This is a genomic window from Neobacillus mesonae (assembly GCF_023715155.1).
In the GTDB taxonomy this organism is placed as follows: Bacteria; Bacillota; Bacilli; order Bacillales; family Cytobacillaceae; genus Neobacillus; species Neobacillus mesonae_A.
This window is the reverse complement of the sequence record NZ_JAMBNQ010000016.1, coordinates 1-57,671: the sequence shown is the minus strand read 5'-3', so window position 1 is coordinate 57,671 and position 57,671 is coordinate 1. Positions and strand designations below refer to the sequence as shown.

General features: G+C 37.6%; 54 protein-coding genes (1 of these 54 running past the window's edge). 42 read left to right on the top strand and 12 right to left on the bottom strand.

Annotation, left to right across the window (positions count from 1 at the left end; translation table 11 throughout):
* The 4 genes from M3183_RS14455 to M3183_RS14440 form a co-directional block, all read left to right on the top strand.
* Window positions 1-234, top strand: the end of a protein-coding gene (locus M3183_RS14455; protein ID WP_251470788.1) for a M20 family metallo-hydrolase. The gene continues 1,011 nt to the left of window position 1, outside the view; 234 of the gene's 1,245 nt are visible here — the last part of the coding sequence; its start codon lies beyond the left edge, outside the window; its stop codon occupies window positions 232-234.
* Between the two features lie 20 nt (window positions 235-254).
* Window positions 255-1,682, top strand: coding sequence for a cytosine permease (locus M3183_RS14450; RefSeq protein ID WP_251470787.1), 1,428 nt, complete (start codon window positions 255-257; stop codon window positions 1,680-1,682).
* A 1-nt stretch (window position 1,683) separates the two neighbouring features.
* Window positions 1,684-2,427, top strand: a complete 744-nt coding sequence (locus M3183_RS14445) for an aspartate/glutamate racemase family protein (RefSeq protein WP_251470785.1) — start codon at window positions 1,684-1,686, stop codon at window positions 2,425-2,427.
* 577 nt (window positions 2,428-3,004) lie between these two features.
* On the top strand, window positions 3,005-3,169 hold the full coding sequence (locus tag M3183_RS14440; protein ID WP_251470784.1) for a DUF3934 family protein: 165 nt from the start codon (window positions 3,005-3,007) through the stop codon (window positions 3,167-3,169).
* 110 nt (window positions 3,170-3,279) lie between these two features.
* Here the strand turns inward: M3183_RS14440 and M3183_RS14435 are convergent, their stop codons facing one another.
* Window positions 3,280-3,450: a hypothetical protein gene (locus M3183_RS14435; RefSeq protein ID WP_251470782.1), complete on the bottom strand. Its 171-nt coding sequence runs from the start codon at window positions 3,448-3,450 to the stop codon at window positions 3,280-3,282.
* 309 nt (window positions 3,451-3,759) lie between these two features.
* Here M3183_RS14435 and M3183_RS14430 point away from each other — a divergent pair, with 309 nt between their 5' ends.
* From M3183_RS14430 to M3183_RS14410, 5 genes are all read left to right on the top strand, one after another.
* Window positions 3,760-3,960 carry a cold-shock protein gene (locus tag M3183_RS14430; RefSeq protein ID WP_251470781.1) on the top strand — a complete coding sequence of 67 codons (201 nt, stop codon included), beginning with the start codon at window positions 3,760-3,762 and terminating at the stop codon, window positions 3,958-3,960.
* A 257-nt stretch (window positions 3,961-4,217) separates the two neighbouring features.
* Entirely contained in the window at window positions 4,218-5,282 is a 1,065-nt protein-coding gene (locus M3183_RS14425) for a Wadjet anti-phage system protein JetD domain-containing protein (RefSeq protein ID WP_251470780.1), read from the top strand.
* Complete coding sequence (locus M3183_RS14420) at window positions 5,273-6,790, top strand: hypothetical protein (protein ID WP_251470779.1); 1,518 nt, start codon at window positions 5,273-5,275, stop codon at window positions 6,788-6,790. The genes M3183_RS14425 and M3183_RS14420 overlap by 10 nt, the downstream gene beginning before the upstream one ends.
* A complete protein-coding gene (locus M3183_RS14415; RefSeq protein WP_251470778.1) occupies window positions 6,787-7,530 on the top strand; it encodes a DUF6063 family protein in 744 nt (247 codons plus the stop codon). The genes M3183_RS14420 and M3183_RS14415 overlap by 4 nt, the downstream gene beginning before the upstream one ends.
* On the top strand, window positions 7,508-11,971 hold the full coding sequence (locus M3183_RS14410; RefSeq protein ID WP_251470777.1) for a coiled-coil domain-containing protein: 4,464 nt from the start codon (window positions 7,508-7,510) through the stop codon (window positions 11,969-11,971). The genes M3183_RS14415 and M3183_RS14410 overlap by 23 nt, the downstream gene beginning before the upstream one ends.
* Window positions 11,972-12,129: 158 nt before the next feature.
* Here M3183_RS14410 and M3183_RS14405 read toward each other — a convergent pair whose 3' ends face one another.
* Entirely contained in the window at window positions 12,130-13,197 is a 1,068-nt protein-coding gene (locus tag M3183_RS14405) for a C45 family autoproteolytic acyltransferase/hydolase (RefSeq protein ID WP_251470776.1), read from the bottom strand.
* 375 nt (window positions 13,198-13,572) lie between these two features.
* On the opposite strand from M3183_RS14405, the gene M3183_RS14400 reads away from it, so the two are divergent.
* Entirely contained in the window at window positions 13,573-14,007 is a 435-nt protein-coding gene (locus tag M3183_RS14400; RefSeq protein ID WP_251470775.1) for a hypothetical protein, read from the top strand.
* 90 nt (window positions 14,008-14,097) lie between these two features.
* On the opposite strand, the gene M3183_RS14395 is transcribed toward M3183_RS14400, so the two are convergent.
* Together M3183_RS14395 and M3183_RS14390 are read right to left on the bottom strand one after the other, a co-directional pair.
* On the bottom strand, window positions 14,098-14,247 hold the full coding sequence (locus M3183_RS14395; RefSeq protein WP_251470774.1) for a hypothetical protein: 150 nt from the start codon (window positions 14,245-14,247) through the stop codon (window positions 14,098-14,100).
* Window positions 14,248-15,546: 1,299 nt separating this feature from the next.
* Window positions 15,547-15,978 carry a MarR family winged helix-turn-helix transcriptional regulator gene (locus M3183_RS14390; RefSeq protein WP_251470773.1) on the bottom strand — a complete coding sequence of 144 codons (432 nt, stop codon included), beginning with the start codon at window positions 15,976-15,978 and terminating at the stop codon, window positions 15,547-15,549.
* 258 nt (window positions 15,979-16,236) lie between these two features.
* Here M3183_RS14390 and M3183_RS14385 point away from each other — a divergent pair, with 258 nt between their 5' ends.
* Complete coding sequence (locus M3183_RS14385) at window positions 16,237-17,742, top strand: MDR family MFS transporter (RefSeq protein ID WP_251470772.1); 1,506 nt, start codon at window positions 16,237-16,239, stop codon at window positions 17,740-17,742.
* Between the two features lie 281 nt (window positions 17,743-18,023).
* Here M3183_RS14385 and M3183_RS14380 read toward each other — a convergent pair whose 3' ends face one another.
* On the bottom strand, window positions 18,024-19,028 hold the full coding sequence (locus M3183_RS14380) for a TDT family transporter (protein WP_251470771.1): 1,005 nt from the start codon (window positions 19,026-19,028) through the stop codon (window positions 18,024-18,026).
* 275 nt (window positions 19,029-19,303) lie between these two features.
* Between M3183_RS14380 and M3183_RS14375 the strand changes: the two genes are divergently transcribed.
* From M3183_RS14375 to nadR, 4 genes are all read left to right on the top strand, one after another.
* Complete coding sequence (locus tag M3183_RS14375) at window positions 19,304-20,443, top strand: tetratricopeptide repeat protein (RefSeq protein WP_251470770.1); 1,140 nt, start codon at window positions 19,304-19,306, stop codon at window positions 20,441-20,443.
* Window positions 20,444-20,708: 265 nt separating this feature from the next.
* Window positions 20,709-21,476, top strand: a complete 768-nt coding sequence (locus M3183_RS14370) for an NUDIX domain-containing protein (RefSeq protein WP_251470769.1) — start codon at window positions 20,709-20,711, stop codon at window positions 21,474-21,476.
* Between the two features lie 17 nt (window positions 21,477-21,493).
* Window positions 21,494-22,189 carry a nicotinamide riboside transporter PnuC gene (pnuC, locus tag M3183_RS14365; protein ID WP_251470768.1) on the top strand — a complete coding sequence of 232 codons (696 nt, stop codon included), beginning with the start codon at window positions 21,494-21,496 and terminating at the stop codon, window positions 22,187-22,189.
* A complete protein-coding gene (gene nadR / locus M3183_RS14360; protein WP_251470767.1) occupies window positions 22,190-23,212 on the top strand; it encodes a multifunctional transcriptional regulator/nicotinamide-nucleotide adenylyltransferase/ribosylnicotinamide kinase NadR in 1,023 nt (340 codons plus the stop codon). It begins immediately after the preceding gene.
* A gap of 123 nt (window positions 23,213-23,335) precedes the next feature.
* On the opposite strand, the gene M3183_RS14355 is transcribed toward nadR, so the two are convergent.
* A complete protein-coding gene (locus M3183_RS14355; protein WP_251470766.1) occupies window positions 23,336-23,800 on the bottom strand; it encodes a DinB family protein in 465 nt (154 codons plus the stop codon).
* Window positions 23,801-24,233: 433 nt separating this feature from the next.
* Between M3183_RS14355 and M3183_RS14350 the strand changes: the two genes are divergently transcribed.
* Together M3183_RS14350 and M3183_RS14345 are read left to right on the top strand one after the other, a co-directional pair.
* Window positions 24,234-24,941, top strand: coding sequence for a DNA alkylation repair protein (locus tag M3183_RS14350; RefSeq protein WP_251470764.1), 708 nt, complete (start codon window positions 24,234-24,236; stop codon window positions 24,939-24,941).
* Window positions 24,942-25,311: 370 nt separating this feature from the next.
* Window positions 25,312-25,449 carry a hypothetical protein gene (locus M3183_RS14345; protein WP_251470763.1) on the top strand — a complete coding sequence of 46 codons (138 nt, stop codon included), beginning with the start codon at window positions 25,312-25,314 and terminating at the stop codon, window positions 25,447-25,449.
* 87 nt (window positions 25,450-25,536) lie between these two features.
* On the opposite strand, the gene M3183_RS14340 is transcribed toward M3183_RS14345, so the two are convergent.
* Together M3183_RS14340 and M3183_RS14335 are read right to left on the bottom strand one after the other, a co-directional pair.
* Complete coding sequence (locus M3183_RS14340) at window positions 25,537-26,304, bottom strand: DUF3891 family protein (protein ID WP_251470761.1); 768 nt, start codon at window positions 26,302-26,304, stop codon at window positions 25,537-25,539.
* Between the two features lie 239 nt (window positions 26,305-26,543).
* A complete protein-coding gene (locus M3183_RS14335) occupies window positions 26,544-29,576 on the bottom strand; it encodes an efflux RND transporter permease subunit (protein WP_251470760.1) in 3,033 nt (1,010 codons plus the stop codon).
* Window positions 29,577-29,859: 283 nt separating this feature from the next.
* Here M3183_RS14335 and M3183_RS14330 point away from each other — a divergent pair, with 283 nt between their 5' ends.
* The 9 genes from M3183_RS14330 to M3183_RS14290 all read left to right on the top strand — a co-directional run bounded on the left by M3183_RS14330 (window position 29,860) and on the right by M3183_RS14290 (window position 36,985).
* Window positions 29,860-30,393 (top strand): cysteine hydrolase family protein, encoded by a 534-nt coding sequence (locus M3183_RS14330; RefSeq protein ID WP_251470759.1) that lies wholly within the window; start codon window positions 29,860-29,862, stop codon window positions 30,391-30,393.
* Window positions 30,394-31,174: 781 nt separating this feature from the next.
* Entirely contained in the window at window positions 31,175-31,804 is a 630-nt protein-coding gene (locus M3183_RS14325) for a class I SAM-dependent methyltransferase (protein WP_251470758.1), read from the top strand.
* A gap of 614 nt (window positions 31,805-32,418) precedes the next feature.
* Window positions 32,419-32,922 (top strand): DinB family protein, encoded by a 504-nt coding sequence (locus M3183_RS14320; protein ID WP_251470757.1) that lies wholly within the window; start codon window positions 32,419-32,421, stop codon window positions 32,920-32,922.
* Between the two features lie 213 nt (window positions 32,923-33,135).
* Complete coding sequence (locus M3183_RS14315) at window positions 33,136-33,897, top strand: SDR family oxidoreductase (protein ID WP_251470756.1); 762 nt, start codon at window positions 33,136-33,138, stop codon at window positions 33,895-33,897.
* 198 nt (window positions 33,898-34,095) lie between these two features.
* Window positions 34,096-34,539 (top strand): DUF2243 domain-containing protein, encoded by a 444-nt coding sequence (locus M3183_RS14310; protein ID WP_251470755.1) that lies wholly within the window; start codon window positions 34,096-34,098, stop codon window positions 34,537-34,539.
* A 578-nt stretch (window positions 34,540-35,117) separates the two neighbouring features.
* Window positions 35,118-35,375 carry a hypothetical protein gene (locus tag M3183_RS14305; RefSeq protein WP_251470753.1) on the top strand — a complete coding sequence of 86 codons (258 nt, stop codon included), beginning with the start codon at window positions 35,118-35,120 and terminating at the stop codon, window positions 35,373-35,375.
* Between the two features lie 374 nt (window positions 35,376-35,749).
* Window positions 35,750-36,367, top strand: a complete 618-nt coding sequence (locus M3183_RS14300; RefSeq protein ID WP_251470752.1) for a peroxiredoxin — start codon at window positions 35,750-35,752, stop codon at window positions 36,365-36,367.
* Window positions 36,276-36,488: a hypothetical protein gene (locus M3183_RS14295; protein WP_251470833.1), complete on the top strand. Its 213-nt coding sequence runs from the start codon at window positions 36,276-36,278 to the stop codon at window positions 36,486-36,488. The genes M3183_RS14300 and M3183_RS14295 overlap by 92 nt, the downstream gene beginning before the upstream one ends.
* A 296-nt stretch (window positions 36,489-36,784) precedes the next feature.
* Entirely contained in the window at window positions 36,785-36,985 is a 201-nt protein-coding gene (locus M3183_RS14290; RefSeq protein ID WP_251470750.1) for a hypothetical protein, read from the top strand.
* A 329-nt stretch (window positions 36,986-37,314) separates the two neighbouring features.
* Here the strand turns inward: M3183_RS14290 and M3183_RS27455 are convergent, their stop codons facing one another.
* The 3 genes from M3183_RS27455 to M3183_RS14280 all read right to left on the bottom strand — a co-directional run bounded on the left by M3183_RS27455 (window position 37,315) and on the right by M3183_RS14280 (window position 40,133).
* The gene (locus M3183_RS27455; protein ID WP_396953725.1) at window positions 37,315-37,485 is read right to left on the bottom strand and encodes a DUF2512 family protein; all 171 of its coding nucleotides are present in this window, start codon (window positions 37,483-37,485) and stop codon (window positions 37,315-37,317) included.
* A 265-nt stretch (window positions 37,486-37,750) separates the two neighbouring features.
* Window positions 37,751-38,194, bottom strand: a complete 444-nt coding sequence (locus tag M3183_RS14285) for a cell wall hydrolase (protein ID WP_251470748.1) — start codon at window positions 38,192-38,194, stop codon at window positions 37,751-37,753.
* 136 nt (window positions 38,195-38,330) lie between these two features.
* Window positions 38,331-40,133, bottom strand: a complete 1,803-nt coding sequence (locus M3183_RS14280) for a cation:proton antiporter (RefSeq protein WP_251470747.1) — start codon at window positions 40,131-40,133, stop codon at window positions 38,331-38,333.
* A 474-nt stretch (window positions 40,134-40,607) separates the two neighbouring features.
* Between M3183_RS14280 and M3183_RS14275 the strand changes: the two genes are divergently transcribed.
* The 15 genes from M3183_RS14275 to M3183_RS14205 all read left to right on the top strand — a co-directional run bounded on the left by M3183_RS14275 (window position 40,608) and on the right by M3183_RS14205 (window position 54,282).
* Window positions 40,608-42,785 carry a malate synthase G gene (locus M3183_RS14275; protein WP_251470745.1) on the top strand — a complete coding sequence of 726 codons (2,178 nt, stop codon included), beginning with the start codon at window positions 40,608-40,610 and terminating at the stop codon, window positions 42,783-42,785.
* Between the two features lie 82 nt (window positions 42,786-42,867).
* Window positions 42,868-43,647, top strand: coding sequence for a fumarylacetoacetate hydrolase family protein (locus M3183_RS14270; protein ID WP_251470744.1), 780 nt, complete (start codon window positions 42,868-42,870; stop codon window positions 43,645-43,647).
* 124 nt (window positions 43,648-43,771) lie between these two features.
* The gene (locus M3183_RS14265; RefSeq protein WP_251470743.1) at window positions 43,772-44,548 is read left to right on the top strand and encodes an IclR family transcriptional regulator; all 777 of its coding nucleotides are present in this window, start codon (window positions 43,772-43,774) and stop codon (window positions 44,546-44,548) included.
* A gap of 290 nt (window positions 44,549-44,838) precedes the next feature.
* Window positions 44,839-45,555: a GntR family transcriptional regulator gene (locus M3183_RS14260; protein ID WP_251470742.1), complete on the top strand. Its 717-nt coding sequence runs from the start codon at window positions 44,839-44,841 to the stop codon at window positions 45,553-45,555.
* Between the two features lie 155 nt (window positions 45,556-45,710).
* Window positions 45,711-46,796 (top strand): ABC transporter substrate-binding protein, encoded by a 1,086-nt coding sequence (locus M3183_RS14255; RefSeq protein WP_251470741.1) that lies wholly within the window; start codon window positions 45,711-45,713, stop codon window positions 46,794-46,796.
* Window positions 46,797-46,810: 14 nt separating this feature from the next.
* A complete protein-coding gene (locus M3183_RS14250; RefSeq protein ID WP_251470832.1) occupies window positions 46,811-47,869 on the top strand; it encodes an ABC transporter ATP-binding protein in 1,059 nt (352 codons plus the stop codon).
* An 11-nt stretch (window positions 47,870-47,880) separates the two neighbouring features.
* On the top strand, window positions 47,881-48,804 hold the full coding sequence (locus M3183_RS14245) for an ABC transporter permease (protein WP_251470740.1): 924 nt from the start codon (window positions 47,881-47,883) through the stop codon (window positions 48,802-48,804).
* Window positions 48,801-49,601, top strand: a complete 801-nt coding sequence (locus M3183_RS14240; protein ID WP_251470739.1) for an ABC transporter permease — start codon at window positions 48,801-48,803, stop codon at window positions 49,599-49,601. The genes M3183_RS14245 and M3183_RS14240 overlap by 4 nt, the downstream gene beginning before the upstream one ends.
* Before the next feature lie 15 nt (window positions 49,602-49,616).
* Window positions 49,617-49,940, top strand: coding sequence for a (2Fe-2S)-binding protein (locus M3183_RS14235; RefSeq protein ID WP_251470738.1), 324 nt, complete (start codon window positions 49,617-49,619; stop codon window positions 49,938-49,940).
* Window positions 49,930-51,018 (top strand): NAD(P)/FAD-dependent oxidoreductase, encoded by a 1,089-nt coding sequence (locus M3183_RS14230; protein WP_251470737.1) that lies wholly within the window; start codon window positions 49,930-49,932, stop codon window positions 51,016-51,018. The genes M3183_RS14235 and M3183_RS14230 overlap by 11 nt, the downstream gene beginning before the upstream one ends.
* Window positions 51,019-51,050: 32 nt before the next feature.
* A complete protein-coding gene (locus tag M3183_RS14225; RefSeq protein ID WP_251470736.1) occupies window positions 51,051-51,380 on the top strand; it encodes a (2Fe-2S)-binding protein in 330 nt (109 codons plus the stop codon).
* Window positions 51,381-52,469, top strand: a complete 1,089-nt coding sequence (locus M3183_RS14220; protein ID WP_251470735.1) for an NAD(P)/FAD-dependent oxidoreductase — start codon at window positions 51,381-51,383, stop codon at window positions 52,467-52,469.
* A gap of 16 nt (window positions 52,470-52,485) precedes the next feature.
* Window positions 52,486-52,821 carry a DUF1904 family protein gene (locus M3183_RS14215; RefSeq protein ID WP_251470734.1) on the top strand — a complete coding sequence of 112 codons (336 nt, stop codon included), beginning with the start codon at window positions 52,486-52,488 and terminating at the stop codon, window positions 52,819-52,821.
* A 251-nt stretch (window positions 52,822-53,072) separates the two neighbouring features.
* Window positions 53,073-53,732: a DUF429 domain-containing protein gene (locus M3183_RS14210; RefSeq protein WP_251470733.1), complete on the top strand. Its 660-nt coding sequence runs from the start codon at window positions 53,073-53,075 to the stop codon at window positions 53,730-53,732.
* A 196-nt stretch (window positions 53,733-53,928) separates the two neighbouring features.
* Window positions 53,929-54,282 carry a CidA/LrgA family protein gene (locus tag M3183_RS14205; RefSeq protein ID WP_251470732.1) on the top strand — a complete coding sequence of 118 codons (354 nt, stop codon included), beginning with the start codon at window positions 53,929-53,931 and terminating at the stop codon, window positions 54,280-54,282.
* A 228-nt stretch (window positions 54,283-54,510) separates the two neighbouring features.
* Here the strand turns inward: M3183_RS14205 and M3183_RS14200 are convergent, their stop codons facing one another.
* Window positions 54,511-55,170 (bottom strand): type 1 glutamine amidotransferase domain-containing protein, encoded by a 660-nt coding sequence (locus M3183_RS14200; RefSeq protein WP_251470731.1) that lies wholly within the window; start codon window positions 55,168-55,170, stop codon window positions 54,511-54,513.
* Between the two features lie 151 nt (window positions 55,171-55,321).
* Here M3183_RS14200 and M3183_RS14195 point away from each other — a divergent pair, with 151 nt between their 5' ends.
* Complete coding sequence (locus tag M3183_RS14195) at window positions 55,322-56,482, top strand: DUF4317 domain-containing protein (protein ID WP_251470730.1); 1,161 nt, start codon at window positions 55,322-55,324, stop codon at window positions 56,480-56,482.
* Window positions 56,483-57,671 lie beyond the last annotated feature (1,189 nt).

Below are 57,671 nucleotides of genomic sequence, written 5' to 3'. Positions count from 1 at the left end.
CATGTAGTGGAAAAAATGATGGAAATTGGGAAATCACTCGAACTAGATGCACCTAAAATGATTAGTGGAGCTGGCCATGACGCAATGGCAATAGGAGAAATAGCAGATATAGGTGTAATTTTCGTCCGTTGTCTAAATGGAATTAGTCATAACCCTAAGGAATCCGCAGCAATAATGGATATCACAAAGGGTGTATCTTTATTACAAGAAACTGTTCTAAACTATGTTAAATAACAAGGGAGAGTGGTCTTTCTATGAATAGTACCCCTGAAAAAGAAATTAGTTTAACAGGGAAAGATATTATGCCCACAAGTAATAATCAAAGAAATATTTCAACTTTTGGATTTTTGTTACTTTGGATCGGGATTGCAGTCCAATTAGTCACATTTGTAACTGCCGCCCAGTTATTTCCTGCTTTATCTCCGATTCAGATTATATGGGCTGCTCTTCTAGGGAATATAATTGTTGCTTTGTTATTAACACTATTAGGCGATATTGGAATCAAATACGGAATTCCTTTTGCAGTATATATTAGGGCATGTTTCGGTTATTTAGGAACCCATATTGCAGGGACGATTCGTGCCCTGCCTGCAATTTTCTGGTTTGGTTTTCAGACTTGGATGGGTGCATTTGCGTTAAATGAAATCATGGTACTTTTGACAGGGTACTCTAATTTGACACTCCTAATTATATTATTTGGAGCTGTTCAAATTATTAATACCGCGATGGGAGTAGAAGCTATTAAGCTATTTGAAATTTTGGCTGCACCAAGTATTTTAATTATTGGGGTATATCTCCAATATTTAGTCATGACTCATTTTGATATTACCCTCGGGAAGTTATTTTCTATGAAGGGTGATGGAAGTCTTTCTTTTGGTTATGGAATGGTTGTTTTTATGGGTCTATATATCACAATGGCACTTAACGCTCCTGATTTTACCAGATTTCTGAAAGTAAAAAAAGATGACCAAAAATCAACTTGGTGGAGGGCTAACAAAGGGAGTTTTATATCCCATTTCTTGGGACTACTAAGTTCCATGTTGCTGTTTACCATTATAGGGATGACTAGCGGTGTAGCAACAGGTAACTGGAATCCTATTGAAGTCATGACCACTGTTTTGGGCAAAGATAACCCTGCAATTCTTATTGTTTGTTTAGCATTCGTAATATTAGCACAATGGTCTACTAATATAAGTGCTAACCTACTTCCACCGGGTTACATTATTGTAAACTATTTTCCTAAAAAAATTAGTTTTGCTACAGGAGCTATCATAGCCGGTGTTATTGGGCTGGTATTGCAACCTTGGAATTTTGCAGACTATGTTCCACAAATATTAATCGTGATATCTGCTTTATTATCCCCAATTGCAGGTATCATGTTTTGTGATTATTATCTACTAAGAAAGAGACAGTTAAATATAGAGGAAATCTACCGTTCAAATGGACAATATAAGTATTGGAACAATATAAATCCAGCTGCAGTATTCGCTTATATACCTTCGGGATTAACAGTTTTTTTCTTTCCTGATTATGGATTCTTCACAGCGTTTATTGTTTCAAATGTAATTTATTATCCCTTAATGAAATATTGGGTCGGAAAGAAGTTCCCTCAACCTGAAATCTATAGTTATATTGACGATAAAATTGAACTTGCAGAGTACAAAGAAGGGGAAGTGATGTAAAGTGAAAATTAAGGTAATTAATCCAAATACTACATGGGAAATGACAAAGGGTATTGAAAATGCCGCGAAGAGTGTTGCCAGACAAGACACAGAAATCATTGCAGTAAGTCCAGAAATGGGTCCAGCTTCAATTGAATCCTTTTACGATGAGTATCTAAGTATTCCGGGTGTTTTAGAGGAAGTACGAAAAGGAGAAGAGGAGGGGATTAATGCATATATTATAGCCTGTTATGGAGATCCTGGACTTCAAGCAGCAAGAGAAGTGACAAAAGCTCCAGTAATTGGAATAGCAGAAGCCTCAATGTATATGGCGTCAATTTTAGCTGCTCGTTTTTCCGTTGTCACCGTTATACCGCGTATCAAAACCATGTTAGATGAGCTTGTTGCAGGATATGGAATGCAACATCGTGTTGTTAAAGTAAGAACCACCCCGTTAAGTGTGCTTGATATTGAAAAGGATCCTGAAGCTGCAATGGAGATGTTAAAGGAGGAAGGAAGAAGAGCAGTTAAGGAAGATGATGCTGAAGCAATTTTATTAGGTTGTGCAGGAATGGCTGAGCTTGCAAATGAGTTAGAAAAAGAGTTAGAAGTACCAGTTATTGATGGAGTAGTTGCTGCTGTGAAGTTTGCAGAAGCCATTGTTGAACTCGGGAAAACCACCAGTAAATTAAAAACTTATAAATCTCCAGAAAGAAAAGAATTCGCAGGATTATTAAAACACTATGGGAGTTTAGGAGACAATTAAATAAATTTAAATTATTATTGACCCCTAGTACAAATCAGTTTTTTGAAAATATTAATTTTGGCAAAAATATGATGCAATACATGTATTACTTTTAAGAATTACACAATCTCTAAAAGATTCCTAAAAAGAATCAATCTTTTAAAGAGATTGTTCTTTGTAATTGGGTTTTTAAAAGGCGGTCAGAATAAATCTTTAAAAACTTAAATATCCAGGAAACAGCAACCTAAGCTCATTGAAACAAAAAAGGATGAATTCTTCATTTGAGTTCATCCTTTCATTTGTTAGATATCTCCTGCATATTAACATGTATCCAACACACTTTTTAAGCGTGTGACGTACAGCTTTTCTCCCTGGAGCCCTTGATGAAAGTCAAAGATAAATGGCAGCCTGTCTGCGCCGATGACAAACCAAAGCTTTCAACTCTTTGTGCAAGGGACTGATTCTATTCTCGGGTAGTCACATCAATCCGCAAGAAGCCGTTTCCCTTTTTCTATAATTTGTAGTATATTTCATCTTACTTAGTTAATAAAAAAAACACAGGAAATCAGGTTTATAATAATTTTGGAGTGAATTTATTATGAATAAAGGCGGAACAGGCAGAGGTACGGGCAAGAAGGGCTGGAATCGTTGGAAAGCTGGTGCCAATAAAGCTAAGAGTGCCAAACCTTATATTAGCAAACGTGTTAAAAAGTCGGATGAACCAAAGAACACCAGTCATAATAAAGGTAATACATCCAAATGAAATATCGGAGTTTAATCCAAGTATTTTCCACTTCTACTATTGGATATGACAGGTGAATGATGTCGGGTGTCCTTTTGTACTTCACCCAAAGCGATAATAATTAAATGAAATTATTCATTCATTTCTAATTCTTCTTCAAAGAAAAAGGTGTTTGGGTATTCATTTACAACGTAAGAGTACCTTTTCATGTTTTTGACATACTCGTATTTAAAAATGGTTGCCGATTTACCGGAAGCTTTGATAATGACTTCGTCCCCTATAGTAAAAAGACTTTTCTTCATTCAATCACCCTTTCTGAAAAGAAATTTAGTTTTAATGATGTTCTTCATCTATTGTAGCATACATTATGAATGATACTTGACTAGTCCTCTTATTTTATCCAGCTTACAATATTGTATTAGCTTTTATGAAGGGAAATCAGTGACATATAACCCAACACCATAGCACTTTAATAATTTAGTATTAAATAAACTGAATAAACTTTTAATTAATTAGGGAATAATAGGAACATACCAGGATTCATAAAAATCTTGGTGGGGTTACAAAATATTAACAATTGTGTATAGTTTACACAATAGGAGGCAAAGAAAGTGGAAAAAGGTAAAGTAAAATGGTTTAACAGTGAGAAAGGTTTCGGATTCATCGAACGTGAAGGTGGAGAAGATGTATTCGTTCATTTCTCAGCAATCCAAGGCGAAGGGTATAAATCACTTGAAGAAGGACAAGATGTTACTTTTGACATAGAAGAAGGCCAACGTGGTCCCCAAGCTACAAATGTTCAAAAGGCATAATGATTAAAAGGACGTATAAAGACAGACTCTTATATATTTTAGAGTCTGTCTTTTACTTTTTTTAAAACAGAACATAAGCCTCAGTTAAAACAGCAATTTAGATGAATATTCTGAAACAAGATTTTTTTCGAAACGTACCTGCATAATAGTTAAATCATTTACAAGCCATTGCGGAACTAGTTTATAATAGAAAGATATCCGAATAAAAAGCAGTATTATATTCTTATGACTATAGAAGATGTAAGCAGGTGAGCACAATGGATCTCATTGAAACTCGGGTGAGAGGTTTTATTTCAGATATTCAACACCCTAGTCAAAAAAAGAGAATCAATATAAATGATTTAGAACTCCAATTACGCAAGCTGATGGATAATTATTTTGAAATGGATGGGTATTCGCTATTTTTTAATGCCATTCAAATGTTACAAGCGGAAGGGCAGCTAGCCCCTATTCAAAATAATCAATACAACGGGAAAACACCTGCGCTCGCTTTATATTACTGGGTGAATATGAAGGCTCAAGTACCCAAATGGGATCGTCTTGAGATGATGAAATTAAGTGATCTGTTTGATTTTTCCTATTATGAACGTTATCCAGAATGGCAGACAAAAGAGGAATGGAATCGAATTCAGAATGTCTATTCGTTTTTACAATCTAACCATGAACGAGAATGGGTGTCAGTCGAAGAAAGAAGTTTGGAGCTATTTGGCCATGAAAAATTCCTGCTGGATGTCGAACAGTTTTCTGAAGGTAAAGGCTTTTTAATGAGAATCGGCATCACTAATGCTCAGCTTAAAATGGTAAACTACGGGGAGCCATTTGTGTTTTGGATGAAACAAGGGAAATCCATTCCTGAAATTCAGCGAATTCTCATCGTCGAAAATCTATCATTCTTCCATACTTCCATTCAATTATTAGAAGCAGGGATGCTTGATTATGAGCCTGATTTAATTATTTATGGAGAAGGCACGAAAATAGAACGTAGCTTTTCGTTTTTCTTTCGCATGTTTCCATCTAAAAACTATCTTTTTTATTACGCAGGCGATTTGGATGCGGCGGGGTACGGAATCCTTATCCGTCTAATGGAAAAATATCCAGATTGTTGTATTCAGCCTGCCTTAAAAATTTATCGCAAAATGCTTGAATGTCTAGACCAAAAAAATGATCAAAAACAAGGTCAAACACAAAATCTCAAAGTTCGCGATGCCTTCTTTCAATGGTTTGCAGAAGAGGAGCAAGCATTACTCATGCAATTATGGAATGAAAATAAGCGGATTCCACAGGAAGTTCTGACAATTGAAACATGGAGGCGATGGATGTGAACGAATCATGGGAAGGATTCGCTCAGCGAATGCAGCGATTAAATCCATTGTTTGAGCTTGGGAGGGGAATGGAAATAGGAGAACTGAAACCGTATGTCCAAACGATTCTCATGCAAGTGCTCCTCACCATTTTTTACAGGGAATTAAATGATGATGATCAAAGAAAAAAGGCTGATATTAAGGTAATGGTAGAAGATGCGATTAAACAATTGAAACTGCTGGCAGACGATAAGCAGATTGAGCGGATCACAAGTGGCCTTTTGTATTCCGGAAAAGAAGAGTACAGTCAGCCGTTTGAAGCGTTCTATTTCGATGAAATTCGACAGGTCTGGGAGACCCAGGTATTCCGCTATGTCACAATGGATGAGTTATACACGAATTTAGAGATAGGCGGCACCATTGTTTATAAACTAACCGAGGTTTCTCAGGAAATGATTTTTATGAGCAGAGAAATGGCGGAGGAATTCTCCATCACCATCGAACAACTCTACAGTATGCAGCTGATTAAAAACGGAAATTTCCGTAAAGCGACTCGAAACCTCGATCACCTCATTTCACGCGTTAACCGCTTAATGGCAAAAGAATTCTCCTTTCAAAAGGAAATGATCAACAATCCCAAAATCTTATTAATGGATGAAGAAATGCAAAGGGCAGATAATCGGGCTGAAATTGAGAAACAATTTGAAGAGGAAAAAACGCACTTCCGTAACATTACAAGTATGATAGAAAAAACGAAACGAAGAAATCAAGAGGATGATGATGTACAAAAAGAATTGCATCTTCTCCAGGAAAAAGTTGGCCATACGAGACAATTGCATGATCGGTTTGCGAAGCTCGTTATTCAAAATATATCCAATGAGATGAAATTAAAAGCAGAAAATCCATCCTTGTTTTGGGAAGGAAGCTTGGTTTCCTTCAGGGAGCATTTTTATGAAAATATGTTCATGAAGGAAGGTGTTCGTTCTTTTACGGAAATCGAAACCGTTCTGTCTTCTTTATTTTCACCGAAAAACGAATTCATTCTGCCGCTTGATTGGATTTGGGGTGAACAAGAATTCGATGAAAAAGAAGCGGCCGATGTGGTCGTCGAGGAGGAGACCGAAGAAGAAATCACTCAGGTACGCGTGACGGACTGGAATTCTGTTAGTAAGGCTTGGAGTTATGTTTTTCAACATTTACAAGCATCGGGAGAGTTTTCATTAAGTGAATTATCCACTTTCCCATTAGAAATACAGGATCTATGGTTTGAAGAATCGGAAACAATTGATTTATGGATGATGTTTGATAAGAAGCCGCTGAAGGTTCAAGTACTAAATAGGAAGGAAGAGACCTTAAGCGATGAAAGGGAAATTCTTCTTTTTAAATTAATGAATGAATACCCTCAATTTCAAGTGTTTGAAGGCATGAAAATCTTTACGATATTTGATCATCGGGCCGAGCCGATCCTGTGGCAGCGTACGAAAATAACCCCTTTTAAACTATGTTGTATACAGGAGGACAAAGAATGAGTGCAGAAACCATCAAAAGAGCAGCCGCTGTTTATTTTACTCTTTTAAAAGAAAAAGCCATCGATGAATATAGTGAACACTTCCAAGAGTATTTTGATCCGGAGGTAAGGCAGACCGTTCTTTTATTAGCAGACGAATCAGGTACCTATATCATTGAATCACCTAAAAGGATTCAATTGGTGGTTCAGCCAACGGGCTCCATCTTTGCAACCAATTTTTCGCATATGAAGGAAAAGCATAAGCAAATCGAGTCGAAAAGACATTTCCATCTCATTAGTGTTGTGATAATGTCTTTTTTAGCCAGTATCGACCGTAACCAGGCAGCCAAAATCCGCTCGCAGCGGGAAGGGATTAGCTACTACACACTAGAGCGGCAAGTGAATGATTTGATTATGAACTGGGACAGCATTTTGAAGACGAAACCCAGCTTCGGCGAAGAAGAGCGCATTGATATGAAGGAAGTTGTCACCACGTGGAAATACATGGAAGTAGAAACGGAGGATTATGGCGCCAAAAAAGCCAATCGGCGAACAAGAATCGGATTAATTGCCAGTGCCATGCGTTTATTGGAGACGGAAAGGTTAATTGTCATTCTGGATCGGGATGATATTCCAAAGGTAATTCCAAAGCAAGAGCTGTTTGAACGGATTGAATACCTGTATCACGATTATGATCGCTATGAATTATTCAAACAATTAATGACAGAGGGGGATCAGCATGCCGAAGATTCATCGAATTAGAATTGTTGGTCTGAAGTACGATGGCCTTCAAAAGCAATATAAAGATACCACGTTTAACTTCCATAATGAGGAAACCTCGACAAATGGTCTCATTTCGATGATGAACGGCGGCGGGAAAGGAGTATTCCTTCAGACCATCTTCCAAATAATCAAACCTGGAACGGCATGGGGAAAACAAAACAACCGGTATTATCAGCAATTCTTTTTTAATAACAAGGAGCAATTTATTCCTTATACCTTTCATGTAGTGATTCAGTGGGAATTAGATGGTGCCGATCGCCGTCACCTTGTCACGGGGGGAATGTTTTCAGCCGAGCAGCGAATTTCGATGAGTGATGAAAGTGGAAATGAAAGCAGAACACTAGAACAAGAAGCCAAAATCCTCCCTGCTTTTACGTTTTATACTAGAGAGTTTGAACGGAAAGAAGAGGCGGCCCTTGAGCATATCCCGCTTTATGAAAATGAGGAAGTGGCTGACACTGAAAGCTTGAAGGACTATTTAAAATGGAACGGATATGATGTTTACCGCGATACGAAAAAGCATTATCGCATTCTGGATACATATGGAATTAACCGTAAAGATTGGGATATCTTGAAAGACATTAACAAGGACGAAGGCGGTGTCGGCAAATACTTTGAGGGAGCAGAAGATGATCATTCTTTGTTTCAAAAACGAATTATTCCAACTGTTAGTCAAGTTTTGCATCGAACAGAACATCAAAAGAATGATCTTGTAGAAATCTTCAAAAGTCAGGCAAGTATTGCGAAGGACCTGCCAGTTCTTTTAAAAAGAGAGCAAGCACATAAAGAGTTCTTAGAAGATATTATCCCTTTTGAAGAGCACTTAGCAAAAGGCATAGAACATAAAGAAATGATAGAAGACAGCATCAAGGTTGGCCGCCAGCTGCTTGGTGCTTTAGAGCATTTAAAAAAAAGAGAAGAGGAAACGCTCCTTACGGCGGAAAAAGACATTGACAAACTGACCTTAAAACAAGATAATTTGCGCTTTCAAAAAGACAATTTGGAGTTTGCAAAAGCGCATCGGGAAGTACTAGATTGGGAGAAAAAATTAGAAGAAGAACGGAAGAAGCACACGGCCTTACAAGAAAATGTGAAGGAAAAACAGGAACAAAAAGAAGAGCTTGCCTTTCAGACGATTTTAAAAGAATGGTATGAATTCGAACAAACGATACGCTCTCTTTCCCAGCAGATTGCGAAATTGGAACAAAACAGCGGCCTGGTGCAGGTTAATCAAAGAATGGATGAAATCAAAAAAGAAGCCTTAGCAGAGTGGGGAACTTCTTACCAATCCATACAAGAGGCTATGAAGCAGCATGATGGTTACCAAAGATTCTTAAAGAAAAAAGAAAACCAACTGATGCAGCAGGAAAAACAAAAAACAATGGAGATTGCTCAGCTAAGTTCGGAAATTGATCGTCTCCATACGCAAATACAATCATTCGAGTCTAAGGAAGAAGAACTTACAAATGAATTTGGCGACCGCATCACCTATGATTTAAAGGGTTATATCGACAGCCTATCTAAACAAGTGGAAAACAAAAAAGCTCAGTTAGAAGAGCTGTATGCAAAAGATCATGAATCTACGGAAAAGCAAAAGCAGCTGGCTGCAACACACGGCACACTTGCTCAATCTATTACGTTTTTAGAAGAAAAATGTAAAGAGCTAAAGCAGGCCAATGAAGTGCAAACGCAAAAAGAAGCAAAACTAGTTGAGAAGCTTCGTGGTTTACTAGAGGATATCACTGTGCCGTTAAGTCACGCCTTGTTATCGAAGTATGCCCTTCAGATAGAAGAATTGCTGGAACAGAATAAGCAACAAGGGGAACAAATAAAAAAAGAGCTTTGGAAAACACAGCTCGACCATTCCTTAAATGATGATCATTTCTGGATTGCCAATAAGGACGTGAGAGAGTTAAAGGAGTGGATCGATGAAAAAACAGGGATTGATGTGTTTTATGGTTCCCAATTTCTCCAATCCTTAAGTCCCGAGGATCTGGCGAAATACCTTTTGACCTATCCCCTTCTCCCATATGGTCTGGTCGTCAGCCAACATCAATGGCAAAAAATTAATCAGCAGGTTCTTTCGGGAAGAATGTTTAATAGCCCTGTTCCCATCTTCCTGCGTGAGGAAATGAAAAAAGATAGGGATCAAGCTTCCTTTGTCATCATTAACGGAACCGAAAAAGCGCTATTAACGGATAAAAATCAATTCACCAGCTGGAAAATTAGTATTGCGAAACAAATAGAAGAAAAGCAAGAAACGCTGGTAGAAATTGAAAAAACAGAAGAGTCCTTCCGTCAAATTTTAAAAGAAATCGATCGATTCCTATCGGGTGAGCTTTCCATTGATCTAGAAAGAATCCTTAGCCGGGAACAGAATGCTCTTCTTTCTGAGAAAACGAAACTTCAAGAAATCATAACGCAAGAGGAAAAAGAGAAAGAATATCAGCTTCAGTTACAAGAACAGTTGGAAAAAACAAAACGAAAACGCAAAGAGCTTACTGCAGATGTGGAAACATTGACTAAATTTAATGAAGAAAAAATGCTTCATCAAGAAAATAAACAAGTGAAGCTGGAGAAAGAAAAACAAAATGATGCTTTGACCATCAAGCTGCAGGAAATAAGCAATGAGCACCAATCAATTGTTGAATTGCAAAGTACGTGGAATCAGACCTATTTTGAATGGAAGCTAAACATCGAACAAACGATCAAAGAAATTGCTGCCTTTATAAATGCTGCGGCATTCCCCCCAGAAGTAAAAGCAGATCCAAGTGAAGAGGTCCCGCGTCTTTCCGCACATCTCTTAGAAGAGATAACTGGGAGCATCGAAGAGTTAAAGCAGCTGCAAAAATCAAAAGAAGAGCAGGCTAGTGAATTATTGGTCATTCAAGCAACAAGAGAATCCGAACAAAAGCAGCAAAAGAAATTAGAGAAAAAACTAATTGCTCATCATAAGGAGTGGAAGGAAGTTCAAGAACCGGATGAACCGATGAGTATATTGGAAAATATGCTGCAAACCGCACAGAAGGAAACAAAGTCAGCGGAAAAAGAAGAGCGTGATCAAGGTACTGCTGTAACCGTAGCAGAAACCTCCTTAAAGCATGCGCTTGGACAGCGTGAAAAGTTAAGAAAGAAGGCCGCAAAGCATGAAAATCAACCTGAAGAATGGGAAGACCTTAACTTAGAAGTAAAGGCTGTAGAAATTAATGATCAAACGAAAATTGCAAAGGATGAATTAAAGAAAACAGAAAAACTCCTAAAGGAAACAGAAGCCATTATTACAAGTTATGAAGGGGATTTGCTAACTTTATCCGTTATTCTTAAGGAGGAAGCGGCTGCCTTTACGGATCAGGATGTTGAAAAAATTAAGAATCAAGGGAAAACCTGCATCCTGTCCTGGTGTGAAGAACATCAAGCAATCCAGGAGGAAGGTCAAGAGAAGCATGCGAAAATCGAACAATCGTTGCGTAATTTAAAGCTTGCGATTGAAGGCAAAGATTGGGAGATTCGTTTTAAAAATGAAGTGTTAACAACACTTGACCATATGGATACATGGCATTATTCACATGTTCAAACCATCGTTAAAAATATGAAACGTTTTTCACAAAGCGGATTGGAGCAATTGGAACGTGATAAAGAACGAGCTGAAAAGGCGCAAAACTTCTGGGCCAGCCGTGCCAGTATGAAGGTGATGAGCATTTCAGAGTCGATCCGGTCGATGATTGCGAAAATGAAGCTGAAAAATGAACGAGGATCCTTTCCACTTGTCCAGCTAAAAGAGGACATCCTGCCGAAAAGGGCGGAAGAGATCGAGCCATTACTGAGACAGCATTTTGTAGCGGCTATTAACAAAATTACGAAACAGTTTGATGTGATTGATAATAACAATCTATCATTAGACCAAGAAATTAAACAATTGATTAGTGATGAGCAAATTTTATTTGTTTCGCTCAGGAATCGATACCCTGAACTTCTCGTCTATAACATGCGAACAGATAATGCTTTTATGTATGGCAAACCCAAAAAAGAGCACTATTCGACCTGGCAGACGATTAATCAAGGATCTAGGACCAAATCAGACGGAAGCGGCGGGCAGAAACTTTCCGCTCGTATGGTCATGATGATGATGTTATTGTCAGTAAAAAGCGAAACCAATCAAAGCTGGGTGCCTTTAGTCTGTGATAATCCATTTGGACAAGCTGCATCGGCACATGTCCTTGACCCCATCTTCGCTGTCGCCGAGAAACTGAAATTTCAATTCATCGTCGTCACACCACCTGAACTGGTGAAAACGGAAATCAGCCAAAGATTCGATGCCTACTATAAATTGGATTTTATTCGTGAAAAAGGAAAGGAAATCGTTTCTGACACTATTGTTCCAGCATTTCGCATCTATCAGGGGGAGGAAGTTAAGCAATAAGGTAAACCAATCTTCATTTAGTGATAACTATGCTTTATGAAATGATATTCATAGAGCAGGGTTTTTGCCAAGTCAACAGAGCCGAAAAATAATACAATTTGGGAGCAGCAGTTGTCTGAAATCATTAAAACGGCAAACACTGAACTCATCATTAAGTTTCAGCGTTTGCCGTTTGTTGCTTCCTCCATATTAACAAATGGAATCGTTGTATCCAGCTCACCTTTTAAGCGTGTTACGTGCAGCTTTTCTCCATGGAGCCATTGGTGAAAGTCAAAGATAAATGGCAGCCTGTCTCCGCCGAGGGCAAACCATGCTTTCAACTCTTTTGGAAAGTAGGCAGCTGTATGCAATGTCCCTGCCCAAGCACCATATTTTTTAGAGAAAACCTCTTTGTCCGAATCATTCAGCATTTGATAAGCGGAGAAGGGGGCGATGATGGTGCTTTTTTGTTTTTCCATCGCTTCATATCTATTTCGTGAATCCTCAAATTTGTATCGATTTTCATGTGTGAGGATCTCAAAATGATTGGTGCATATATTGGCGTGATGGACCACCACTTCTCTTGGAGAGGCTTCTACCACAACGGATTCACCGTTAGGATCAAGCAGTACATAACTGAATGACCGGCGATGGGGTATCTCCTTAAGGAGTGAAACAGCTTCTTCTACATTTGCACACATCTCCAAAATGATCCGTCCAATCATATTGCAAATAAACCCATCGTCTGATCTTACGCGGTTAATAAGGTTATAACCCATGCTTAAACCTTTTTCATTAATCCCATCTGTCCGTCCGGTGATTTGCATGGAGGGTCCAATCATGGCATATCCTTGGTCTGAAGGTTGATAGAGAACATATCGACCTTCATAGGAAAGGGGATCATTATCATAATTTCGGATCATATAATCGCCATTGGTAAAAATGGAGCACCCGCTCTTACCATACTCAAGGTAATAGCCGCCAAATTGAATCAAAGTGTCGGTCAAATTCATTTTTAATGCATCCGAAAGCCCCGTTAATTCATCCCAAATACCAGGAGCAAAATGAAGTATCATTCTTTTAACTTCCATATCATTAACGAGATAATGCCGTAATTTTGATTTACTTCCCCAAAATTTTTTGCGGTTTGGCAAAATAGGAGAGTCCTTTAAAAGCTCGCCCTGCCGATATCCAAAATCATAATGGCTGCCACGAAACTGTATGACATCACTAAAAACACGTTTCATTCTTTCCCCTCATTTACATAATTCAAAAACATAAAGTAAACTTTATTGTAAAATAACTCAAGAAATACAAGATAATACTTTAATGAAAAAGGGAGTTTGCAAATAAATGCCAACTCCCTTTTATAATGCCCCTGCCAAGGAATTTCATTTTACCATACCTTCTTATGAATGTCTTCTTATTGAACATGACTTTGATTGTGATAATTAATGCCAACTTTAAAACAAATCTTGAGAGGCTACTTTCTAACATTACAGGAAAAGTTATATTTGTCATGGTTTTATTACTTTATTGAAAAATAAAATATTGTAAAATAAGGAGTAAAGGGAAATTCAGTTACATAAATGAAATAAGCTATTAAAGGAAGTGATAGATAGATGCTATATAATTGGAATATAGAGAAAATTATTGATGATACATTAGAAGAGCATAAATTAACTATTAACTATGAAATAAACAATAAACTTGCTGCTCCCATGAGTTATAACGTATCAACCAATACCATTAAATTTAATTATCTTCAAGTTAATAGTTATATCAATAAAATCAGAATTAACGAGACAGATGAAAACTTTGTTAAAATCATTCTTTATCGTGTGATCGGTTATTATTTAGATTTTAAGAAAAATAAACATGATCTTAGGACTATAATGTATGGTGAAGATGATGAAATAGAAGAGCTTAAGACTAAAATTGAAACGAATGCGTGGGAATACGGTCGAACATTGGTTCCTGAGCAATTGTTACGGGCATATGATCAAGTTCGTGAATTAGATAAAGCTCTAGTTAATGGGAAATTAACGAATGTTTAAAATCATAATTGACAATCTGCTGTACCAGCACTATAAATGGAATGGAACAAAGCAAACGCCATTCAAGTAAGAATGACGTTTGCTTTGTTGTTATTCATTCCTTTCAAAATCCGTAAAATAAATAACCTCAGAGAGGATTTTACATCCATTTGTTTTTTTATATTCCTTTAAAGCCTCATCCTTATTGTCATATTCGAACATTTTGATACTGTCTTGTAAATAAAGGGTTAAAATCCACACATTCATTCCCTCCTAGAATATTAAGATTCATCACTCAGCATTTTTTCAAGAATCATACCCAAATTCAGATGTTCAATAGATTCACCTTTTATGAAGATTGTTGAAGGGGCTATAAGCGCAGCTACCGCTAAGGTAAAGCCATTATAACAAGCAATTTTTAAAAATTTGTCGAACTAACCAAGATTAACCTATTTGTAAATAGACTGTTAGTTTATCTTAAATAATTGCTACAAAAAGGATAAAGCAGGATTATACTTTTTCGATTAGAAAAATTTGTTCATTTATTGGCAAACTTCTTTTGCTTTTTAAAATATCCAGAAGTTGATTGTTAAGTAAATCCAGGTTGTACTAAAAACCTAGATCAATATCTAATAAATGGATTAAAGTGTTCATTATAAATAAAATGAATGTATTGCAGAGTTGTTACTTCGATCATTTTTGTCATATATTAATAAATTATTTTCAAGGGAAAACGTGTAAAACACTAGGTTTTTGAAACAATGCTTATTGGAATAAGGAGGGAGCTTAAGTATAAGTAGTTCCGTTTCGGTGGAGAAACATACCACACAGCATGTTAAATAGCAGACAAAACCGCATACGATTTTGTCTCCTATTTTCCTCTTATATATCAACGACCAAGAGTTACTTTAATTAGCTAGCAAAATCGCAGCCTAAAAAACATATTGACAATAGTTGTTGTCAATGAGCTAATTACTTGTTAATTCCTATGCATTAGCTAGGTTGTTTTTTACTGAGGTTCACTTGGTTTTTTTGAAACATAAGTAGTCCATAATTGGGTAACCGGCGAAGGTAAAATAAGCGGAGATTTTTCCGCTATATGCAGAATGGAGCTCGTTTCGGGGAATATAAGGGGAGGTTTTCCGCTTATCCAAAGCAAAATTACCTATTTTCACATTTTTCGAGTCAATAGGCGGAAACCCTCCGTCTATTTTAGCTATTTTTAGTGTTTTTTGTTACTTAAGGGAAATTTCTCCGCCTATTTATCAAACTTGCCTTAGCGTTTAACGACTTGTACAACCTCTCCATATTAAAGAGCTTTTTTGTGTGCTAGTTATATTGTTAATTACTTGTTATTGATGCAACGAATTCTTATGTTATTTGTGTTGTGGTTTTAGATATTCTCCACATTATCAGAACTACTTAGCTTAAGTAGATTTCTTCACAATTTTTATTTAAAGTTTCAAAGGGAGATACCGCTAAAGCAGGAAACCGGAAAATGCCCCTCAATCATCGAGGGGCTGCTATACCATATGGATATCTAATATTCACTATAATTATTTAGGCTTCTTTCAGGTGGTCAACCAGTCTGCTAAGTAAATCGCTTAAAACCAATATTTCTTCGTCACTATAAATATGATAAGATTTGCGATTAAAGTCATTTCGTAAATCACTCAACTGTTCATAAACTCGATGTCCTTCCTCTGTTACCCTCACACGTGTGCGTCTTTTATCTTCGGGGTCAGTAAATAAAGCCACTAAATTTGCCTGCTGCAGGCGGTTGATCATCCCTGTCATATTTTGTTTTGTTACAAGTGTTTCTTCTTTTAATTCACCGATTGAAATATCTCCCTTTGCAATGATTGTTCTGAGAATAACCCATTGCTGTATGCTATTAAGCCCAACATCTGCTGCCATCTTTGCTCCATATCTGCTCAAAAGATTTGAAATCCTAAAGAAATCCAGCGTAATGTTGGTTTTTACATTTTCCATAAAAACCTCCTGGTTTGGAAGAAAATTTATTAAGTTATTTGTTCATTTTAATAAGGTCAATAACTTTAGTCAAGTTGTTGACTAAAATGTAATGATAAATTAAACTAGATTAGTCAATCACTTGACTAAGTGTGAAATTTGGAAATAGGGTAATGATTATGAAGTATAAAAGAAATCGTTTATCAAATATGTGAACAAATAATCAACTATTTATCTATTTTCACCTGCCCAATTTGAAATTTTAAGGAGATGAATAGAATGCCAAAAACAAATCGGAAGATGGTAACCATTGCTATGCTGGTTGCTATCCTATTAGTTGCCATTGATGTCACAGTTGTTAGTACTGCTATGCCGCAGATTGTCAGCGACCTCAGTGGATTAAAATTAATCAGCTGGGTATTTGTCATCTATACGCTTACCACTTCAGTAACAACGCCGATTTATGGAAAATTAGCGGATTTATTCGGTCGGAAAAAAATTTTTATAACTGGAGTTATTTTGTTTGTGGCAGGATCTATTGTTTCAGGTGCTGCTCATTCTATGAATCAATTAATTTGGTTCCGTGCTTTTCAAGGAATTGGGGCTGGCGCGGTCATGCCGTTGACCTTTACGATTATTGGTGACCTTTATCCTGGGGAACAACGAGCCAAAATGCAGGGAGTATTTAGTGCTGTCTGGGGAATAGCGGGTCTCCTTGGTCCATTAGTAGGTGGATTCTTTGTCGATCAAATCAGCTGGCGTTGGATTTTCTATATTAATTTACCAGTCGGTTTAGTGTCAATTGTGTTAATCACTGTCTTTTTCCACGAAACAGTAGAATTGAAAAAGGATCGTAAAATTGATTATCTTGGAGCTATTACTTTTACCATTGGAATTTCAACTCTTCTATATGCTCTATTAAATGCAGGCCCTGGGCAAAAATATGCATGGAACTCTTCAGCTATTTATGTACTGTTTGCTGTTGCGGTTATCTTTATTGTGCTCTTTGGCTATATTGAAACAAAAGTTGAGGAGCCGATGCTTCCTCCATCATTATTTAAGATACCGGTCATCCTTGTTTCCAATCTCATTGGTTTTCTAGCAAGTGCTGTCCTAATAGGGGTCAATGTTTACTTGCCAATGTGGATTCAAACCATTCTTGGGCACAGTGCTACGAGCTCAGGACTTACACTAATGCCAATGTCTATCGCATGGCCATTGGGTGCGACATTTGCCGGTCGTTATATGTATAAAATCGGATCTAAGTTAACGGCTGTCCTAGGTGCTGTTTTGATTGCCCTGGGAGGAACATGGTTACTGGCTGTGGAACTGGACTCTCCGTATTGGTTTTTTGTGGGGATTATGGTTGTCATTGGTCTTGGGATGGGATACGCTACTACCCCAACAACCGTTCTTGTTCAATCGGCAGTTGGCTGGCAAATGCGTGGAGCGGCAACTGCATCTAACACATTTACCAGGTCAATTGGCCAAACGGTTGGGATTGCTGTCTTCGGAACAATCTTTAATAATTCACTCATTTCTTTTGGAAAAGAAAATGCCAGCGGTGCATGGAGCGGTGGAGGCAATATCAGTGATGTCCTAAACTCGGAAACCATCAATAAACTGCCATCCGCAGCCATTCAACTGATGCATGAGGCACTTGCCCATGGTATGCACCTTGTGTTTATTCTCGTGTTTTTTATTGGGATCGCCAATCTCATCATGACCCTATTTCTTCCTTCTCATAAGAAGGTAATGGAGCATCAAAAACAAGTCCAACACTAACGTTAAGTATACATTTGTTTGGTGGTTTTCCCCTGTTTACTTGCCAGTTGATGTATAACGTAGCGTAGGATTAAATTGAAAAATAGCTTTTCGATTCCGTAACGGGTGAAATGAATGAATAAAAATAAGGCCAGATATCATTTAGATATCTGGTTTTTATCATTTATAAGCTATTTCTATTTTTGATACCAAATGTTAGGGTAACCGTTCTTCCGCTCTTATGGAAGAACATAAAAACTTACATTATATTAAAACGTAAACATGCCGGGGGATGGATTCCTTTAAAAAGAGGATGGTAAATTATTTTCACGGCCTCTCTCTTTGGATTGATTTTTACCAGGTCCAAAAGTAAAGCGTAAACCCAGCGTGAGTTCAATGATAAGAAGCAGTAAGATAACCCAAACACCTGCTTTTAAGATTGTATCAATCACAATAGATCCAATAAACAAATGGCCATGGAATAGGGCGGTAAATGTATAAAACATAGCAAAAGTAAATACCCGGCTCCATTGTGATACATCATAAATGAAGATGGCATTTTTAAACCCAAAGCGATTTATACGTCTAAACAGGCGGTATCCTTCAATGGATTCTACTAATAGAAGAAGAATGAAGGCAGCTCTCCAGATGAATCTAATTAAATCGATGTGTACATTCCCTGAGGCTATACAGGCAACACCCGTAATGGATAACGCACCATGTAAAATACAGTTTGTATTGTTCCAATCCATTTCAATGGACCATGAACGATGGAAGTACCGGTTTAAGATGAAGAAAACACAAACCAGATAGAGACAAAATCCAATGATGAGTAATGATAGATTGGCAAAGGATGGAAGTCCTTTAAAAACGGTGTTAACTAAAAGGACAATGGACTGCGTACTAACGGTTGTTAGCAGCAGGATTCCGTGTACATTCCGATAGGATTTGGTTTGAAAAATTTCAACAAACGTTTTTAAACTAATCGCAATATAAATACCCCATAAAATAATATTGATGAAGGCAATTATTTCGGAAATAATCCCCCATTGGGAAAATTGTTTAAAAAATAAAACTCCGCTTATAGAGGTACCAGCCACCCATGTACCCATCCCAAAGCGATTAATCGGATTGGAATAGTGTTCATCTTTAAATTTACCGTCCAGGCAGGTGATGAAAAACGATAGAATGAAAGCAAACCATAATGATAGGTTGATAATGCTTAGAATTTTTCCAAGATTATGTTGAAAAAATGAGGATCCTAAGTAGTTTAATAGAACCCCCTGAATAAATATACCGATTGCCATCACAACAGCCATGGATGAGGTTTTGATATAAATTTTTTTAAGAGTGAAAAAGATTAGAATACATACAAAAAGAAAAAGCATGATAGATAAATAAAACAAGGTTATCACCGTATTAATAGTAAATTTATACATCATTATACCATAAAAATTCTTACGGCCGTTATATTCACCCAACTCTAAAAATGTTCGGGTATTCTGTAAGCATTTTTCATTTTTGTAATATGCAGCGATTAGTTGATATACTGGAATTAAAAGTTAATGATTGGAGTAACCCTATGTCAACGATGGATATTTTTAATTTAGATGAAAGTTTAAAGGAATACATAAATGAGACGAATAAAGAGGACCTAGATGTCATCATAGATGAATTCAAACAAAGCCGCTTTCAAAATGTCTTATCAAAAACAAAGGTCTTCCGTGAAAAACATGAAACAAATAAAAGGTTAGCAAGAATTTTGTCCTTACTTGATGCTGCTTGTCATTCACAAATTGATGAAGAGAAGCAAGCTGCAGACATAATCAGGAACATGTATCAAGATTCAAATGAAAACTCGATTGATGACATTATTTTATATGGCAGCCTTGCCTTCATGTGTGATTATAAACTTGCTCGAAAAATAATGTCAGATGCCGTGAAACGAATCCAAAATGAGGAAGCTTTCGACCAAATGAAGGCGGCTCGTGCGTATCTAGTACTGGGAGAAACAGAAGAAAATTTAAAAAAGTTCGTTCGGGCAATTAAATATTATAAGCAAGGTTTAACCTATATCCAGAAAGAAATCAATACCGACAATCAAATGGTTCTCTATCTGCATTTTAAACTTGGTGCACTTCATTCCCTGATTAATGAGACGGATGAGGCCATTGCTTATTTGCAAAAAACACTTGAACTCGCGGATGATGCGAATACAGAAATAAAAATTAACAGCCTGGTAAGTATGGCGAAAATGGTTGGAAGTAAGAATGAATATGAAAAAGCTATTGCGTATTTGAAAGAGGCAATTCCAATGTTTGACGGTTCTTCCTTGGCCAATAAATTTGTACATGCAGAGGCTTATACAGAGCTGGCGTATAATTATTTTGTCCAATCCCAATATGACGAGGCAGTTCCATACTATGAAAATGCAATCACCCTTCATTTAAAGATTCCTAATTATTCCGCAAGAGAACTGGGAATGATTTATATGCAATACGCTTATTGTGTGGACCATAAAGAGGATCCAGATAAATTACTGGCAGGAAGAAACTATGAGAAAGCATTTGAACAGCTGGAAAAATCAAATGACCAGGAGTTATTGAAAGATGCCCTTGCAGATATTATTGTATTTTTTGATAGTACCGGTAATAAAAAGAAAAAACATTTCTATGAAAGTAAATTTGTAAAGCTGACGAATGAAAAAGCTCATGTACACTAAAAAGGTGCATGAGCTTTTTAGTGTTTGGACAGCCAAAGGTAACTGATTATTCCACATCAAGAGTTATGGCAAAATTCTTGCTCATTATTGTAGTCAAAAAACGAAACACTTTTTATAGCTGACCATTTTCTACCGTAATGAGGAAGCCCGCAGAGCCGGTAATAAAGTCTTTTTAGAAAATGAATGAATTTTATTGACAATAATCCAATGCTGTCATATATTTTAATTAACAATTAACAGATTGTTAATTAAAGGAGAGGAACAAATGAACAATCATCCATTTATCACGCCAGATGGCTATACGAGCGATATTGCGGTATTTACAATCACATCTGAGATGCAAGGCGAGTATAAGCCGCCAATAAAAAAATTAAAGATTCTGCTGATTAGAAGAAGTGAACGGAATCATGAAGGCATTCCCAATATTGAAGCAGGTAAATGGGCATTACCTGGAGGATTTGTACAGCAAGGGGAAACGGCTTTTCAAGCAGCAGAACGAAAACTGTTGGAGGAAACAGGAGTCGATGGTCTAAAGATCAAACACTTTGGTGTCTACGATTCACCCAATCGGGATCCGCGGGGATGGATCCTTTCAAATGCTCATTATGTCATTGCTAACGAGGCGGCCTTAAAGAAACGTAAACAAACCTATGATGCAGCTGACATTGAACTATTCACCATTGATGAGGCTTTAAACATGGACTTGGCATTTGATCACCGCCAAATTATTGACGATGCCATCTGGTTTATAAAAAAAGACATGGCATTAACCACTCTGGCTAAGCATTTTTTACCTGAGGAGTTTGTCCTTTCCGAATTGCAGGGAGTTTTATTAACGATTCTGGACGATTCCGCCATTACAACCGATGCTGCATTTTTCAGAAAAGTCCCGACGCTCCCTTTTATAGAAGCCGTTTATGAAAAAGGAAAACCAAAGAAATCCAACCGCTATTCTAAAATACCTGCTCAGCTGTATCGTTTTACTGATTTTCAACCGATCGTATCAGTGTACAGTAATAAATTAAAGGGATAGGAAAAGGAGAGAGTGTGATGGGGATTTGGAAGGATTGGTCTCGTTTTGAAATCGGATGGTTGAGTATTTTTACGGCGGTTACGTTTTATTTATTTTTTGCTTGGGATGATTCATTTCTCGGACTTGTATCATCGACCAGCGGCATGATGTGTGTTGTGCTGGCAGCGAAGGGGAAAATCTCCAATTATTATTGGGGAATCATCCAAACAGCGACGTATGCGTATATTTCATTTGGCTATGGATTATATGGAGAAGCGATGTTAAATGGACTGTTTTACTTTCCAATTCAGTTTATCGGTATTTATTTGTGGAAAAAAAATAAAACACAACATGATGTGAATGGGGAAGATGTAGTCGTTAAATGTCTTTCAAAAACAGGCTGGATTTATACGGTTGGAGCGGTTCTTCTATTTACGGCTGCCTATGGGTTGTTTTTGAAATACATAGGCGGAAACAATGTTTGGACGGATTCAGCCACAAATGTATTGTCCATAACAGCCCAAATCATGATGCTGAAACGTTTGACAGAACAATGGCTTGTATGGATCGCAGTCAATATCCTATCAATTTTTCTGTGGGCAAGTGCGCTGACAGCTCAGGGTGGAAACGACTTTTCAATGCTTGTGATGTGGTCAGCCTTCTTTGTTAACAGTATATATGGTTATGTTAACTGGAGAAAAATGTACAGTATACAAATGAGGGAGGCGGCCTAAATGACGGTTGGTTTTATTGGCGGAAAGTTTCTGCCCTTACATCTTGGTCATGTATATGCCATTATTCATGCATCTTCGATGGTAGATGAATTATATGTAGTTTTATCTCATAGTGAAAAGCGTGGTAAAGAACTGTGTAAAAATAGTAAAATGCACTATATTCCTGCACAAATACGTTTACGCTGGATATCTAAGCTAACAAATGATATGCCGCATGTAAAAGTCATATCCATTGAAGATGAGGATGATAATGAAAACTATAACTGGGCTGAGGGGGCCAGGCTCATAAAAAAGGAAATAGCAAAGCCCATCGACTACGTGTTCAGCTCTGAGTATGAATATGAATCTATTTTTCGAGAGCTTTATCCTGAATCCAAACATGTTTTGATTGATCCGAATCGAAATCATGTGAATATTTCTGCCACAAAAATTCGAAAGCAAGGGGTTTTTCAAAACTGGCAGTACATTCCTGATGTGGTCAGGCCATATTTTGTAAAAAAAATTGTGATTGTTGGAACCGAAAGCTGCGGGAAATCTACTTTAACGAAAAATCTTGCTAAAATTTATAACACCACATGGGTAGAAGAGTATGGCAGAACGGTATGTGATGAATTAGGCGGCTGCGACGGTATTATTTTACCGGAAGATTATCTACAAATTGCCTATGGCCATAAGATGAAGGAACTTGAGGCAATCGAAAATGCGAATAAACTTGTGTTTATTGACACGGAAGCAATCGTCACACAATTTTACTCCAATCTCTATAATCATGTGAATCAAACTGTATTAGATGAAATTGCAAAGCGGCAGGATTATGATCTTTGGCTTTTTCTTGAACCTGATGTGCAGTGGGTTGATGACGGACTAAGAGTTCACGGAGACCATGCAGTCAGAATGATGAATAATCAGCATTTAAAAGAATTATTAAATAAGCAAAAAATGAACTATAAAATTTTAAATGGAGATTACGAGAATCGTTTTAAAGGTGCACTAGGGTATATCGATGAATTACTAAAAGATTGATTTTTAAGCCTCAGTTGGCACAAGCTGTCATACGGTGGTAAATAAAAACGCAATAGACGGCCGCTTTAGATGGAGCCGTCCATTGCTTGACCGGGCATGTACCTGCATGTTCCGTGTTTTTTATCAAATTTCTTCTCTGAGAAAAATAATATAATCATTCGAAACACTTTTTTCTCCCAGCTGGTGAAGCATAGCAGATACATTGCCCCGATGATAGGTGCCATGATTCACTAGATGCCTGAAGATCTCTTGACTGTCATTCCGAAAGATTTCACCCTTCGTATTTTTATAGACAATGATTTCTTTTTTAGAACTTAATTGTTTAAATAGGACCAGATTGCTCTCAAAATGCTTTATTGCATCTATCGGGGTTTCAAATGTGACCTCTTCAAAATCGGGTTGTTTTTCACCTAAGATTCGTTTTAACCATAAAGCATCAACTTTATAAATGTGTTCAAAAGCAGCTGCCAGACTAGGAAAAATACTTTTTACTTCTTTCATGAAAATATCCTTTTTTAAACGACTGATATGTTCTAATAACCTCACATTTGCCCAATGATGATAGGCTATCTCTGTATCAATAGACATGTTTATTTCCCCTTATCTGCATTTTCTTTTTTTAAAGTCTTCTAACATCGTTGATTAAAAATGAATGAAATTTTAGACACTTTATTTCAATTAAAATTATAATCGTTCATTTACTTGATGTCTGTCAGTAAATGTCTGTTCTTTTTATAATTCTCCTCAAAGTATATAAATTAATATTTATAACAAGTTTCTATCATCAAGTTAGCAGCAGAAAGGTATTGGGTCTGAGGGCATAGCAGGTAACTTACATGTTAGAAAGAGCAAGCATGCTGCGAATAACTATAACTATATCGCATTAATTGGATTCCTCCATAAACTTATGCGCTTTGAAGATAGTTTAGCTGGCAAACAGTAGTTTGTTATAAGATAATGGTAATGGTTATGAGGAACGGAAAAGTAAGAGAAACAACTCAAAAGACGGAAGTGTTAAACGATGAATGTAGAAATGGTTATGAATGAGCTTGAAGCTCTTGGCAAGGAACGAACGAAAAAAATATATATATCCAATGGTGCACATGAGCCGGTTTTTGGCGTAGCTACAGGTGCTATGAAACCAATCGCAAAAAAGATAAAAATAAATCAAATTTTAGCGGAAGAGCTTTATGCCACAGGGAACTACGATGCCATGTATTTTGCAGGCATTATTGCAGATCCAAAAGCCATGACTGAGTCGGATTTTGACCGTTGGATGGATTCGGCCTATTTCTATATGCTGTCTGATTATGTGGTAGCAGTAACTTTAGCAGAGGCAGATATTGCACAGGAAGTGGCTGATAAATGGATCGCAAGCGGGGAAGAGCTGAGAATGTCAGCAGGATGGAGCTGCTACTGCTGGCTTTTAGGGAATCGAAAGGACGTTGAATTTTCTGAAAGCAAGATTTCCCATATGCTTGATATGGTAAAAAATACGATACATGATTCACCGGAACGAACGAAATCCTCAATGAATAATTTTCTATACACCGTTGGTATTTCATATATACCCTTGCATGAAAAGGCAGTCGAGACCGCAAAGGAAGTAGGTCCAGTAGAAATGAAGCGGGACAAGAAAAAAAGCAGTTTCTTAAATGCTTACGATAGTATTCTGAAAGAAGTCGATAAAGGCAGGCTTGGTTTTAAACGTAAATATGTAAGATGTTAAAACCAGGCCCGCCAATCGCGAAGCAATTTTTAATTTTAAGGCGTTAATCCAACAAGGATTTAACGCTATTTTTGTTGAATTTTTAACAAAAAGTGGATGGGATGTCTATGTTTTGCCAGAAACACAAACAAATGGCTAAATAGTGGAGAAAAGTGTTCATTTTACTGAAAAGATCTATCAGGGGAAGAAGTTATTCAATTGGATATCTGAACATTATTTTATGAAAACATGTTTTAGGAAAATTAGGTAAGAGAAACTAGCAGAGCCAGGAACCTTTTACTATTTTTTTGATTTCCAATAAAAAACACAAGACAAATGTAACCGTTTCCATTATAATAATAAATAACAAATAGGAAAGGGGATACGAACAATGGAATCTATTCTTGAGCAATGTGAACATACTCAGTCGGACGAACTATGTGAGGAGTGTACCCCTAAAAAAGATATAGAAATAGAAGAAAATTATGATATTTATGAATATGATTATAATAAAAGATTGTGGTTTTAATAGTATAAATAGAACAAAGGCTTGGTTTCACAACCAGCCTTTGTTCTATTTTTAAGAGTGATAAAATGATCTATTTAAATTTGCTCATTAGATGAATTTCACTCTTCTTTTAAGTTCAGGAGTATCAGTATATGCTTTGGAAATACAGTTTGACCTTATTACCTCCTTTTTCACTTCCTTAAAAGGTAAAAAAACCTGGATTTCTTTATACAACGGGGAAAAAGATAGTGAAACTGTTTCTTGGCCTAACCAGTAAGCATGAATGAGCTGGTTATTAGCGAAAGGAAAAGCTTCTGGGAATCCGTTTCGGTAAAAGGGATGCTCGTTCTCTTTTTCAACCCCGGCTTCGTTCAGGCAGATATAAAGGGAGAGGTTATCGCAAAACTTTAGGATTTTAAGGTGGTCCATGACAAGGCTTTCCATTTTCATATCTCCCTGAATTCCCAACTCATAAAAAATGCGCCGTAGTCTGTTTCTTTCATCTGTCACAAACTGCTTAGCGGCGAATTGACCATCATTCTGGAGGAAAGATATATAATGCAAACTGCAAAGTAAACTTGCATACTTACTTTTTCTTTCAACCTCATCAATCCCTTTTTTATAAATGACAGTCTTTGACTCTATTGGATAGTCTGTAAAAGAGTATGGTTTGTCTTGCTGGATATTCCATAATGGGTCTGAGTCAGCTTCAATCCAGCCGCAATCGTGTTCGCGGATGGCTAAAATGACTTCATCTTTCCAATCCATTCCGTTAAAATAACTATTTTTCCAGTTCTGTGCAATGGTTCCTGATATTTTGGCGTGGTCATGCTGTTTGATCATAATAAAACGATCTTCACGCTCGCGGATAATCATCCTATTCAACTCCACATCTCTATATTACTAAAATATCTGAAGTGACAATCTCAATCGAGTTTAACGACCTAATTTAACCTAAGAAGAACCTACAGAGCGGCATGCCTAAAGTTAGGGACAGAAAAGGACTTTTACTGGATGTTTTGATCTTAAAAGGGAATTTTGATAAAAAGGACTGCACATATTTCTTATTTAATATATGCAATCCTTTTATTTTTTACTATAAATTGATTTTACATTTACTGACCTAAAGTTCCTGATGCTTGGTCAGCCTGCAGCCTTTGCTTTTTAGCTTGCCGGTAATGGAATAATTCATAGAATGTTGGGATTATAATCAACGTTAAAAGGGTGGACACGATGAGTCCAAAAATGACGACCACAGCAAGCCCCTTTGAAACAAGATTTAAACTCATTGCTGATTCATGTGCAACCAGAAGCGGCAGCATAGCAAACACCGTTGCCAGTGCAGTCATAAGAATCGGACGGAGCCGGACAGTTCCCGCCTCCATAATGGCTTCGCGGATAGTCATCCTTTCCTCGTTATGACGGATTCGGTCTACGAGTACGATGGCGTTGGTTACCACAATTCCCACGAGCATCAGCATTCCAATACCTGAGGAAATATTGATGCTTGAATGGGTGACTACTAGACCTAAAAGCGAACCAATCGCTGCCAGAGGCAATGATATCAGGATTGCAATGCTTGCCCGGAAAGACTTTAACGTCACCAGCAAAATCATAAACACGATTCCTATGGAAAACATGGACAGTTTGGCAAGTTCCGCTAGCTGGTCGGAGGATTCCATCGAGGAACCTGTCAATTCAGCACGTGTTCCTTCGGCAAACGTTTTATCTTTGTTCCAAGTAAGGAGTTCTTTTTGAATGTTGCCGGTTACGTCTACCATTTTATCCGGATTGACTTGTGCTGTTACCCGTAGATAATGGTGGCCGTCTTTTGTAAAGATCGTTCCTTGTTCCTCGCTTTCTTTCACTTTAGCAATCTTTGAAATAGCAACAGGTCCATTTGGCGTCATCAGCTGCAGATTTTTTATATCGTCCACCGTTTTTATTTCTTTTAGAGCTCCTAATTTTACAGCTGTGGTCCGATTGTCAATTTTTACGCTCCCAATCACAGCAGGATTAATCATCGCATAAATAGATTGGGAGACTTCCTGTGCATTGGACAATTTGGAATCCACTTCAATGGTGATGGTTGGTTTTGTATTCTGGTCATTGCTTTCTACTTTTTCAACACCTTTAATACCGATTATTTCTTTCTTTACCATTTCAGCTGCTTTTTTAATATCGTCATCGTTCTTTCCAAGAACATCAACGGAAACAGTCGTTGTATTAGTTCCGAGCAAACCGGCTGTGTCAGCCGTCAATACTGCATTTGGAAACTGGTTTTTTGTTTTTCGAATGTCTTTTACAAACTTAGCAGAGTCAATCCCTGCTTTAGGGAAAACCATAAATCGAACTTCGTTTTCATCTTGCATATTGCCATATTGGGCAGCATCTTCATTAACTCCTGCCACCGTAATATGGGTTTTTACTCCTCCTCTATCTGAAAGAATGTCTTCCATTTTTGCAGCCCCGTCTTTTATTTCACTGAATGGAGTCCCGTTATCATAGCGAAGATTAATGGCTATGTAGGCGGAGTCTTTCTGATCGACTGAACCTTTAGGCATGCTCAAAAATAAAACGATAGAACCGGCCACAACAAGAATAGCTAACGTGATCGGAAGCCATTTATGATTTAGCGACCAATTCAATACAGCAGGGTAGAATGTTTTTGACTTATGTTCCTTCACCTTCACCTTTTTCATCATACGAGCACTAAGTGCTGGTACGACTGTCAGCGAAACAAGCAGTGAAGACAGTAATGAACAAGTGATTGTAATCGCAAACGGAGCAACCAGATCTCTTAATCCTCCAGAAACAATCAACATTGGCAGGAATACCGCAACTGTTGTGAGAGTGGATGACGTGATGGCCGATCCCACTTCTTTTACCGATTCAATAAGAAAGGCAGGGGTCAAATCATTCGTTTGCTTTCTACGGTAAATGTTCTCTACCACCACAATACTGTCATCCACGAGGCGTCCGACTGATACGGCAATTCCTCCTAGCGTAAGAATGTTCAAGGTAACGCCAAAGAAGGAAAGCAAGATCATCGTAATGAAAAGAGACAATGGTATACTGATAATTGTAATCAGAGTCATTCGGAAACTGCGAAGGAATATCCAGATTATAAGGGTGGCAAATAACGCCCCGGTCAATACTTCTTTTGTCATGGAATTGATGGAGTCAAGAACGGTATCTGCTAAATTCATCACGATCGTTGCTTGAAGTGTTCCATTGTAATCCTTATTGATTTTTTTTACTGCATCCTCCACCTGGTTTCCAAGTGTAACGGCATTAGAGGTGGAATCCTTTTGAATGACGACATCGATAAAACTCTTTCCATTCAAATGGGTGATGCTTTCGGTTTCTTTTTGCATGGTAATAGCAGCAACATCTTGTAGTTTAGTTTTACTATTTAACTGGATATTTTTAAGTTCATCAAGTGATTCTAATTTTCCAGTTACGATGATGCTTGTGGCTTCATTGTTCATCGTTTGTTCACCGATTGCAACAGAAGCCGTTTTCCCTTGAAGGAGTGTGTACAGCTTTTCAAGCGGAAAATGGGCTGCCGACAATTTGGAGGGGTCTACTTTAATCATCACTTGCTGATTTCTTCCGCCATTCGTAATGACATTGCCGACACCTTTTAAGTCTTTGAACAACGGCATGATCTCGTTTTCTACAATATTCAGCTCATGATTGCCAATTTCCTTTTCGAAGGTGAGTCCTAATTCCACAATCGGAATTTCAGATGTGTTGAGGTTGATGACGTATGGTTTCATGACCCCGCTCGGGAGATTAACCATTGAAATTCTTTCTTCAATTTGCTGTTTTGCTTCTTTTACATCCATTTTTGATTCAAATGTCACGGTCAACTGGCTAAAGTTATTTCCTGTTTGAGCAACTACACTTTGTTTTCCTCTAACGCCGTTCAATGCCTTTTCAATTGGCTGCGTTACTTGTTCATCCATGCTTACGGCATCCATACCGTTTCCAACTGTCGAAATCGTTACATATGGCTGATTGGCAGACGGCATCAGTTCCATTGGAATCGTGGTGTAGCTAAAAATGCCAAAAATCATCGAGGCAATTACTGCGAAAATCAACGCCGCTTTATTTCGCAATGCCCATTTGGTAAACCAAGTCATAAAAGACCTCCCTGGTACTAAAGTCATAAAACAGGTAAATTATACCTCGGATGGGATAATATTACTAGTATATTTTTCTTAATTTTACAAAAGTTTTTTTTCACAAATACCACTTTACAATATCCAAATAATGGTATATTTTTATCTGGAAATGACTTTTGATGATCCAGTGTTCTTAACGTTTTATGTATATTAGCACAGGTATTGGGATCCAAGCATTTGTAAAGATGGTCCGCAGGTAATTTGATAAGGCAGAAAGATTTGAATAGAGGGGGAAATGATGATGGGAGAGAAGAATTCAGCCTTGATTGTTATCGACATGCAGCTGGGGCCAATTTGGGGTACATATAAACAGGAGGAAACGATGAAAGTGATCCGGCAAATGATTTCTAAAGCGGAGGCCGAAAAGATTGACATTTTTTATATTCAATACGAGGATCCGCAAAGTGATGTTCTGAAAAAAGGAACACAGTTTTGGCAGTTTGCACCCGGTATCACACCTCGAAAGCAAGACGTTATTATCCCAAAACAGGCTGCCGATTCATTTTATCAAACGTTGCTGCATGATGAATTGAAAAAAAGGGGCATTACCCATCTCACCGTAGTGGGGGTTCGGACCGAATACTGTATCGATACGACTTGCCGGGCAGCATTGTCATTAGGGTACCAAGTCACTTTAATCGAGGATGGCCATACGACAGTAGATGATACCCTGACTGCAGAACAAATTATTAAACACCATAATACAAACTTAAGTAAAGTTAGTACACCACATAGTAAATTAGTCGTGATCCCATCAAATGAATACAATTATTAAACCATAAGCGGACGGTAATCGCGAAAGTTCCTGCCACCTTATTTAATAAAAGATGATGAGAGCATTCCTATTGTATAGCCGGCAAAAAAGAATCCAAACTAAAAAAGCGGGTGCCTATTAAGAATGCGAACTCGGTGAAAAGGTGGTGACAATATGTCTAAAAACAAGAAGGAACTAAAGAAAAACCCGGCAATGCCAAAAAACGATGTAGAATTTGCAAATGATGGACTTGAAAAAGTGGTGTTGAAAGCTTCAGAAAAAATTAAAAAGTAATCAGTATAAATCATTTATACACATTTGCATTACTGTTTCAAGAAAAGTTCGAGTTTCACATAGTTTTTAAAGGAAAAAGCAATGCCTTTCATCCAAATATTTTGGATAAGGCATTGCTTTTCTATATATATTAGAGCCATCATAAATAAAAAGCAGATAGAACAGGCATATTGCTAGAATAATATTGATTCCAGTTGTCATGTTAGTTTTTTATATGAATCTTCTTAAATATCTTTTTATAGAAAAATGAAATCAAATTTATAACAATTAATCAAACTAGTGTGTTTTAAATCGATATTGAAATTTGATATCATTTCGTGGATAATTCCATTTTGGCGGAGCTGAATTTGAGAGGAATATATAACGAACAAGTAACTAACTATTATTGGCATGCAAGGTTATTTTAAGCTTGGAACTACTATTTGAGGGCATACTAATACATACGGCTTTTATACTAAAACAATGGATTTTAAAGACTGAGTGCAGTATTTGTAAAGGAGATTAAGGTATGACAGAATTTTGGGAATCAAGTTTTGTAAAAAATCAAATGATGTGGGGATTTGAACCTTCAGATTCCGCCATTTTGGCAAAGGATTTTTTCCTTAAAAAGAAAGTTAAAGATATCTTGATACCAGGTATGGGATATGGCAGAAATGCAAAGGCTTTTATTGACAATGGAATAAATGTAACAGGTATTGAGATTTCAAAAACAGCGATAGAATTGGCAAGGCAAAATGGGCTTAATATTACTATTTTTCATGGCTCAGTAACCGATATGCCTTTTGATAACAAACTTTATGATGGTATATTTTGTTATGCACTTATACACTTATTGAATCATTATGAGAGAGAAAAGTTTATTAAAGATTGCTATAACCAGTTAAAGCCAAAAGGATATATGATTTTTATTACTATTTCAAAAGAAGCCCCAATGTATGGAAAGGGCAAACAGCTGGGTAAAGACTTTTTCGAGACAAAAGATGGGGTAAAAATGTTTTTTTATGATTCTGACTCGATAAAACAAGAATTTGGAAAATATGGACTGATGGAAATTTCGGAAGTCATTGAGCCGCACAAGGATAACACAAATAAACCGCCATTTAAATTTATAATGGTTAAATGTCAAAAAACACTATAAGTACAATGGAATAAATTGTGTTCATTAAATTACTTCAAGTGCTTACTTCTTATTATTTAGGCTATGTTAAACTTGGCTTTTGATTTTCGCTCCAGCTCCAGGCACTTCGCTTTCCGCGGGCGTTCCGGGGAGCCTCCTCGGCGCTAACGCCTGCGGGGTCTCCCCTGGCACGTACTCCCGCAGGACATTGAATTACTTCCTTGAATTCTCCCACGCACGAAGGAAATGCATTAGCATTTACGAGGAGTCTTCGTGCCTTCCACTACAATCAACAGAGTTATAAAAAATCAACACCACTCTTTAACAGAGCCTTTATTTAATAGAAATTAGAGGAGTCAATCGGCTTCACATAAAAAATCGTTTACTTTTTATGATATTTTAATAGCATTTAAAGGTTGTTAGCAAAAATTAAATTGATTAATCAGGTCTATTTTCCAGGCCTTCATTCATCGTTTATACAGAATTTTAGTTTTTCGATAAGAAATGCATGTTTAAAACGATAAAAGAAAATACTTGGAATGGAGCCTGGAAAAACCTTTCATGCACCTTGTTGAGGGGTTTAAAACTGGTTTTGGAATAAAATCAATTTATTATTAAGCGGGGGTAATAAAAAAATGTATTCTTCAATTGCTGAATTTCTCGAGGATTGGAATCAGGAAGCTGTCCTTACTCAAAACGTATTAGATGCTTTAACAAATAGTTCCTTACAGCAAGAAGTTTCTTCCGAAGACAGGACATTAGGGAGAATAGCCTGGCATATTGTGACAAGTACACCTGGGATGTTAAGTGAGTTTGGAATTAAGGTTTCGCAAGTTGAAAACGCTGATACGGTTCCACAATCAGCAAAGGAAATAGCAGGGACATTTAGGAAAGTAAGCACAGACCTAGCCCACTCTGTGAAGGAACAATGGACGGACGACTCACTTACAGAAAAGGTGAATGCATTCGGTATGTCAATGGCTAAAGCTGCTACGCTATCACTTATTGTCAAACACATCATTCATCATCGCGGGCAAATGACCGTCCTTATGCGTCAGGCTGGAGAAAAAATTCCTAATCTTTATGGACCGGCCAGAGAAGGCTGGGCACAAATAGGAATGGATGCCCCTGCTATTTGAAAGATAGCCAAGGCACTATCATCGTGCCTTTTTTCTTTGTATTCTTTTTAAGTAACAGATAGGATATTTGCTGTATCGCTGTACCCTGGATTCTGGGAAATTTACCAATGTCATATAATTGGAAATAGAAAAGCGTGAAATCCCATTGTGTTGAAATAATAAGGTTAAAATGTTTAATAGGAAATACAATACGTTTAACGAAAGAGGGATAGTATGAAACTGTCAGGGAATACAGTACTTATTACAGGCGGGGCAGCAGGAATCGGATTTGCTTTTGCCGAGAGGTTCATAAATGCAGGAAATAAAGTCATTGTCTGCGGGAGACGGGAAACAAAGCTTCAGGAAGCTAAGGGAAAATATCCTGAGCTGATTACACGTGTTTGTGATGTCACCATAGAATCTGATCGGATTGCATTATTCGACTGGGTAACGAGCGAGCACCCGGATGTGAACGTACTTGTAAACAACGCAGGCATTCAGCAGCGTTACCATATTCTTAAAGCGAACGCGAAGGAAGATTGGAGTTATTACAGTCAAGAATTAGCTTCCAACATTGAGGCCCCATTTCATTTTTCCATGCTATTTGCTCCATACTTTGCCAAAAAAGACTATGCCGCTATCCTTAATGTATCATCCGGTTTAGCCTTTACGCCAATGGCGATTGCGCCGATTTATTCAGCTACGAAAGCGGCAGTTCATTCATTTACGATGAGCTTAAGGCATCAGCTTGAAGATACGGCCATTGAGGTGATTGAAATTGCGCCGCCGGCCGTTAATACTGACCTAGGCGGAGCAGGCCTGCATACTTTTGGCACCCCTATCGATGAATTTGCCGATTCAATATTTAAAGGACTTGAAGCAGGGAAAATCGAAATTGGATACGCACGTGCTGAAAAAGCAATAAGGATGTCCCGAGATGAAATTGATGAGTCAGTAAAGGCAATGTACGCCAATATGAAAAACACAATTCTATAAACAATAAGGAATCATTTTTTTAATTAAGATGTGTAAATAAAGTACATGAAAATTTTACGTTATGCTGAATAGACACCCTCAATCAAACAAGGCAAAATAAACAACAATCTTATAATAGTGATCGTAAGTAGTTAGTATAATCTGACTGTTTTATGGGCACTAATTGAGATACTATGATATTTTTAGAGGGTGTTTTGCTTGAAAAAAGGAAATAAAAATTTATATATTTCAGGATTGATTCTTGGGTTGGGATTACTAGGCGCAATAGATGGGATTGTTTTTCATCAGTTGCTGCAATGGCACCATGTGGTCCTTAGCCCTAATATCAAACTAGAGATTTTCACTGATGGAATATTTACCGCTTTATTTTCTGCATTGCTGATATGGGGTGGAGTGAAAATCTTTCAGGATGCCAGGAAAAATGAAATAGGGGATAGCTGGAAAATATTCCTGGGTGGCATATTTGTAGGTGGCGGTACATTCAATCTAGTGGAAGGAATTATTAATCACCACATATTGAAAGTCCATCGAGTGAAACCATTAGCAGATAATCCGTTAATATATGACTTAGCATTTTTGGCTATTGGGCTTCTGCTTGTGATTATCGGTTTAATGATTAAACGGCTTGAAACGAATGCATAAGGGGAACTTTTAATATGAAAAAGCTAAGGAGTTTTTTGGTATTAATCATTCCATTCTTAGTATTCCTTTTTTATTTTGGCTGTTTTCGTAAACTATGTTGTTATGCCAAGAAAAGCGGTGGTTTATTCAATTTAGGAATAAGCGGACTCTGCGAAAAAGCTGGATTACAGGATAGACCCCTTGGAAGTAAAAAATAAGCGGAAGTTTTCCCGTTATTTGCAAAATTAAGCCTAAATAGTAAAAAATAAGCGGAGTTTTTTCCGTTATTCAATGAAAAGCACCCGATTTTAGCAGTTTAAAATCAAATAAGGGAAATTCCTCCGTCTATTTCAGCTAATTAACATCCAATTCCCTAAATAATAGGAATTTCTACCTCTATTTTTTGAACGAATCTTAAAAAGGGAGCAAAAAGCAACAATCTTTTAGAAAAGAGCCTTTATTTTACAAACCAAAACGATCACAACCATATTTCTGTCAATTCATCACACGCAGTCCATGATAATGTAGAAATTCCTGAAGGATATGATGTTCCTTCTGTAAAAGCTTTTGTTTCCCAAGATAAATCTAACACATGGTTTTTGGAAATTCAGACAGAAAATTTTAAATTTAACCCTAAAAAGGCAGGGGACCATTTACCAAGTTATAATGAAGGTCATGCTCATTTATACATAAATGGGGAGAAAGTTAATCGGTTATATGGAAAGTATTATTATTTAGGTACTTTGAAACAAGGAAAAAACGAAATTAAAGTTTCTCTAAATTCTAATAATCACGGGACTTTACTATATAACGGAAAAAAGATTGAAGATAGTACGGTTGTTGATGTTGCTAATTAACATAACGAAGACTTGATGGTATTTCGAGAAATGCCTCAAATTTGGGTAAAGAGATCGTTCATGTAAACTGCTTCTACGTGCCCACCCATCCCAAATTTCCCAGCTTCGGAACGTAACCCCTTTCTACGTGACCACCCCATTCCATTTTTTCCCTTTCGGTCAAGTAGACCACTTCTACATGCCCATTTCATTCTAATTCTTCCGTTTTCGGTCAAGTAGACTGCTTCTACGTGCCCATCCCATTTAAGAAGTAAACGACATATCCTAAATAGGCTCAATTGGACATAAAACCCTACATACAATATGTAATGAAATACAATTGATCAATGAAAAGCCGCATAATTTCACTCAGGGGAATGAATTGAGGTGAAAAAATGGAATTTAAAAGGGATGAGGATGTTTTGAATGACTGTGTTCAGCCATTTTGTGCACAAACAACTGATTTAGCACCTCTATTTGCTGCAGAAGCTTACGATAATGTAGAAAAGAAAATAAAAGAAATACGTCTAGAAAGTTATCGTGGAAAATGGGTGATCTTATTTTTTTATGCAAGTGATTTTACTTTTGTTTGACCGACAGAATTGGCAGCGGTCGCTGCTATTTATGATCAACTGAAGGTCTTATCTGCAAATGTACTTGCAATAAGCACAGACAGTGTATATTCCCATAAAGTTTTTACTGAGGTTTCTCCCTCCGCCTCTAAGGTGATTTTTCCACTAATAAGTGACCGATCACATGAAATCAGTAAAGCATATAGAGTCCTAAATGAAAAAACAGGGACTGCATTCAGAGCAACTATTATTATTGATCCAGAAGGAATGATTGTTACAAAATTTGTAAACCCTTTAGAAGTTGGTAGAAATGTTTACGAAATTTTAAGGGTAATTCAAGGGATACAATATGGCAGAAGGACAGGAGAAGGAATACCTGCTAATTGGGTTTCAGGGCAGCCTGGAATTATTAGGGATCCAAAATACATTGGAAGGATTTAAATTGTTTAAAAAGCAAAAAGATGAAAAATGCAGAGCAAATAGCTGTCATTATTGGGAGCGGGAAACCAATGTAATGCATTCTATTAATCTTGTAAAATCGTTCATCAAGAGAAGCTATTAAACAACCACATTCATATTCATCCTCGCTTCCATTTAAAGGCGAGGAATTTTTTTATGCTTAAATAAGGAAAGAAAATAGTATTCCAAAAAACTATAATGATGTACAGCAAAATTTATATATAGGAAAATCGTTCGTAGATAGTTTGGCTTAAGTCCATTGCCTATACAATACAGAAGCCTAAACAATTCAAAAAGTATCGATTTACAATAACTTAACCATTTATTAACTTTTTTCCTGTTTCTTCTCCACCATATTCCAAATTACAATGGAATCAAACTGAAATTGAGGTGAAAATAATGGATGAAGAAAAAGCGTATTTAGGAATAGTGATCATAATGGCCTATTTGAGGGATTATATTTGCAGCTTCACTTTTTTTAATGTATTTATTCTACTTTTTAACTCTCCTTATAATATGCCTGCCATTGTTATTATTTGTGCTGTGCTGTCTGTAATTCCTGCATATAGAGAATTTGAAGAAAGAAGGAATAATGGATGATGTTCTGATTATTGGTCTTGTAGTATCATTTTTCGAATTGAAGAAGATGAATGGACAAAAACGACCCCATTTAACACGACTTTACCAAACGGGAAAACCTGTAAAAGTTTTAATTAGTGTGAGGAGTTTAGTTAAAATTGATTCAATTGACATAAATTGATATTTAACCCATATATTCAATCCCCCAATTCTCTTAGACGCCATTAATTATAGGAGATTCTTTTCCACCTTTCAAATGTAAAGTCATTTCTCTAGGACAAGCTTTTTTTACTAACATGTTCCTCTATATAGTCACTTCATTCATTTCAAAAATGTGTTAATTACATTACTCAAAACTTTTTACTACATATTGCAAATGAAATGACAAAGTCAACAATGGCTGCCACTGTATTATTGGTAACCCGTAAAATAAATAGGTTACCCGCTACATAACTAACAATAGCTATTACAGCTGAAATGGCTAGGATATCTGAAGCTCTAGATCCCAGCCCAACGCACAATAATGCCCATTACAACTGCAGCTGTAATAAACTTCATAGCAATTCTTAAAATATACCTTAATTCATTCTTACACCTCCATTTTTTTGATATACACTAAGGAAAATGGAAAATTTAGGAGGCACAATTGGATGCTGATGAAAGTTATAAATTTAATGGGAGTGAGTTAAACAAAAAGCCTAAATCAATGATTACTTAGTAATGATCGATTCGGGCTTTTCATTTTATGCTTTTTTGTACTTTTATTTATTTAACTAAATGGAATGGTTAGCCTCCAGTATAAACACTTTCACATGTTCCGGGTTTTGGTTCATAATAACAATGATTTTTATATTGACCGGCAAATGGTTGACCATACCAGGTGGAAGGGCAGGGAGCATATGGATTAAAGTACCAAAGAGCATATTTTCCTGGGTGTTCTCTCCAATACTCTAAATTTTTCTTCGCTAATCGTTTTTCAGAAGTTCTTGCTCTTTGATAAAATACATTCCCTTTTTGAACCGCTTCAAAGGAATAATTTCCTCCTTGAACTTGAAAAATCACTTGGGAGATTGATCTTAAACCTTTAAAGTCAGAGCAATCTGCTTTTAGACGATTAACAATTACATTTCCAACATATAACATTCCTTGTTTTCCTTCACCTTCAGCTTCAGCTCTCATCATCCTTGCCATTAAGTTAACGTCCGAACTTCGGTAATTTACCCTCGGCATTTTTTCACCCCCAAAGTATAAGTATGAAAAAAAGCCTAAATAGATGTAGACTTTTTCCAAAATAGCATGCGAAGTACCGCAAAAAATACAAATGATTGGAGCAGTAATACCGGGCACCAACAATTTTTCGTTAAGATTAATGTTCCAGCACCAGTATGACCAGTTGATCACCCTCATCCAGCATTAGTTTATCTTTAAATGTAACAGGTACGATACCCCCATTTTTCTTCTTGATACATAATGGAGTTCCGTTTACTGTCAGATCTTCCTTTTGAATCGACTTCTTCTCATTTATCTCCATATTTTTCATCGTATACCCAGTGTTGATCTTTTTGTTTAATTCTTTAAACGTTTCATCTTCCCCAAAAAGAAGATTCGCTTTGATAGAAGGGGGAAGTTCATTAGAATTTAGTTTGTTTTTTCCAACAGGAAGAGCAAATATATTTTGATATCCAAATTCAGGGATATAAGACTGACAAACTAACGCATTGTAGGCGGCATCTCCCGTCATCGATAAAATCATTTCATAGGGAGTCATGTCAATCTCAAATTCGCTATGTTCAGACAGGATTTCCCCATGGTAAGTATCAATCTCTAACTTTCTTGCAGGTAACAAGCGATCGTAGGATGTATCTGTAATGAGGACCGGTGTACCCATTTGCTTTAAATGATCACCAAAAGCAACCGAAAAGCTGCTGGCTCCAACCAAGATTAAACCTGAAGATTCTGTATTGGCCAAGCCCAGCTTTCGTGCGATCGGTCCAATAGAAAATCCGTGAGCACAGACAGTTATAAAAACCAATGCTAAAGTTAAGGAAGTTAGTATAGCTGCGTTTTGATAACCATCCGCAACCAGCTGGTCAGCAAAATAGCCTGAAACGGTCAATGCGACAATTCCTCTTGGAGCAATCCAGCCGACAAGCATTTTTTCCTGTATAGTTAATTCAGTTCCAAAGGTTGAAATCCAAATGGACAATGGTCGGACAAGAAACAGCATGGCCAAAACAAAGCAAAGAATCGGCCAGGTGAAAATCTCTGAAATCCTTTCTTTCGTTAATGATGCTGTGAGTAAAATAAATACAGTTGAAGTGAGCATCACGGAGAGGTTCTCCATAAAGTGGCCAATGCTCCCAATGGAATGAATATACTTCTTTGTCCGTGCCAAAGTAAGCCCCATAACCGTTACAGCAAGCATACCTGTTTCATGCATGATTACTTCGCCGATGATAAAGCACACGAATACGAAACAAATAATAATGGGGGATTTAAGATATTCAGGAAATATTCCTTTACTCACCAGAAAACTGACCAGAATCCCAATAATTAACCCAGCAAAAATCGCTGCCAGCGAGTCAACAAAGAATGGAACAAAATCACTATAGTGGAAGGTTTCAATAGAGGTTATTCTGATAATCCAGTAAGCAAACAAAGCGAGCAGGGGACCAATTGGGTCAACAATGATACCTTCCCATTTTAATACTGAAGCGACTCTTGGTTTTAATTTTGCCTGCCTTAATAATGGGATGATGACGGTAGGTCCCGTAACGACAAATAAGCCGCCGATGATAAAGGAAATTTCAAGACTGAGACCTGCGATATAGTGAGCTGCTAATGAACCGCCAATCCAGGCTATGAATGCACCCAAGGTTACAATTCGGAAAACAGATTTTGAAATCCCCTTCAGTTCTCGTATATCAAGGCTTGTACTGCCCTCAAATAAAATCATAGCAACTGCAAGGGAGATAATAGGGCTATAAAGATTTCCTAACGCTTCTTGTGGATTGATATTTCCTAATATTGGACCAATTAATAGTCCGGCTATTGACATAATGACAATGGACGGCCATTGTATCCGCCATGCAAGCCACTGTGAAAAAATACCAATTCCAATGACAACAACAATGCTGATTAAAGCAAATTCTTGATTAATGTAGTTCACCTTCTTTTCGTTACAGTCAAAGTAAGGTTAGTATTCCCAAAAATGACGAAAAGCATGAAACAGTCATTGGCATTAGCGGATTTCCACTAATATACATGCTAATTTGAAAGAATCATATCTGCCATCATTTTTTATAAAAAATTCAAACAAAAAAACCCTTTGAAAAATGAAATAATTATGGTTTAATAAGAATAGTCTGATAATTATAAAATTTATTTCCAAAAGGGGTGATAAAAAGTAAATTTAGTTTTATTTTTTATTAATTTAGAAACGCTGTTGCTTATTGCGAAACATTAGGTTAATAGTGGATGCCTGTCACCTGATATAGAATTAACGACTATTAACTGGCTTCGTATTTTTAAGACGGTAAGATTTTTTTACAAAATCTAAAACGCTGTTGCGTGATAACAAACATGTGTATTTATAGAAACGGTGTTGCGTAATGGCAAACAATTATAAGGGGGAAATTGAACGATGACACATTACGAAAAAGTGGGAAATCTTCAGGTTGCTTCTGAACTTTATGAATTTATTAATCATGAAGTACTGCCGGAAAGCAGGGTAGAAGAAAGCAGGTTTTGGGGTGGATTTGAACAATTAATTAAGGATTTGACACCTAAGAACCGCGAACTGCTAGCTGTCCGTGATGAAATCCAAATGAAGATTAACGAGTGGCATAAGCAAAATCAACAATTTGATTTTAACCAATATAAAACATTTTTACAGCAGATCGGATATTTGGAGCCAGAGGTGGAGGATTTTCAAATTACTACTAACAATGTCGATGATGAAATTTCCCTCCAGGCCGGTCCACAGCTGGTGGTGCCTGTAAATAATGCGCGCTACGCTATTAACGCAGCTAATGCCCGATGGGGAAGTCTTTACGATGCCCTTTATGGAACTGATGCCATTAGTGAAGAAGATGGTGCCCATCGAAGCGGAAGTTATAATCCTGTCCGCGGGGAGAAGGTAATCAATTTTGCAAGGGAATTTCTAGATCATGCTGCACCATTAGAAAATGCATCCCACAAGGAGGCTTTATGCTATCAAGTTGTTGAAGGGAAATTGTCAGTTTCCCTTCAAAATGGTCAAATAACTGGTTTAGAAGATGAGTCGAAATTGAAGGGTTATAAGGGGGAAGCTGCTGACCCGTCAGCCGTTTTATTGAAAAATAATAGTCTTCATTTCGAAATTCAGCTTGATCGAGAACACCCTATTGGTAAAGCAGATGCTGCGGGTATAAAGGATATCTTGATGGAAGCGGCTGTGACAACTATTATGGATTGCGAGGATTCGGTTGCAGCAGTCGATGCGGAGGATAAGGTGCTTGTATACCGTAATTGGCTGGGGTTGATGAAAGGTGACTTATCAGCTGTTTTTGCCAAAGGCAATAGAACGATAACGCGCACGTTAAATCCCGACCGCTGTTATACCATGCCGGATGGACAAAAATTAACATTGTCTGGTCGTTCCCTTATGTTTGTCAGGAATGTCGGACATTTAATGACAAATACTGCCATCCTTGACCAAAACGGGGAAGAGGTTCAGGAAGGGATCTTGGATGCTGTTATTACTAGTTTAATTGCCAAGCACACGTTACTTGGAAATGGTCAATATCAAAACACATCAAAAGGCTCTATTTATATCGTAAAACCAAAAATGCACGGTTCGAAAGAGACGGCTTTTGCCAACGAATTATTTAATAGGGTGGAAGATTTGATTGGCCTGGAACGAAATACATTAAAAATCGGTGTTATGGATGAGGAACGCCGGACTTCACTAAACTTAAAAGCATGTATTAAAGAAGTCAGTGAACGTGTTGTATTTATTAATACAGGTTTCTTAGACCGGACAGGAGACGAAATCCACACTTCTATGGAAGCCGGCCCGATGATCCGCAAGAATGAAATGAAAGGTTCCACATGGCTTCAGAGCTATGAGGAATCGAATGTTAGTGCTGGTTTAGCAGCTGGATTCCAATCCAGGGCCCAGATTGGAAAAGGAATGTGGGCAATGCCTGATAGGATGGCTGACATGCTAGAGCAAAAAATCGGTCAGCTAAAAACCGGGGCCACAACTGCCTGGGTACCGTCGCCAACAGCTGCAACGCTTCATGCCTTGCATTATCATGAAATTAACACAGCCAAGATACAGGAGGAAAAGCTGAATGAGATGAAGGATTTCACAGATGCCATTTTGGAAATCCCTGCAGCCTATAATTCCAATTGGAATCCTGATGAGATTCAAGAAGAGCTGGACAATAATGCGCAAGGAATTTTGGGATATGTGGTCCGCTGGGTTGAACAAGGTATTGGCTGCTCTAAGGTACCGGATATCAACAACGTTGGATTAATGGAAGATAGGGCAACATTAAGAATTTCCAGCCAGCATATTGCGAATTGGCTGCACCACGGGATAACAACAAAGGCACAGGTATTGGAGACATTAAAGCGTATGGCCAAAGTTGTCGATGAACAAAATGCCGGTGATTCCGCTTACCGCCCAATGGCTCCTGATTACGATCGCTCCGTAGCCTTCCAAGCGGCGTGCGACCTTGTTTTCTTAGGTGTTGACCAGCCTAACGGTTATACTGAACCAATATTACATCGCCGCCGGATTGAGGCAAAGGCAAAAATGACAGTGAGCAAATAATAACACGAAATCGATATTTTTTAGAAGATAATTCGAATCTAGAAGTTCATTTTAACAAGGGTATTGGAAGGAGGGAAATGATTTGAAGTTTGCCAGGTTTAGTGCGAATGGAAAAATAAGTTTGGGAGTCCTAGATAAAGGGACAATCAGAGAAATAGATGGGGATATATTTGGGGAATGGAACTACACAGGAAATGAATTTTATAAAGATCAAGTTCGGTTTCTCGCACCGCTTAAGCCGAATCAAATTATTGGTATCGGGGCTAATTATGTGGCTCAAGTGGAAGACCTGCCAGAGGAATTACCTGATATCCCTGTTTTCTTTTTAAAACCAATTTCCTCAGTTATTGGACCGGATGAAAAGATTGTGATTCCAAATGAGATTAGCCAGGTGAAATTTGAATCAGAATTGGCAGTAGTTATTGGGAAAGAAGTAAAGAATGTCCCTGAATCAGATGTACTAGATTATGTGTTCGGCTATACGGTAGGAAATGATGTAACAGCACCACAATTTTTTCACCCAAATGGACACTGGACAATTGGTAAATCGTTTGATACGTTTACCCCATTAGGTCCGGTGATTGAAACAGACCTGGATCCTCATCAAATTAGAGTGGAAGCAAGGCTTAATGGAGTGGAAAAGCAAAATAGCGGAACAGAATTAATGATCGTTCCGTTACGAAAGATGGTCTCATATCTTACCTATGTGATGACCCTTCAACCAGGGGATGTTATTTTAACAGGGAGTCCTTTAGGAGCAGAAATGGTAGATGCGGAGGACAGCATTGAATGTGAAATTAAAGAAATCGGGACACTTAAGAATACGTTTATACATGAAAGGGCAATTGAAAACATCCGATAAACTGGATATTGGTACTAAGACTCGAGATGTTATAATGAAAGAGTCCAAAAAGTAATATATTCAAATAGTCGTTTAACACCCTCACTGGTAAAGTGAGGGTGTTTCAAAATGGAGGTGAATCTTTTTGACAAGAGAAAATATGGTGAAATCTGTCAGCAGAGCATTGGATATTATCCATATTGTTGGATTAAACCGGGATGGAATCGGAGTTACGGAAATTTCCAATCAAATGGACATTAATAAAAGTTCTGTTTATCGAATTCTATCCACATTAGTTCAGTACGGGTATATGGAACAGGATCCAGAAACCGGCCGTTATAAGCTGGGATATAAATTTTTAGATATCAGTTCCAAACTGCTTGATTCAATTGACCTGAGATCGGAAGCAAAACCGTTTTTACGTGAGTTAGAACAGGAGACAAATGAGGTTATTCATCTTGTAGTATTTGACCGTGGCGAAGTGGTTTACATAGAAAAACTGGAAGGAAATGAAACCTTAAGGATGCATTCAAAGGTTGGAAAAAGGGCTCCCATGCATTGCACTTCAGTGGGAAAAGCCATCATGTCTCATTTACCAACAAGTGTGGTTTTAGAAATACTAGAACGTAAGGGAATGCCGAAGCATACCGACAAGACGATTACTGACCAGGATTCTTTGCTTAAGGAATTGATGAAAGTGAAACAAAAAGGCTATGCGCTGGATATGGAAGAAAATGAATATGGAATTCGCTGTATTGCTGCTCCAATATTTGATCATGCAGGCAATGTATGTGCATCCATCAGCATCTCGGGACCCGCATTTAGGATGACGGATGAGCGGCTTGGATTGCTTTCACATAAAATGATAGAAGTAGGAAACCGGATCTCTTTAAGACTAGGATTTACGGGTTCCATCCAGTAATGGATAAAAAAGGCCTTTAGATACCACTTGTAAAACTTCTAAAATGAAGGGTTACGGTGGTTTTTTACTTATAAAGCTAGCAGGTTCATTCATCTATTAAAAATATAGTAATGGGATAGAGAATTTATTCAGCTGATTAGTGGCACCAATCCATATTTATATTAAATATATAGGAGTTAAAATATTCAAAAAATATTGACAACTAGGCGAAATAGGTATAAATTATAAATTACATAATAACTTATTTCATATAAGGTTATAAAGTTATAACATTATAAAAAGGAGAAAATATGAAAATTGATAAAAATAGCCATGTTCCTTTTTATCGGCAGGTTGAACAGGTGCTGGAAAAGAAAATCACTTCGAAACAATGGGAAGTGGGCTATCAGCTGCCTGCTGAACAGGAACTAGCTGAAATATTCGATGTCAGCACCATTACCGTCAAACGGGCTGTAATAGAGCTCGTCAATAAGGGATACCTCTATAGGCAGAGAGGAAAAGGAACATTTGTATCCGGTTCCACAAAAGAGCGTGATATAACCGCCTTTTTTACACTAACAACAGATAATGAAGAACATCCCCACGAATTAATCAGTTTTTCAATAGAAGATGCGAATAATGAAATTGTGAAGAAACTAGTATTACCGCCTAAAGCTAAAATCTTCAAAATACATCGTGTAAAGATTGAAAATGATGTGCCCATCATGCTTGAATATACCTATCTTCCATATGAAATATGCCCCACTCTTACAACAGATGATATCAACAATGACCTAATTTACAATATTCTGCAAAAAAAATATCAGGTTTCTTTAGACAAGGTAAAAGTATTCATTAAGCCTTATGTTGTAAAGGATGAAGAAGCAGAAAGGCTCCAGGTCGAATCCGGTACCCCTGTTTTTAAATGGGAGAGATTTACCTATACACACCAAGGAGACATCGTAGAATATTCCACATTTATCGACCGCCCAGACAAAACGATCTACTATACAGAAACTCATTTTTAACTTATAAAGTTATAATATTATATCCTCAAAGTTTATAAAATTATATTTTTTAAAATCAGATATCAGAAAATTCAAAATAAAATATTGCGAATTTTTAAATGATTAAAAAGGAGTGAAACCCAAATTTGGAAGACCTATTAAAAGGAGGAAAAGTGATGAAAAGGAAAACACTGCTTATTGGAATCATTTGTTTAATGCTAGTTGTTGTATCAGCTTGCAGTAGTAATGAAACAAGCAGTACTTCAAAAGAATCAAATGGTAAAGACAGCAAAACCTTGGTGTTAGCTGCTTATGGGGGAAGTTATGAGAAAAAATTTAAGGAAATCGTTATTCCTAAATTTGAGAAGGAATTTGGTGTAAAGGTTAAGTATATTACTGGTAGTTCTGTCGACACCGTTTCAAAACTGCAAGCACAAAAGGATAATCCTGAGATTGATGTAGCTTTTATTGACGACGGTCCTCAAGCCCAGGCAAAATCATTTGGTCTGCTGGCGCCGTTAGATGAAAAAATTGTCACCAACTTGGCAAATGTCTATGACATTGCAAAAGACAAGGATCAAGTCGGGGTCGGTTTTGGTATTGTCTCTACAGGACTTGCCTATAGCAAAGAGGCATTTGAAAAAAACAATTGGGAACCCCCTACATCCTGGAATGATTTAGCCGATTCAAAATTTAAAGGAAAACTCGTTTTACCGTCTATTTCAAATACTTACGGGGTTCATTTGCTGATTATGGCTGCCAAAACAAATGGAGGAGATGAAAAAAATATCGAACCTGGGTTTGAAAAACTAAAAGAAATGTCTAAGAATGCGGTGACTTTCGATAAGACCGCGGATGTATCCAATTACTTCATGCAGGGCCAGACAGTCGCAAGTGCTTGGGGCAGCAGCCGGGTATTTACCCTAAAAGATACTGGATTTCCAATTGAATTTGTCATCCCAAAAGAAGGTGCTCCGGCCCTAATGTTAACGGCAAACGTAGTGAAGAATGCTCCACATGAAGAGCTGGCTCAAAAATTTGTAAATTATATTTTAAGTGAAGAAGTTCAAAAAGAATTTGCCTTATCAGTATTTGATGGTCCTGTTAATAAGAATGTGAAATTAAGCGGCGATATTACTGAGAAAATTCCATATGGGGATGAGCAAATTTCAAAGCTAATAAAAGTGGACTGGGAATATGTGAATCAAAAACGTGCTGAATGGACAGAGAGAGCAAATAAAGAAATAGAAGTTGCCCACTAAAAAGAGGTGAAATGATGAGCTATCTGTGCCTTGAAAATGTAGTAAAGACGTTTAACAAAACAGAGGTAGTAAAAAAGATGAATCTTGAGATAGAGAAAGGGGAGCTTGTCTCCTTTCTTGGTCCATCGGGATGCGGCAAGACCACAACTCTCAATATGATTGCTGGGTTTCTAGAAGTAGACGGGGGAAAGATTGTGGTGGACGGAAAACCAGTCCACCTGCTTCCTCCCAATAAAAGAGAGATGGGCATGGTTTTTCAAAACTATGCTCTCTTCCCTCACATGACTGTGTTCGATAATGTGGCCTACGGGTTGAAGCTGCGCAAGGTTAGTAAAGCTGAAATTAATCAACGTGTTTTAGAGGCGCTTGAAATGGTCCGGTTATCGGGGTATGAAAAACGTTATCCAAAGGAACTTTCCGGCGGCCAGCAGCAGCGTGTCTCATTAGCAAGAGCTCTTGTCATTAAGCCTAAAGTGCTGCTTCTTGATGAGCCATTAAGCAATCTTGATGCCAAGCTGAGGCAGGAAATGCGTGAAGAAATTGTAGGGATTCAAAAAAAAGTAGGGATTACTACCATATTTGTAACACATGATCAGGAAGAAGCGCTGGCTATTTCAGACCGGGTTGCGGTTATGTACGAGGGAAGGATAGAACAGGTGGATACACCTGCAGCTATTTATAACCACCCGCAAACAGATTTTGTTTCACGGTTTATCGGAGAGGTAAACCATATTCAGGCTGAAGTAATGGAATCGAATGATGATCAACCATGTAAGGTGTCCTTTGATGGATATCAGCAAGTATTATCCCATCATGTTCCAAAGGGTGTCTTAAGCGAATTTTACCTAAGACCTGAAAAAATTCAAATTAATTTAGAGAATAACCAAGGGCTAAAAGTCTTAGTGGAAAGAAAAATGTTCCTAGGTTCAAAAACCCGATACATTTTTCTAAACAACAATCAATATTTATTTGCTGATATTTCTAATACGGTATTCAATCCAGATCAAATAAAAGAGGGACAAGAGGTCTTAGCTGTTTGGAATCCAGAAGATTTATTACCTGTTAAAAAGTGAGGTGAATTCGAATGCAGGCTGACATGGAAATAAAACAGGAACAAGAACTCTTATATGAGCAGAAGAAAAAGAAATCAACACGGAAAAAGCTTGATTCGTGGTTATTGCTGCTGCCAACGCTCGCCATTTTTATCTTTTTCTTTGTGCTTCCATTATTTTTTCTTTTTATCACGAGCTTTAAGACTTTTGATGCCTCAAGCGGGATTGGCAATGATTGGACCCTTCAAAATTATGTGAAGTTTCTTACTGATACATTTTACCTTGGAGTTTTATGGAGGACAGTAAAAATCGGCCTAATCACGACATTGGCTGCGATTGCCATCTCTTATCCAGTTGCCTATCAAATGACAATTGCAAAGGGCAGGACAAAAAATTATTTAACCCTTTTAGTATTATCTCCGTTATTGATCAGCATGGTTATCCGTTGTTACGGCTGGGTTATATTGCTGGGCAATAATGGAGTCATAAATAATGCCTTAGTGAAGCTGGGATTGATTGATCAACCTCTTACATTATTATATACGGAATTCAGTGTTGTAATTGGAATGGTTCACGTTTTATTTCCATACATGGTGTTAAGCATTATGGGATCCCTTGAAAGAATTGACCCTAGTGTCATCCGTGCATCACAAAATCTAGGTGCAAGCCCAATTAGAACATTCTTTTCGGTCGTTTTACCATTAACACTTCCTGGGATTTTTGCAGGTTCTGTAATGGTGTTCAGTTTGGCAGTAAGTTCATTTGTTACACCTGCCATTCTTGGAGGTCCTCAGGTGAAGCTCATGTCCTTTCTTACTTATGAGCAGGTAACTACCATGCTGAATTGGCCATATGGATCGGCAATCGGCTTCCTATTAATCTTTATTGCCACCATTACCATCATTGTTTATAGCAAACTACTGGCGAAATCTGAAAAAGGGGTGGCCATCCAATGAGAAAGAAATTACCTAAATTCAGCCTACATTTCTTCTGCCTCTTGGTCTACATTTTCCTGGCTGCTCCAATTGTAGTGGTTTTATTATCATCATTGACGACTACCGATTATATCGTGTTTCCGCCTAAAGGTATTACTTTCAAATGGTATGCGGAGTTAGTCAATCATCCCGAATTTATGCAGTCCTTTACATTAAGTATTATTGTTGCATTCGGAACTTCGATTATCGCAACCATTATCGGAACCATGGCATCCATTGCTGTGGTTAGATATGAATTTAAAGGGAAGTCAGTAATTACCCAATTAGTCGGGTCGCCCTTGTTAATACCATCAGTTGTATTTGGGGTTGCCTTGCTGCAATTTTATTCCTGGATTGGCATCGCTGCGAGCCCAATTGCTCTTGTTATTGGACATATCATTTTAACGATTCCTTTTGTAATGCGGTTAGTCGTTGCGAGTTTAGTAGGATTCGACCGTTCCATAGAGCAGGCTGCCATGAATTTAGGGGCAGGGAGCTTAAGAGTATTCTTCCAAATTACTTTGCCCATAATCAAATCCGGCGTAATTGCAGGGGCTATTTTCGCTTTCATTACTTCTTTCGATGATCTGACTGTTGCCTTATTTATTGTCAGCACCGATGTGGTTACACTGCCAGTTCGAATTTACACCTATATGCAATATCAATATGATCCGATTATTACATCTATATCCAGTATCATGATTTTACTAACGGTTGTTCTAATGGTCGTGATTGAAAGGGTATTGGGAGTCGGAAAAGTATTTGCATCGAAAAATTAATAAGAAGGTGTTTTTATGCATATTAAACATCATCCTGTGTTAGGGAAAAAACTTCAAAACCCAGTAACCATCTATTTTAATGATCAGCCGTATACAGCCTATGAACAGCAGACTGTTGCAGCCGCATTAATGGCAAATGATATTAAACGATTAGGTTCGAGCAGAAACCTTGTCCAGCCAAGAGGTTTATTTTGCACACGAGGGAGATGCTGCAGCTGCTATGCGACGGTAAATGGTGAAAATCATGTTCGTACCTGTATGACTAGGGTAGAAGATGGGATGAAAATCTATCCAAATGATGAGGATCCGGAAGTAAGGGGTGAAAGCTGTGGAGACTGATGTTCTGATTATTGGAGCTGGGCCGGCGGGTTTGGCCGCAGCATTTGAAACAGCTTCCAGAGGGTTAGACGTTACAGTAATTGATGAATCATTATCTTTGGGAGGCCAGCTAATTCAACAGACACAGAATCTTTCTTCTTTACCCTCCGATCTATCGCCAATGCGCGGGTTTGAGTTGGCTGCCCATTTAATCAAACAAATAGAAGAATACGATATTCGTTATTTGCTTGGTCACCGTGTTATTGGATTTTACCAAGACGGTACGATTGGGATTACCGATGAGGTGGATGTGTTTCCGGTTAAAACGAAGAAAATGATTGTAGCAACAGGGGCTGCTGAGAATGCAGTTGCCTTTCCAAAATGGACGCTTCCTGGGGTGTTGACCATTGGAGCGGCTCAAACCTTAATTAATCGGGATTTTGTAAAACCTGGTAATGATGCTGTAATTGTTGGTTCTAGTGATTTTGCGATGGATGTTGCGCTCCAGCTATCTGAAGTCGGCGTACAAGTAAAGGGGATAGTCGAAAAAAGTACCGGCGTCCTTTCAAGGAACACAGAAAAAGTAAAGCAGGTTAATAAAATAGGCATTCCTATCTATGTTGACTCCTCTATAGTTGAAGCAAGAGGAATGGGTGCGGTAGAGGAAATTGTTATTAAGCAAGAAGACCGTGTTTTTACTGAAAAAGCAGATTTGGTATGTATAGATGGAGGAAGATCTCCTATTCTAGATATCTTTTACCAATTAGGTACTTCATTTGGTTTTCAAAAAGAATTAGGGGGATGGGTCCCGCAATACAATAAAGATTTTCAAACAGATTGTAAGGATGTATTTTTAGCAGGGAATGCTGCCGGGGTAAGTACTCAGGGGGCTTTAGTCTTAACAGGAAGGCTTGCCGGCATGAATGTGTGTGAAGCCTTGGGTGCTGTCAGTAAGGAAACGGCTGCTGTGGAAAAAAAAGGACTTTGGAAAGAGCTGGAGATTGTCGAAACAAAGTATAATCTTGACATCTGGCATGCTAGAAACCGCCATGTAGATAACTTTACACATCCTGTTTTAAAGGATCAATTTATCTCTTAAGTCAAATAGATGATAGACAGAAGGTGAAGGAAATGGATAAAAGCACGATCATTTGTCGATGTGAAGAAATAAGTTTAGAAGAAATCGAAAAAGTCATTTCGAATGGGGCGAGAACTTTTGATGATATCAAAAGATTAACGCGCTGCGGCATGGGGCCCTGCCAGTCGAAAATATGCAATTGCCTGGTTGCAGCTGCTATTAATGAAAAAACAGGCACACCCTTTCATGAGATTCCGCTGCCTCGAATGAGGATGCCAATAAGTCCGATTAAACTAGATACATTAGCAACCAATAGCACTACTTTCTCCTCTGTGAAATCTGTTTTGGATGAGGTGGAATTAGAGGACGGGAAGGTGAGATAAATGGAAACAAGCTATGAAACGATTATTATCGGAGGCGGTGTGGTAGGAAGCAGTATCGCCTATCATTTGTCTGAGCGAAATAAAGGGGGAATCCTTGTACTCGATAAAAAGTTTCCATTATCAGGCACATCCGGATCAACCCAAGCATGGGTATGGGTTCATAACAAGACACCTTCCTGGTATGCTGAATTCAGTATGTATAGTGCGGAACTTTATCCATATTTATCAAAGAAAATTGGCGATGTGGAGTATAAGCGAACAGGAGGCCTGTCACCATTCTTTAATGAGGCAGACCGAGAAAAAGCATTACTGCTTGCAAAGACTTATGAATCAATCGGGATAAAAATTAAGGTGTTAACACGCGAAGAGGCATTAGAAAAAGAGCCCTCTCTTAATCCAGAAGTAGCTGGGGCGACATATAGTTCTATCGATGGCAATGTGAATCCATTTCGATTAGTCGATCGATACATGAGAGCTGCGAAGAAAAATGGTGTCCAGTATTCAACCTATAATAAGGTAACCGAAATTCAAAAGCTGCCGGGTAAATTTATGGTCGTGTCGCAGAAGGGAACGTTTCAGTGTAAAAATTTAGTCCTTGCAGGAGGTACCTGGTCCAGGGAATTAGGAAAAATGGTGGATATTACAATTCCAATCAACCAATTAAGAGGGCAAATCCTCGTAACTGAGCCCCTTAAACCATTCTTAAATTACACTATTAGCGGTCTCAGACAAGCTTTTAATGGTGAAGTGTTAATAGGATATTCTATGGAAAAGGAAGGATTTAATCGAGCAACAACACTTGAAGTGATGCAAGAAACAGCAAATTTGGCAGTCCATTATGTCCCTTCGTTACGAAAAGCAAAGGTAGTTCGTGCTTTTTCGGGAATTCGTGCGATGCCGGAGGATGGTTTTCCAATTCTAGGGAGAATTCCCGGAGTTGAAAATCTTTTTGTTGCCGCAACACATAGCGGTGTCACACTTTCTCCCCTAATCGGCACGCTCATGACGGAGTTAATTTTAGATGGAGATACGTCTATACCAATTGATCGGTATTCTATTACCAGGTTTAATAACATGGAAACAAAATAATGAAGGAGGGATATAGGTGCCTCATTTATTTATACGGGGAATTTCAGTTGAGCAAGTTAAAACGATAAGTCAACCATTGGTCCAGGAACTGGCTGATGTATGTGCATGCGGTACAGATAACTTTACATTGGAAGTTGTCAATTCTACTTTTGTTTTTGATGGGGGTGAAGTGCCAGGTTACCCATTTATTGAGGTAAAATGGTTTGAAAGAGGTCAAGAAGTACAAGACCAATTTGCTAAAACTGTCACGAAACATGTCCAGTTACTTGAGATTCCGGAGGTGGAACTGGCTTTCAGTACCTTTAGAGAGTCTGATTATTATTTTAATGGGAAGAGTTTTGCAGAGGATTGAATGAAACCTTTTTATATTCCCAATTTTCATTTGCAGCTATAGTAGAAAAAGTAAAAAAGTAAGTGGGGAAAGAACGCAGTTTTTTCTCCGCTTGCTTTTATTTTTTGAAATGAAATGTATTAGTACGAACGTTCACCTTCTTCTCGTTACAGTCAAAGTAAGAATATTTTCCCCAAAATGATGGAAAGCCTCCGAGGTTCTGAGTTAAGCTAAACATACATTCATTAACATATAAAAGTGAGTTGGTAAAAATGAGAGTGATCGGAATTGATCTTTCAGGCCCTAGTAATCATAAGGACACGGTATTAACTGTATTTGAACGGTGTAGCGGTGAATTAAAATTTATCAAACTAATGAGTGATATTGGAGACATGGAAATATTAAATGAAATTTGCAGTCAAAGTCAGCTGGATGAGGTGGTAATTGGAATGGATGCCCCATTATCGTATCAGGATGGCGGGGGAGATAGATCAGGGGATAAAGAGCTTAGGAAGTTTATCGTATCACTAGGGATGAAACCGGGATCCATCATGCCGCCGACATTGAATCGGATGGTCTATCTCACACTCAGGGGGATTAAACTTACCAGGGAGGTTGAAAGACTTCCATGCCGAAATCCAATTTACATTGTGGAAGTACATCCGGGTGCTATTATTGGTTCCAGACTTGCTCGGGAGGATTTGGAGTATGTTCTGTCTTATAAGCAAGATTTTTCTGCCCGAGTATTCATACGAAAATGGTTCAAAGAGCAGAAATTGATAAACCTTCCTGTAATCATACAAAACGAAAGTCATTCCATCGATGCCTGTGCAGCAGCATTAGGTGCATGGCATTGGCAGGATCATGAGTATAAACCAATGTGGCTGTATCCCGCCAATCCTCCTCTTCATCCTTATGATTATTGTTGTTAAGGATTATTAAGAATTAAATTATAGATAAAGGTACATATATGTTAGATAATGTTACGTATTTAGCTGTAGAAGGCAGATCATTCCTTCTACAGCTTTTTTTATGTTAAATAATCTTACACATCAGTAGAAGTGATCGGTATGCTATTGTATCGTATTACTAACAAAAACATTGTGAAAAAGGGGGAATTCAAACCTAATGAGAACATTGTTAGAGTTCTTTTTCCTTTGGTTACTTTATGAACTCAGTGTACACATAAGCTATTTGCTCCCTTTTTCCATTCCTCCCGCACTTATCGGCATGGGAATTTTGCTATTGCTATTTATGACAGGAATTCTTCACCCTAATTCTCTACAACGATCAAGTCAATTGATTAATCGTCATACGTTCTTATTTTTTATCCCTATCATTGTTGGAATTATGCAGTATTGGAAAGTGCTGTTGCATGGAGGATGGTATTTAATGGTGACTATCGTCTTCAGTACGGTTTTCGTTCTAATCTTTACTGGTATGATTTCAGTGATTTTTCGAAAAAGTAGGGAAATCAAATAATGTTAGTTGACATTTTGTTGTGGATTTTTGTAACGATTTTGGTGTATTTCATTAGCGTAAAGCTGCATAAAAGGTTTTCCTATACATGGTGTGGTCCTCTTTTTACCACTTCGGTATTTATCATCTTAATCTTAAAACAAATTCAAATGAAGAGATAAAATGATATAAAAAAATGGTCCATTCCCATAGACAGGATGAACCATCACCGCATTTCCTTTACTGTCATTTTTAAGAAGCTTCCAAAGCCTCAACAACTTTTTCTGCCGTACTTTTACTCGATTGTGGATTTTGCCCCGTAACTAAATTCCCATCTCTGAGCGAATGATCTGTCCATTTTTCAGCAGTAATAAAATTGGCGCCGTTTTCGCGCAACTTGGTTTCTAATAAGAAAGGCATATACTGGTCAAGCTGCATTTCTCTTTCTTCTTCATCTGTAAAGGCTGTCATGCTTTTTCCTTTCACAATTGGAGTACCATCTTTATAAGTTGCATTGACGAACCCTGCAGGACCGTGACAAACAGCTGAAATCACTTTATTTTCCTCGGCAAATTGCTGCAAAACATATTGAAGCGTTTCACTATCGGGAAAATCAAACATTGTTCCATGGCCGCCAGGGAGGAAAATAACATCAAAGCCTTGTGCGTCTTCTTTACTTAGCTTTACCGTATTTTTCAGCTCTGCTTCAGCATCCTTCCAATCAGGTTTTTCGTCAATGCTTTTCGGATCCAGCGCCACTTCGCCTCCGCTAATGCTTGTCACCTTAACATCATAGCCTTTTTCTTTAAACACCAAATAAGGGACAGCAAATTCCTCCAGCCAAAGGCCTGTTTTATGATCATCCGTAATCTTCGTATGGTTAGTTACCACCATTAGAACTCTTTTCGACACATTCCAACCTCCTATGATAGATAATACAAATATAATTTGTACCCCTATTTAAATAATATCCATTAGGATATTTTTGTTCTAGTTATCCAAAAAGTTAGTTTAAAAGAAAATGAATACAATGTGGTATAATATGGAACGGGAGTTGAAATGAATGAACAAAAAAGACATCGCAAATATTCGAAAAGAATTCAAACTAGACAATTATCGTATGAATATTAAAGAAATCTTCAATGTTTATGTAAAGAAGGAATCAGGCGAGATTTACCACCAAGTCTGCAGGCCTTTTCAATTGTTAGATCAGGAAACACAGGAATTGTTTTTGACCAACTTTAAAAAGGTTTTGACAGGCCATCTCGATGCGAAACTATTTGAATTAAAATTCATGCGTGATGTAGAGTACAGTACGCAAATGATTCTTTTTAACGGACTCCAGGCCGAGTCGGCTGATTGGCAGGATAATATGCTGGACATTGTCGGGAAAATATTCGCCTATGCTACATATGAATTTGACACTGTGGTGACCTTCATTCGCGGAGAATACCGAAAACCGACCAAGAAGCGGAATCTTGAATCTGAAGAAGGCGGGGATGATGAGGTTTATTCCAATCAGTTTACACTATGCAGCCTCAATAAAACGGATCTTCCAAAGAAAGCCCTGTTGTTTGATTATATTGAAAAAGAATTTAAGTCCTATAACATCGTCGATCCAATTATTAATCTAGATTCTCCGATGTCCGGTTTCTTGTTCCCTGCATTTAATGACAATGCTGCAGATGTAAACCATATTCTTTACTGTGCTGGGAAAGTGAATCAACCGGATTTTACATTTATTGAGAAGGTACTGGATTGTGAAGACATCATGACTGCCCAGGATGATAAGGACTGCTTTGATTTTATTTTGAAAGAAGTCATCGGGGACCAAGTGGACTCTAAGGTAATTTCAAATGTTTACGAGGAAATTGACCGGGTGGTCCAGGAGAATAATGAAAAAGAAGAGAGTGAAACCCCGACACTGGATCACCATGATATCGAACGGATCTTAACGGTAAGCGGTGTCGAAGATGTCAATCCCGGTAAAGTGGAGCATGCCTTCAAAAGTGTCGTAGCAGACGAAAAACACGAATTCAAAGCAAGCAGTTTAATACCTAAAAATGTAAAAATCAGTACCAAAGTGGCAGAAGTCACCATCAATCCGAAAGATTTAAAAAATGTAAAATACATCACCTATGAAGGAAAACGGTGTTTATTGCTGGAAGTTGATGAAGATGTGGTTGTGGAAGGGTTTAAACTGGAGGAGTCGAAGAGCCTTTAAGAAAGGGCAATATAAAACTTTTCTAGTTAGAATATATTCCAAGAGCACATTTCAATATTATGTAATTTGGAGGGCTTAGGCTGTAAGGAGAAGACCGGATATGTATATCGGTTCAACTAGCAGTAGTGTCTTCACATCTTGTTTGGAAGAGTGTTGATAACAGTATTGATGAGCGTTCGGAGTGTGTAGGTAATTCTTATAGTATAAAATAAATGGTCAGCAACACCAATGATTAATATGCAGGTGGCTGACCATTTTTTCTTCATATTGTTTTCTGTTCGATTTACCCTTTAGAGTTCTCCCTATAATTCAGGCTTTAAAATAATTCTTTTTTCCACCCTTTGATATAGACTCTGTGAAACGATTTCATAGAATCTCAACTTTTTTAAGCAAAATTGAAGGTTTGCAGCTGTTTTTTTTATCAATGTCAGGCATGTTGTGTAATGTTTCAATTTCACATTCGTCATCCGCAATTTCAAAGTTGAAGAGGTTTAATTTTTCGTCCCTCATACATTCCACGGCATATTGAATAATATCCTCCCGCCGGACCCGGCACATCCGGGCGCCATGTTTCTTCCCGCCATATTAGCCCTTTTTAGCAGCGTTCAGAATTTTATTATCAGGGGATTTATCAATTGAACGTACTGATTCACCATATTCAATAATAACATGGTTCTTTTGGTGGAGCATCGATGGAAAGATAGTATTACCTGGTTATATTACTATATCTGAGGGCGATGAAATTGTAATTTAGAGATAATTCTAAGTTCACAACAATAAATTATAATATTAGCATATTAAAATGGAGAAGACGAATAGTGTAAGGAGATGAAAAATTGTCGGGTTAAAAAATATCTCCCTAATGCTGTCGTACATGTTTACATAAAATAAAAGTTATTATTCCAAGTTTTACATCAAAATAAGATGCTATTAGTTAACAGTTTATTATGAAAATTCGCAATATAAAGTATTGACTTACTGTTCAGAAAATGATTTAATGTTATCAAATGGTAGAGCCACCGCACCATGGGTAATATTACACCTAAAAAGTTATTTAGAAAAAGGAGCATTCCTGTTAGAAGGATTTTCGGGGACTTGAACAAAAAGGAGCCCTCTTGGTATGATACGGGGTGTCAAATCGTGGCGAGATGACCCCTAACTTAGTTAACCAAGGAGGACTCCAATAATG

Bases quoted from the DNA above. Each gene is read 5' to 3' on its own strand.
- M3183_RS14240 (WP_251470739.1), top strand. From the start codon at position 48,801: ATGAGAAAGAAATTACCTAAATTCAGCCTACATTTCTTCTGCCTCTTG.
- M3183_RS14370 (WP_251470769.1), top strand. From the start codon at position 20,709: ATGAACAATCATCCATTTATCACGCCAGATGGCTATACGAGCGATATT.
- nadR (WP_251470767.1), top strand. From the start codon at position 22,190: ATGACGGTTGGTTTTATTGGCGGAAAGTTTCTGCCCTTACATCTTGGT.
- M3183_RS14250 (WP_251470832.1), top strand. From the start codon at position 46,811: ATGAGCTATCTGTGCCTTGAAAATGTAGTAAAGACGTTTAACAAAACA.
- M3183_RS14410 (WP_251470777.1), top strand. From the start codon at position 7,508: ATGCCGAAGATTCATCGAATTAGAATTGTTGGTCTGAAGTACGATGGC.
- M3183_RS14355 (WP_251470766.1), bottom strand. From the start codon at position 23,800: ATGTCTATTGATACAGAGATAGCCTATCATCATTGGGCAAATGTGAGG.
- M3183_RS14210 (WP_251470733.1), top strand. From the start codon at position 53,073: ATGAGAGTGATCGGAATTGATCTTTCAGGCCCTAGTAATCATAAGGAC.
- M3183_RS14375 (WP_251470770.1), top strand. From the start codon at position 19,304: ATGTCAACGATGGATATTTTTAATTTAGATGAAAGTTTAAAGGAATAC.
- M3183_RS14225 (WP_251470736.1), top strand. From the start codon at position 51,051: ATGGATAAAAGCACGATCATTTGTCGATGTGAAGAAATAAGTTTAGAA.
- M3183_RS14400 (WP_251470775.1), top strand. From the start codon at position 13,573: ATGCTATATAATTGGAATATAGAGAAAATTATTGATGATACATTAGAA.
- M3183_RS14380 (WP_251470771.1), bottom strand. From the start codon at position 19,028: ATGGCAATCGGTATATTTATTCAGGGGGTTCTATTAAACTACTTAGGA.
- M3183_RS14330 (WP_251470759.1), top strand. From the start codon at position 29,860: ATGGGAGAGAAGAATTCAGCCTTGATTGTTATCGACATGCAGCTGGGG.
- M3183_RS14340 (WP_251470761.1), bottom strand. From the start codon at position 26,304: ATGATTATCCGCGAGCGTGAAGATCGTTTTATTATGATCAAACAGCAT.
- M3183_RS14295 (WP_251470833.1), top strand. From the start codon at position 36,276: ATGGCAGAAGGACAGGAGAAGGAATACCTGCTAATTGGGTTTCAGGGC.
- M3183_RS14260 (WP_251470742.1), top strand. From the start codon at position 44,839: ATGAAAATTGATAAAAATAGCCATGTTCCTTTTTATCGGCAGGTTGAA.
- pnuC (WP_251470768.1), top strand. From the start codon at position 21,494: ATGGGGATTTGGAAGGATTGGTCTCGTTTTGAAATCGGATGGTTGAGT.
- M3183_RS14285 (WP_251470748.1), bottom strand. From the start codon at position 38,194: ATGCCGAGGGTAAATTACCGAAGTTCGGACGTTAACTTAATGGCAAGG.
- M3183_RS14450 (WP_251470787.1), top strand. From the start codon at position 255: ATGAATAGTACCCCTGAAAAAGAAATTAGTTTAACAGGGAAAGATATT.
- M3183_RS14335 (WP_251470760.1), bottom strand. From the start codon at position 29,576: ATGACTTGGTTTACCAAATGGGCATTGCGAAATAAAGCGGCGTTGATT.
- M3183_RS14275 (WP_251470745.1), top strand. From the start codon at position 40,608: ATGACACATTACGAAAAAGTGGGAAATCTTCAGGTTGCTTCTGAACTT.
- M3183_RS14350 (WP_251470764.1), top strand. From the start codon at position 24,234: ATGAATGTAGAAATGGTTATGAATGAGCTTGAAGCTCTTGGCAAGGAA.
- M3183_RS14195 (WP_251470730.1), top strand. From the start codon at position 55,322: ATGAACAAAAAAGACATCGCAAATATTCGAAAAGAATTCAAACTAGAC.
- M3183_RS14415 (WP_251470778.1), top strand. From the start codon at position 6,787: ATGAGTGCAGAAACCATCAAAAGAGCAGCCGCTGTTTATTTTACTCTT.
- M3183_RS14435 (WP_251470782.1), bottom strand. From the start codon at position 3,450: ATGAAGAAAAGTCTTTTTACTATAGGGGACGAAGTCATTATCAAAGCT.
- M3183_RS14420 (WP_251470779.1), top strand. From the start codon at position 5,273: ATGGATGTGAACGAATCATGGGAAGGATTCGCTCAGCGAATGCAGCGA.
- M3183_RS14325 (WP_251470758.1), top strand. From the start codon at position 31,175: ATGACAGAATTTTGGGAATCAAGTTTTGTAAAAAATCAAATGATGTGG.
- M3183_RS14440 (WP_251470784.1), top strand. From the start codon at position 3,005: ATGAATAAAGGCGGAACAGGCAGAGGTACGGGCAAGAAGGGCTGGAAT.
- M3183_RS14290 (WP_251470750.1), top strand. From the start codon at position 36,785: ATGGATGAAGAAAAAGCGTATTTAGGAATAGTGATCATAATGGCCTAT.
- M3183_RS14255 (WP_251470741.1), top strand. From the start codon at position 45,711: ATGAAAAGGAAAACACTGCTTATTGGAATCATTTGTTTAATGCTAGTT.
- M3183_RS14220 (WP_251470735.1), top strand. From the start codon at position 51,381: ATGGAAACAAGCTATGAAACGATTATTATCGGAGGCGGTGTGGTAGGA.
- M3183_RS14405 (WP_251470776.1), bottom strand. From the start codon at position 13,197: ATGAAACGTGTTTTTAGTGATGTCATACAGTTTCGTGGCAGCCATTAT.
- M3183_RS14385 (WP_251470772.1), top strand. From the start codon at position 16,237: ATGCCAAAAACAAATCGGAAGATGGTAACCATTGCTATGCTGGTTGCT.
- M3183_RS14390 (WP_251470773.1), bottom strand. From the start codon at position 15,978: ATGGAAAATGTAAAAACCAACATTACGCTGGATTTCTTTAGGATTTCA.
- M3183_RS14345 (WP_251470763.1), top strand. From the start codon at position 25,312: ATGGAATCTATTCTTGAGCAATGTGAACATACTCAGTCGGACGAACTA.
- M3183_RS14315 (WP_251470756.1), top strand. From the start codon at position 33,136: ATGAAACTGTCAGGGAATACAGTACTTATTACAGGCGGGGCAGCAGGA.
- M3183_RS14245 (WP_251470740.1), top strand. From the start codon at position 47,881: ATGCAGGCTGACATGGAAATAAAACAGGAACAAGAACTCTTATATGAG.
- M3183_RS14235 (WP_251470738.1), top strand. From the start codon at position 49,617: ATGCATATTAAACATCATCCTGTGTTAGGGAAAAAACTTCAAAACCCA.
- M3183_RS14425 (WP_251470780.1), top strand. From the start codon at position 4,218: ATGGATCTCATTGAAACTCGGGTGAGAGGTTTTATTTCAGATATTCAA.
- M3183_RS14320 (WP_251470757.1), top strand. From the start codon at position 32,419: ATGTATTCTTCAATTGCTGAATTTCTCGAGGATTGGAATCAGGAAGCT.
- M3183_RS14205 (WP_251470732.1), top strand. From the start codon at position 53,929: ATGAGAACATTGTTAGAGTTCTTTTTCCTTTGGTTACTTTATGAACTC.